This is a genomic window from Bacillus sp. FSL K6-6540 (genome assembly GCF_038007545.1).
The window spans coordinates 1552351-1610021 of record NZ_JBBOXH010000002.1 but is presented as its reverse complement, the minus strand read 5'-3'; the positions used below and the strand labels follow the sequence as shown (position 1 = coordinate 1610021).

The 57671-nt window shown below is 45.6% G+C and carries 50 protein-coding genes and 4 pseudogenes (2 of these 54 only partly in view); 10 read left to right on the top strand and 44 right to left on the bottom strand.

Annotated elements, in window-relative coordinates:
- Window positions 1-134: the final stretch of a heme-degrading oxygenase HmoA gene (hmoA, locus tag MHH82_RS40595; RefSeq protein WP_003243958.1), read on the top strand. Its footprint begins 193 nt before the window's first position; only the last 134 of its 327 coding nucleotides appear in the window; the start codon falls outside the window, past its left edge; it ends in the stop codon at window positions 132-134.
- Window positions 135-170: 36 nt separating this feature from the next.
- Here the strand turns inward: hmoA and MHH82_RS40590 are convergent, their stop codons facing one another.
- The 36 genes and pseudogenes from MHH82_RS40590 to MHH82_RS40415 form a co-directional block, all read right to left on the bottom strand.
- Window positions 171-866 carry a DUF421 domain-containing protein gene (locus MHH82_RS40590; protein WP_032726686.1) on the bottom strand — a complete coding sequence of 232 codons (696 nt, stop codon included), beginning with the start codon at window positions 864-866 and terminating at the stop codon, window positions 171-173.
- A gap of 74 nt (window positions 867-940) precedes the next feature.
- Window positions 941-2281, bottom strand: coding sequence for an alpha-galacturonidase LplD (lplD, locus tag MHH82_RS40585; RefSeq protein WP_072175475.1), 1341 nt, complete (start codon window positions 2279-2281; stop codon window positions 941-943).
- Window positions 2282-2289: 8 nt separating this feature from the next.
- Window positions 2290-3177, bottom strand: coding sequence for a carbohydrate ABC transporter permease (locus MHH82_RS40580; RefSeq protein ID WP_003242715.1), 888 nt, complete (start codon window positions 3175-3177; stop codon window positions 2290-2292).
- Between the two features lie 13 nt (window positions 3178-3190).
- Window positions 3191-4147 (bottom strand): ABC transporter permease, encoded by a 957-nt coding sequence (locus MHH82_RS40575; protein WP_003233808.1) that lies wholly within the window; start codon window positions 4145-4147, stop codon window positions 3191-3193.
- Between the two features lie 54 nt (window positions 4148-4201).
- On the bottom strand, window positions 4202-5710 hold the full coding sequence (locus MHH82_RS40570; RefSeq protein ID WP_072175474.1) for an extracellular solute-binding protein: 1509 nt from the start codon (window positions 5708-5710) through the stop codon (window positions 4202-4204).
- Between the two features lie 121 nt (window positions 5711-5831).
- Window positions 5832-8405 carry an exo-rhamnogalacturonan lyase family protein gene (locus MHH82_RS40565; RefSeq protein WP_072175473.1) on the bottom strand — a complete coding sequence of 858 codons (2574 nt, stop codon included), beginning with the start codon at window positions 8403-8405 and terminating at the stop codon, window positions 5832-5834.
- A 43-nt stretch (window positions 8406-8448) separates the two neighbouring features.
- On the bottom strand, window positions 8449-10440 hold the full coding sequence (gene yesZ / locus MHH82_RS40560) for a beta-galactosidase YesZ (protein ID WP_072175472.1): 1992 nt from the start codon (window positions 10438-10440) through the stop codon (window positions 8449-8451).
- Window positions 10441-10447: 7 nt separating this feature from the next.
- Window positions 10448-11101, bottom strand: coding sequence for a rhamnogalacturonan acetylesterase (locus tag MHH82_RS40555; RefSeq protein ID WP_003233813.1), 654 nt, complete (start codon window positions 11099-11101; stop codon window positions 10448-10450).
- A 157-nt stretch (window positions 11102-11258) separates the two neighbouring features.
- Window positions 11259-13096 (bottom strand): annotated as a pseudogene (gene rhgX, locus MHH82_RS40550) (rhamnogalacturonan exolyase).
- 45 nt (window positions 13097-13141) lie between these two features.
- A complete protein-coding gene (rhgW, locus tag MHH82_RS40545; protein WP_032726691.1) occupies window positions 13142-14986 on the bottom strand; it encodes a rhamnogalacturonan lyase in 1845 nt (614 codons plus the stop codon).
- 138 nt (window positions 14987-15124) lie between these two features.
- The gene (locus tag MHH82_RS40540) at window positions 15125-15751 is read right to left on the bottom strand and encodes a YesL family protein (RefSeq protein WP_032726692.1); all 627 of its coding nucleotides are present in this window, start codon (window positions 15749-15751) and stop codon (window positions 15125-15127) included.
- Window positions 15748-16410, bottom strand: coding sequence for a YesU family protein (locus MHH82_RS40535; RefSeq protein ID WP_072175470.1), 663 nt, complete (start codon window positions 16408-16410; stop codon window positions 15748-15750). Before MHH82_RS40535 ends, MHH82_RS40540 begins: the two co-directional genes overlap by 4 nt.
- A complete protein-coding gene (gene rhgT / locus MHH82_RS40530) occupies window positions 16403-17101 on the bottom strand; it encodes a rhamnogalacturonan acetylesterase (RefSeq protein WP_072173401.1) in 699 nt (232 codons plus the stop codon). Before rhgT ends, MHH82_RS40535 begins: the two co-directional genes overlap by 8 nt.
- A gap of 13 nt (window positions 17102-17114) precedes the next feature.
- Complete coding sequence (yesS, locus tag MHH82_RS40525; RefSeq protein ID WP_072175469.1) at window positions 17115-19400, bottom strand: transcriptional regulator YesS; 2286 nt, start codon at window positions 19398-19400, stop codon at window positions 17115-17117.
- Window positions 19401-19422: 22 nt separating this feature from the next.
- Window positions 19423-20457, bottom strand: a complete 1035-nt coding sequence (yesR, locus tag MHH82_RS40520; protein WP_014479107.1) for a rhamnogalacturonyl hydrolase YesR — start codon at window positions 20455-20457, stop codon at window positions 19423-19425.
- A 15-nt stretch (window positions 20458-20472) separates the two neighbouring features.
- Entirely contained in the window at window positions 20473-21363 is an 891-nt protein-coding gene (locus tag MHH82_RS40515; RefSeq protein WP_072175468.1) for a carbohydrate ABC transporter permease, read from the bottom strand.
- 3 nt (window positions 21364-21366) lie between these two features.
- On the bottom strand, window positions 21367-22296 hold the full coding sequence (locus MHH82_RS40510; protein WP_003233835.1) for a carbohydrate ABC transporter permease: 930 nt from the start codon (window positions 22294-22296) through the stop codon (window positions 21367-21369).
- Complete coding sequence (locus MHH82_RS40505; RefSeq protein ID WP_072175467.1) at window positions 22293-23576, bottom strand: ABC transporter substrate-binding protein; 1284 nt, start codon at window positions 23574-23576, stop codon at window positions 22293-22295. The genes MHH82_RS40510 and MHH82_RS40505 overlap by 4 nt, the downstream gene beginning before the upstream one ends.
- Before the next feature lie 103 nt (window positions 23577-23679).
- The gene (gene yesN / locus MHH82_RS40500) at window positions 23680-24786 is read right to left on the bottom strand and encodes a two-component system response regulator YesN (protein WP_072175466.1); all 1107 of its coding nucleotides are present in this window, start codon (window positions 24784-24786) and stop codon (window positions 23680-23682) included.
- Window positions 24786-26519 (bottom strand): two-component system sensor histidine kinase YesM, encoded by a 1734-nt coding sequence (gene yesM, locus MHH82_RS40495; RefSeq protein WP_019712808.1) that lies wholly within the window; start codon window positions 26517-26519, stop codon window positions 24786-24788. Before yesM ends, yesN begins: the two co-directional genes overlap by 1 nt.
- Window positions 26516-27145: a YesL family protein gene (locus MHH82_RS40490; RefSeq protein ID WP_072173406.1), complete on the bottom strand. Its 630-nt coding sequence runs from the start codon at window positions 27143-27145 to the stop codon at window positions 26516-26518. The genes yesM and MHH82_RS40490 overlap by 4 nt, the downstream gene beginning before the upstream one ends.
- A gap of 114 nt (window positions 27146-27259) precedes the next feature.
- The gene (locus MHH82_RS40485) at window positions 27260-27562 is read right to left on the bottom strand and encodes a YesK-like family protein (RefSeq protein WP_049140816.1); all 303 of its coding nucleotides are present in this window, start codon (window positions 27560-27562) and stop codon (window positions 27260-27262) included.
- A 22-nt stretch (window positions 27563-27584) separates the two neighbouring features.
- Window positions 27585-28127, bottom strand: a complete 543-nt coding sequence (locus tag MHH82_RS40480; protein WP_072175465.1) for a GNAT family N-acetyltransferase — start codon at window positions 28125-28127, stop codon at window positions 27585-27587.
- A gap of 124 nt (window positions 28128-28251) precedes the next feature.
- Entirely contained in the window at window positions 28252-28821 is a 570-nt protein-coding gene (gene cotJC, locus MHH82_RS40475) for a spore coat protein CotJC (RefSeq protein ID WP_003233850.1), read from the bottom strand.
- 14 nt (window positions 28822-28835) lie between these two features.
- The gene (gene cotJB, locus MHH82_RS40470; RefSeq protein WP_003219491.1) at window positions 28836-29099 is read right to left on the bottom strand and encodes a spore coat protein CotJB; all 264 of its coding nucleotides are present in this window, start codon (window positions 29097-29099) and stop codon (window positions 28836-28838) included.
- A complete protein-coding gene (gene cotJA / locus MHH82_RS40465; RefSeq protein WP_003219489.1) occupies window positions 29083-29331 on the bottom strand; it encodes a spore coat-associated protein CotJA in 249 nt (82 codons plus the stop codon). The genes cotJB and cotJA overlap by 17 nt, the downstream gene beginning before the upstream one ends.
- A 126-nt stretch (window positions 29332-29457) precedes the next feature.
- Window positions 29458-30326: pseudogene (locus MHH82_RS40460) on the bottom strand (NmrA family NAD(P)-binding protein).
- Window positions 30323-30766, bottom strand: a complete 444-nt coding sequence (locus MHH82_RS40455) for a nuclear transport factor 2 family protein (RefSeq protein WP_038828344.1) — start codon at window positions 30764-30766, stop codon at window positions 30323-30325. The pseudogene MHH82_RS40460 and the gene MHH82_RS40455 overlap by 4 nt, the downstream one beginning before the upstream one ends.
- Before the next feature lie 79 nt (window positions 30767-30845).
- On the bottom strand, window positions 30846-31430 hold the full coding sequence (locus tag MHH82_RS40450) for a TetR/AcrR family transcriptional regulator (RefSeq protein ID WP_021481272.1): 585 nt from the start codon (window positions 31428-31430) through the stop codon (window positions 30846-30848).
- A gap of 113 nt (window positions 31431-31543) precedes the next feature.
- Window positions 31544-31972, bottom strand: a complete 429-nt coding sequence (locus MHH82_RS40445; RefSeq protein WP_072175464.1) for a spore coat protein — start codon at window positions 31970-31972, stop codon at window positions 31544-31546.
- A gap of 132 nt (window positions 31973-32104) precedes the next feature.
- Window positions 32105-32824, bottom strand: coding sequence for a YebC/PmpR family DNA-binding transcriptional regulator (locus tag MHH82_RS40440; RefSeq protein ID WP_003233863.1), 720 nt, complete (start codon window positions 32822-32824; stop codon window positions 32105-32107).
- Between the two features lie 159 nt (window positions 32825-32983).
- Window positions 32984-33157, bottom strand: coding sequence for a phosphatase RapH inhibitor PhrH (gene phrH / locus MHH82_RS40435; RefSeq protein WP_041851215.1), 174 nt, complete (start codon window positions 33155-33157; stop codon window positions 32984-32986).
- The gene (gene rapH / locus MHH82_RS40430; RefSeq protein WP_041851216.1) at window positions 33147-34277 is read right to left on the bottom strand and encodes a response regulator aspartate phosphatase RapH; all 1131 of its coding nucleotides are present in this window, start codon (window positions 34275-34277) and stop codon (window positions 33147-33149) included. Before rapH ends, phrH begins: the two co-directional genes overlap by 11 nt.
- Window positions 34278-34440: 163 nt before the next feature.
- Complete coding sequence (locus MHH82_RS40425; protein WP_072175463.1) at window positions 34441-35454, bottom strand: hypothetical protein; 1014 nt, start codon at window positions 35452-35454, stop codon at window positions 34441-34443.
- Window positions 35455-35559: 105 nt separating this feature from the next.
- Complete coding sequence (locus MHH82_RS40420) at window positions 35560-36480, bottom strand: DUF5655 domain-containing protein (protein WP_064671871.1); 921 nt, start codon at window positions 36478-36480, stop codon at window positions 35560-35562.
- A gap of 12 nt (window positions 36481-36492) precedes the next feature.
- Complete coding sequence (locus tag MHH82_RS40415; protein WP_029726615.1) at window positions 36493-36831, bottom strand: hypothetical protein; 339 nt, start codon at window positions 36829-36831, stop codon at window positions 36493-36495.
- Window positions 36832-36997: 166 nt separating this feature from the next.
- On the opposite strand from MHH82_RS40415, the gene MHH82_RS40410 reads away from it, so the two are divergent.
- From MHH82_RS40410 to MHH82_RS40390, 5 genes and pseudogenes are all read left to right on the top strand, one after another.
- On the top strand, window positions 36998-38884 hold the full coding sequence (locus MHH82_RS40410) for a ribonuclease YeeF family protein (RefSeq protein WP_072175462.1): 1887 nt from the start codon (window positions 36998-37000) through the stop codon (window positions 38882-38884).
- Between the two features lie 12 nt (window positions 38885-38896).
- Entirely contained in the window at window positions 38897-39292 is a 396-nt protein-coding gene (locus MHH82_RS40405) for an immunity 22 family protein (protein WP_042978001.1), read from the top strand.
- A gap of 84 nt (window positions 39293-39376) precedes the next feature.
- Window positions 39377-39680 (top strand): annotated as a pseudogene (locus tag MHH82_RS40400) (hypothetical protein).
- Between the two features lie 190 nt (window positions 39681-39870).
- Window positions 39871-40998 carry a response regulator aspartate phosphatase gene (locus tag MHH82_RS40395; protein WP_072175461.1) on the top strand — a complete coding sequence of 376 codons (1128 nt, stop codon included), beginning with the start codon at window positions 39871-39873 and terminating at the stop codon, window positions 40996-40998.
- Entirely contained in the window at window positions 40988-41185 is a 198-nt protein-coding gene (locus tag MHH82_RS40390; RefSeq protein ID WP_072175460.1) for a hypothetical protein, read from the top strand. Before MHH82_RS40395 ends, MHH82_RS40390 begins: the two co-directional genes overlap by 11 nt.
- Window positions 41186-41859: 674 nt before the next feature.
- Here MHH82_RS40390 and MHH82_RS40385 read toward each other — a convergent pair.
- Window positions 41860-42798: a hypothetical protein gene (locus MHH82_RS40385; protein ID WP_072175459.1), complete on the bottom strand. Its 939-nt coding sequence runs from the start codon at window positions 42796-42798 to the stop codon at window positions 41860-41862.
- On the bottom strand, window positions 42791-44575 hold the full coding sequence (locus MHH82_RS40380) for a hypothetical protein (protein ID WP_072175458.1): 1785 nt from the start codon (window positions 44573-44575) through the stop codon (window positions 42791-42793). The genes MHH82_RS40385 and MHH82_RS40380 overlap by 8 nt, the downstream gene beginning before the upstream one ends.
- Window positions 44576-44819: 244 nt before the next feature.
- On the opposite strand from MHH82_RS40380, the gene MHH82_RS40375 reads away from it, so the two are divergent.
- On the top strand, window positions 44820-44960 hold the full coding sequence (locus tag MHH82_RS40375) for a hypothetical protein (protein ID WP_250636525.1): 141 nt from the start codon (window positions 44820-44822) through the stop codon (window positions 44958-44960).
- 308 nt (window positions 44961-45268) lie between these two features.
- Here the strand turns inward: MHH82_RS40375 and rlmD are convergent, their stop codons facing one another.
- The 3 genes from rlmD to srfP all read right to left on the bottom strand — a co-directional run bounded on the left by rlmD (window position 45269) and on the right by srfP (window position 51176).
- Window positions 45269-46645 carry a 23S rRNA (uracil(1939)-C(5))-methyltransferase RlmD gene (gene rlmD, locus MHH82_RS40370; protein WP_072175457.1) on the bottom strand — a complete coding sequence of 459 codons (1377 nt, stop codon included), beginning with the start codon at window positions 46643-46645 and terminating at the stop codon, window positions 45269-45271.
- A gap of 309 nt (window positions 46646-46954) precedes the next feature.
- Window positions 46955-47866 carry a diacylglycerol kinase gene (locus MHH82_RS40365; protein ID WP_003233894.1) on the bottom strand — a complete coding sequence of 304 codons (912 nt, stop codon included), beginning with the start codon at window positions 47864-47866 and terminating at the stop codon, window positions 46955-46957.
- A gap of 151 nt (window positions 47867-48017) precedes the next feature.
- Window positions 48018-51176, bottom strand: coding sequence for a surfactin resistance protein SrfP (gene srfP / locus MHH82_RS40360; protein WP_125121421.1), 3159 nt, complete (start codon window positions 51174-51176; stop codon window positions 48018-48020).
- Between the two features lie 131 nt (window positions 51177-51307).
- Here srfP and MHH82_RS40355 point away from each other — a divergent pair.
- A pseudogene (locus tag MHH82_RS40355) lies at window positions 51308-52205 on the top strand (TetR/AcrR family transcriptional regulator).
- Here MHH82_RS40355 and gatB read toward each other — a convergent pair.
- From gatB to gatC, 3 genes are read right to left on the bottom strand one after another with little or no spacing between them, the layout of a single operon-like run.
- Complete coding sequence (gene gatB, locus MHH82_RS40350) at window positions 52192-53622, bottom strand: Asp-tRNA(Asn)/Glu-tRNA(Gln) amidotransferase subunit GatB (RefSeq protein WP_003219444.1); 1431 nt, start codon at window positions 53620-53622, stop codon at window positions 52192-52194. The pseudogene MHH82_RS40355 and the gene gatB overlap by 14 nt on opposite strands.
- 13 nt (window positions 53623-53635) lie before the next feature.
- Window positions 53636-55093, bottom strand: coding sequence for an Asp-tRNA(Asn)/Glu-tRNA(Gln) amidotransferase subunit GatA (gene gatA, locus MHH82_RS40345; RefSeq protein ID WP_003242878.1), 1458 nt, complete (start codon window positions 55091-55093; stop codon window positions 53636-53638).
- A 15-nt stretch (window positions 55094-55108) separates the two neighbouring features.
- Window positions 55109-55399 carry an Asp-tRNA(Asn)/Glu-tRNA(Gln) amidotransferase subunit GatC gene (gene gatC, locus MHH82_RS40340; RefSeq protein WP_003219442.1) on the bottom strand — a complete coding sequence of 97 codons (291 nt, stop codon included), beginning with the start codon at window positions 55397-55399 and terminating at the stop codon, window positions 55109-55111.
- A gap of 413 nt (window positions 55400-55812) precedes the next feature.
- Here gatC and opuE point away from each other — a divergent pair, with 413 nt between their 5' ends.
- Together opuE and MHH82_RS40330 are read left to right on the top strand one after the other, a co-directional pair.
- On the top strand, window positions 55813-57291 hold the full coding sequence (opuE, locus tag MHH82_RS40335; RefSeq protein ID WP_003233905.1) for a proline transporter OpuE: 1479 nt from the start codon (window positions 55813-55815) through the stop codon (window positions 57289-57291).
- 106 nt (window positions 57292-57397) lie between these two features.
- On the top strand, window positions 57398-57671 hold the 5' end (the start) of the coding sequence (locus MHH82_RS40330; RefSeq protein WP_010886431.1) for an MgtC/SapB family protein. The gene runs 425 nt beyond the window's last position; the window shows 274 of its 699 coding nt (coding positions 1-274); the start codon lies at window positions 57398-57400; its stop codon lies beyond the right edge, outside the window.

The window sequence follows — 57671 nt, the reverse complement described above, 5'->3', positions numbered from 1 at the left end:
AATGGGAAAAAAGCGATGCGCATATCGCCGGCCATAAAGCAAACAAAGGCAAACCAAAGCCTGACTATCTGATCAGCACTGAAGTGAGCATGTACCATGTACGTGCTGTCAAACAAGGGACATACAATCAATAAAAAGCTTGCGCCTTGCTGCAAGCTTTTTTCTAAGAGTCATGTTGATCTGCTTTGTTCGTACGTTACAGTATACAGCGGCTTATTTTTATGCCATTCTGCAAATAACACGTCCTCTGTCTTATCAATGTTCTTCTTTTTCAATTCTTGTTTCAGCCACTGTTCATCCACACCTGCTTCCTTCAAATTATCCCGCACAATCTCTCCATCTATGATTAACGTGATCGGCAGAGAAACGGACTTCGAAGGAATCTGCAAATCCTTATTTGTCGGTTTGTCAAAGTCTGATTTTGGAAGCACGCTGACCATCCCGTTTGTTTCAAGAATCGCATATTCTACTTCTTGGATCGAAAAACTCCCCGCTTGCCTCAATAGGCTTTGCAGCTGGTTAATGTCTATCTTATTTTTCTTCATTACTTTATATTGAAGCTCTCCTTTGCGGATGACGATATTCGGCTCACCCTCCAAGAACTTTCGCGATGATTTCATTTTTTGCGTGATAAATTCAATAACATAAATCAGCACGCCCCACAGCAGCGAAGCAAAAATGATTTCTTTGATTTTGATATCATGATCGTAGACGGCATTTCCGACCAATTCTCCTAAAATTAAAGCAGAAATAAAGTCAAACGGCGTAATTTGAGAAAATTGGGTTTTCCCGAGAAGCTTTAAGATAATAAATAAAATGCCTAAACCGCAGACCAATTCTACCGCAACACTTAAATAATCTCCCATATTGATAGCACCTACTTCTTGATTATACTATCAGTATGGTCAATGGTTTCTTTTCTAAACCGGAAAAGCTCCGCTCAACGTTGCATGGTGCATTGGAGCATGTCATTGAAAAGCTGCTCTGCATCACTGCGGTCAATCCTGACAAGCGGGTCATTGAGGAAAGCTTGAAACGCGAGGCCAGTATCCTTTGTTAGACCTGCTTCCGACACTGCCTCTTGATTGGATATATGCCTAGCCGCCAGCATTTCCACACCTCTCGGAAGCGCTCCGGAAAAAATCGGCTGGACACGGTTCCTTGTGATGAATGCGTTTGTTTCGACAATGGCTTGTATAGGAAGGTTTGAGACCTGGCCTTGATTCGGCATATTTACATTTGTGACGAGTTCACCCAATCCGAGAAGAGCCGCTATGATGTTCACGCCTTCTTCTCCCGAAGCTTTCTCAGCAACGCCCCGTTGTTGCACGATCAACCGTTCTGTTTCTTGTCGTTTCTCTGCTCTGTCTTGTTTTCTGAATGATATAGGTGTGAGATGAAATTTCCATACTTCAGGCTGTTTGAGGTATGGACCGGGAAGAAACTCTGCCAGATGCCTGTCTCCCGCAGCAGGGATGGCGCCATACGTTTCAAATAAATCAAACGCAACACGGTGTGCCGAACAAAAGACGCTGTCCCTCCAGCTTTCCCCCTCCAGCTCATATCCTGATTCCCCATAGTGCGCGCTGAATTCACGGAATATAGGCAGCAGGTCAATATGGCGATAAGAGGCTTCCGTAATCCATGTAAAATGGTTAATGCCGAGCACATTAACGCGGATATCCTCACGCCGCGGCATCTCTATCCCCAGCCTTTCCGTGACCATTTCCGCCAATAGCTTTTGCGTCCCGAATACCTCGTGGCAGCAGCCAATCGCTTTGATGCCGGGAAACACTTTATACAGCACTCTTGTACAGACAGACATCGGGTTTGTATAATTAATGACCCATGATTCAGGTGCGTAGTCTCTTATTGCCCGGGCAATTTCCGCAAATATCGGCACAGCACGCAAGCCCCTGATGATCCCTCCAGGCCCGACAGTATCACCTACAGACTGATAAATACCGCAGCGCTCAGGCAAGTGGACATCGACTTCCATATCATCCAGTGATCCCGGCAAAATGGAAATAATGACGATATCAGCGGCTGATAACGCCTTTTTCAAAGTAGAAACAGCCTCATATCTCCATCTGCCGTTCCCGCTGTGATTGCCGATCACTTCATTTTTCTGAGCGGCTTCAAAATCAAGATCATAGAGCGCCACCGTGCCTGACATCCGTTCATCAATCGACAAATCACTCATCAGGCTTCTGGCCCAGCCTTGGGACCCCCCGCCGATATAGGCAATCTTAATCTGATCTAATGTACTGATATGAAACACTCCCTTTCTCAGCCTTTCACCGAACCGATCAGCATTCCTTTTGCAAAGTGTTTTTGTAAAAATGGATAGACCGCCAAAATCGGCAGCGTCGCAATGACAATGACAGCGAGTTTAATTCCCTGCTCCGGCGGAACTGCATTTTGCATCGTATCACCATTGGTCGCCGTTAAATCCGATAAAATTGTGACTTGGCGAAGCACCATTTGCAGCGGCCATTTTGCACTGTCATTGATATATAAGAGAGCGTGGAAGAAATCATTCCAAATCCCGACCGCATAAAACAGCGCAAAGGTCGCAATAACTGGCTTTGACAGTGGCAGGGCGATCCGCCAGAAGACGCCGATTTCGGAACAGCCGTCAATTTTTGCTGATTCCTCCAGCTCGCGCGGCAGCTGCTGAAAGAAGTTTTTGATAATAATAAGGTTGAACGGATTAATCGCCATCGGCAGAATCAATGCCCAATACGTATCCAAAAGGCCAAGTGATTTTACGACAAGGTACGTCGGAATCATGCCGCCTGAAAACAGCATGGAGAAAATCACCAGATTCAACAGCAGATTCCGTCCCTTCACATGCCGCTTCGCCAGCGGATATGCCATCGTGAAGGTGAAAAACAGCTGTACAGCCGTCCCAACCACCGTGATGAAGATGGACACGCCCATGCTTCGAAGGAACGTCGGTGTCGAAAACACATACTTGTAAGCATCAAGTGTAAAGGTTTTCGGGAAAATAAAGAAGCTCCGCTGGGCGAGTTCCGCTTCTGTCGCAAAGGAACCGGCGATAATATATAAAAACGGCAAAATGGTAATCGCGCCGACACCGCCGAGAAACAGAATGTTGCAGACGTCAAACACCCGTCCGGCTTTGGTGTTGTGCATCGTGTGAATTTCAGCCATACCTCTCCCTCCTCTAAAACAATCCTTCCTGATCAAACTTTTTCGCAATGTAATTGGCGCCAAAAATCAAGATAATCCCGACAACTGATTTAAACAAACCGACCGCCGTGCTGTAGCTATATGCCCCTTGGGTAATCCCCATCATGTACACATACGTGTCGAAGATGTCAGCCACACTGCGGTTGAGTGAGTTCGTCATCAAATACACCTGTTCAAAGCCAAGATTCAAAAAGCTGCCGATTCTTAAAATCAACAAAACGATAATGGTGCTTCTGATCGCCGGCAGCGTAATATGCCACATTCTCCTGAACCGCCCCGCTCCGTCCATGATGGCCGCTTCATACTGCTCTTGATCAACCGTAGCGAGCGCTGCCAAAAATAGAATCGTTCCCCAGCCTGTTTCCTTCCAAATGCTTTGCATCACAATCATCGGCCGGAACCAGTCTGCATCCGACAAGAAAGAAATCTGCTCACCTGTCAGGCTCATGATCATTTTGTTGATCACACCTGTATCGACAGTAAAGAAAACGAAGGTGATGCTGACCACAATTGTCCATGATACAAAATGGGGTACGTAAATGAAGGTTTGGATACATCTTTTATACACGGCCTTTCTTACCTCATTCAAAAGCAGGGCTAAAATGAGAGGCGCGGGAAAGGCAAACAAAAGATCCAGGCTCGCCAGCATGAGGGTGTTGCGCAGCAGCCGGAAAAAATCCGGATTCATAAAAAAGTCTTTGAAATAATCAAAGCCGACCCATTCGCTTTTCCAGAAGCCAAGATATGGCGAGTAGTCTTTAAAAGCGATCAGCACGCCCCACATCGGCAAGTATTTAAAAATCAAAAAATAAAGCAGACCGGGAATAAGAAGAAGATAAAGCCATTTGTCCCGTTTGAGCGCAGCCATCCAGCTGATGCCTTTTCCAGCGGTGAGAACAGGTGAATCTCCCTTCTTCGGCACTGTTTCCATATCTGTTCTCCTTTCGTGTTACCGGGGCGCCCGCCGAAAGGCAGGCGCATCGGTTTATTTTGACGATTGGTACAATTTGTTCAAGTCCTTCATCAGGTCATTGCCGCCGCTTTTTTTCCAAAGCTCCACTGCATCAGCGAACCCTTTTTCATCAATTTCTCCAATGATAAATTGTGTTCTCGCGTCGAGGATGATGTTGTCAAGCTGGGCACCTTTTTGGGTATAGACATCAGATACAAGCGACTCAGCCGGGTTAAAGACGGCTATTTTTTCTCCTTCGGTTATGATGTCCTTGCGATGCTGGAAGAGCTTGGTTTTCTGGTCTTCGATGTAATACTCGCTTTTCGGAATCGACATGCTGAACTGTGCCAAGCCTTCATGCTCATACAGGAGAGATTTGTTATTTTTTTCAAGTGAAGTGAATACGCCGTCCTTGAGCTCGTAATTGCGGCCCTTCACTCCGTTGTTCGTGAGAATCTGCGCTTCCTTATCATTCATCTTATCGAGGAAGGACAGCACCTCTTTCAGCTCTTTTTCAGTTTTGACGCTTGATTTTGGTATCGTGATCATGCCTGAATAACCAGATGTCGGGAAAGTGCGCTTGCCATTCGGTCCCTCAAGCGAGCCGACGATATCAATGATATCCTTGTTCGACTCATCCGCCTCCTCCATCGCGCTTTGGATTTGAGACGCTCTTGAGCCTGTATCAACGATGACACCCGCTTTTCCTTTTACAACCGGATCATTCCACTTCGCAGAATCCATGACAGCAAAATCCTTATTAATCAATCCCTCATCATAGAGCTTTTTAAAAAACGTGAGCGCATTCATGTATTCCTTCGTTGTAAAATCTGGAATCAGCTTTCCGTTTTCAACACCGTAGCGGTTCGGAGCGCCGAACCAGATTTGCAGAACATCCCATGGGCTTCCGTTGCCGAGTCCCATCCATTTCGGCACGACCATGCCGTACGTATCATCCTTGCCGTTTCCGTCAGGATCTTTTTCCTTAAAGGCTTTCAGCACTTCATAGAAATCATCAAGCGTTTCCGGCATATCCAGACCGACATTTTTCAGCCAGTCGGTTCTGATGATCATACACGCCCTGATCAGATCCCTCGTTCTGTAGATTCCGTACACCTCGCCGTTCACCGAGCTGTTCTTCAAAATCTTTTCATCTGCCTGGCTTAAATTCTTGTAGTCTTTTAAATAAGGAGACAGTTCCCAAAACGCCCCTGCTTTGACAGACTTGATAAAGCCGGCTGACTTATCTTTAATGACAATCGCGTGAGGCATCTCTCCTGAAGCCATGACGATGTTGAATTTGTCGTTGTAGGATGAATCAGGCACCCATGTGACCTTAATCTCTTTGCCTGTGTATTTTTCGAGCGCTTTTAATGAAGGGCTCTTATCACTTGGGCTTTCCGGCGATAAAAGCGGCGCCATAATTTTGATCGTATCTTTCGAACCGCTTGCTGAATTGGATGTTTCCGAATGGCTGCATCCGGTGATCATCATGGCAGCAAGCGGCAAGGCCATCCATTTTTTTCGCATTCTTATTTTCATGTTGCGTAAGTCCCCCTTTTTTCAATTTGCATTTCCCCTTTGCCCCTCTCAATATAAAGCGCTTACATAAATTCTTGCAATCTTCATTTTTTGCACCATTTCTCCTATGAAATTCCGGCTGTTATCCTTTTTTGCCCGATGTTTCTTTTTTTGCCGGAAGGGAATCTCCGATCAGTTCCAGTGCCGCTATGACATTTAAACACCATTGAGAGACAGTGTTCGTTGTCACCCATGGAAGCTCCTCTAGCTGCATCCATGTCTCGATGCGCTCCGGTTTGATCGGAAGCGGCGTATGGCTGAGCTTATCTTCTAGCAAAAGATTCCACGCTTTGGCGGCGAGATGAGGATCTTGTTTTTTTCTCGCGGCGTAGGCTGTCATACCGGCGGCGAACATCGGCCAGTGAAAATGCCCGTCATGAAGAGCGCCTCCGCTTTTTTTTCGTTTTTCCTCATCACTTAGTGTGTAAAATTCGCCGAATTCACTCAGCATATCCTCCCATTCCCAGTCATCAAGAAGCTCAGCCAGCTCCATCCACACTTGCGGCGCGCCGAAGGCAATGATCATATGATATCCGCCCGCAATGCCGTCTCCCATATGATGAAGCATCGAGGTCGCCGGATCATATTCAAATGTCGGGCCAGATAATAAGCGGAGCGGCAGCCGCTTCAGACAGTTGATTCCCGTTTCGATTTTTTTGCGATATTCCGGATTTTCGGTCCGCTCCCATTCCGCCAGCCAGTTCGAGCAAAACGCCGCCCAGTCCGGTCCCGTTCTGGCGTGAGTCGGGTGCTTACCTTTCTCGTAAAAAGCGCGCATCGGATCGGTTTTGACGAGGGCATAATCGGCATCCTTCACTTCTGTCAAAAGATCTCCCGTTCGGTCATCACCCGTCAGATAATAATAGAATTTATGAAGCCCGGCCATGCTGATTCTCGCTTCCTTGCAGCCGCATCCCCAGTGCACAACATTATGCCGTGAGCCAAGCCCGGCATATTCACCGAGGTGAAAGCTGTCCGTTTCGCTCGTATGGCGGGTCATGGCTTCTGCCATGCGAAAGATATCCTCTCTGCCTGAGCGGAAAAACGCCTGCCACAGCCATAGGGTCGGAACGAGCTCATTGTTTTGCCATGCGTATCCGCCGAGATCGTACCGCCACATATGCCGGATCGGGTCATACGTATGCATGACATCGCCATAATGCCAAAAACCGTACCATCTGCGTTGCTCTACTTCCTTTTTATAAAACAGAAAGGCCGCATCAAGCTGTTCTTCCAGCTCTTTTTTGAGTGGATGGGATGTGTCAATGATGCTCCATACCCCGAGTGCTTTTGATTCGTAATAGACGTCCGGCTCGCATACAATGAGCGGCGGCGCCTGCCATTTGTCAGCCAGCGCATTGAGGACTTCGTCAGACGGCATGTGCGAAAAGCACGCCAGGCTGATTTCATTTGTGTTCGCAATGCCTGTCGGATCAGAGCGCATTTCATCAAAGCCTTCATACGCGCTGGCCACGTGGGTGTTTCCTGTATAATGCCGCAAATCCATCGCTTCGCCGTCCGGAGGCCAAAGCCAGATAGTCATTTTGGGGCGGCTGCCGGCAAGACCTGTGATTTCCAGTGCTGAAGGATATTTCTCAAAGAAATACCGCAGGCCGAGAGCCACACCGCCATTTTCGCCGCCCGCATAGCAAAGCCCCTTCGCCCGGCTGCCATGCAGCATTCCAACCCACGCATAATCTTTTCCGGTCCGTTTTGACAGGCTGTAATGATCGCTGGAATCTTGCACGAGCTTGACATCGTCCCAAACCGTATTCTGTGTGCCATGTGCAAACCATTCCTTATGCTCTTCATCTGGAGACAGCATTTCGCCATTGATTTGTTTTTCATAAAGCGGATATCGTTCATTGAATTTACGTGTGCCAAACAGTTGGGCGGGTTCTTTGTACATCCCTTTCTCTCCCGCAAAGCGGAAATGGCGGTTGTACGGCTCTCCCTCCAAAAAAAGGTCGAATTCGATGCCGAGCCCCTTAACGAATTCTAGTTTACCGCTCCTGTCAATCAGCTGCGTGTGCACAAGGCCGATCTCAGACAGCCCGGCATAAAACGTCAATCGGATGACAAACGGCAGCCATTCTTCATTCGTTTTATGGAGCACATGCACTCCCTCGATTTTGACTACTACTTTGACAGGACCACTCTGCTCAATCGCCGCCCGTTTGATAAAGCTGACAGACCTTTCATGCAAAAGAACCGTTTCCGCCGCCGACTCTTTTCTCGTTTCTCTTATTGCAACGAGCCTCCCGCCTGCGGCGATCGGCTTTCCGTTGATCTGCAATGATTGAATGAAATCAGATCCTGTTTTATGAATGGTACAAACGAGTGCTCCTGTATTCACTTGGATGTCATGCTCTGTCTCAAGAATGCTGAGCGATTTAGTTGGCTGCGGCACTTCTCTTTTGCGAACTGTAAAGCTTTGGTTTTCCTGACCGCCAAACACCGCCGCGTGCTTCGTCCACTTGATGCTCCCGTCCGGCCAATAGGCCGACGGTTCGCTTTGCACATATCGCGTTTCCGCGTTTTCATTCATAAGCGCCAGACGGTCTCCTTTTTTTAATTCTCCTTTTTTCCATGGCACGCCCCACGTCACGCCGCTTGTCAACTTTGGCTGTTCTGATAACCATTTGATCTTTTTCATCGGTCTCTCCCTCCATAGAAAAAAGCTGATTCGATGCAAAGAATCAGCTGTGATTGTCAAATTGAATCACACGGTATTCATGCGGTCCGACCGCCAGCCTCCCCGCCTTTTCCAAACGGTTCGTCAACAGATCTGTTCCCGCTTCCGGCAGTGTCACACTTCCTCCTTTTCCATCCATATTCACAACGATCCACACAAGGCCGTTATCGCCTTTGCGCGGGGCAACGATCGTGCCGGGTGTTACATCCGAGCGGACAGAAATGGCTGCCTCAGCGGCATAATGCCTGACAAGCGCCTCCAGCATCGCATCCCCTTCTTTCCCGGATGGAAGCGAGCCCAGCATGACAATTTTCCCCTCGCCGTAATTCCGTGCCGTCAGAAAAGCATGGCCCGCCCCCGGTCCTGCTTCAATCGTGCCAAGGGTGTTTCCGCTCTCTGTGTCAAACACCGCGCTCCACAGTCCGAGCGGCGCCGTGATGCCAAACGCTTTTCCTGTATTCACGTTCTCATTCATCGGAAAGGTAAAAAGTGTTTTGATCCCTGACGTTTTCTCAAGTTCGCCAAGTCCACAATCGGTATGAATGGTATGCTCACATGTGCGCCCTCCTGTCAGCGGCCCAGTGATCCAGATGCCGCCCGCTTCAGCGAATGCCGAAGCTTTTTTGATAAATTCAGAAGACAAATACGGCACAAATGGCGTAAACAGCAAGCGATAGCCGTCCAGTGGAGCGCCTTCCGGAATAAGGTCACGATGAATCCCCGTGTTGAGAATACGTTCATAAAAATGCGTCACAAGCGAACGATGCCGGAGTCCCCGGTGAGGCTCAGTTTTAATAAATGCTTTTGCTCTGTCAGAGTAAGTCATCGCCGCCTCGGCTTGAACGGGTTCAGTCGATAGAATAATAGGCTCGATTTCCTTTCTTGCCCGCTCAACCGCCAGCACATTTTGATAGCCGATGGTGGGTTCGCCCCAGGCACTGAGAACCGAACCGTGGGAAATCTCGCTGCCTGAACGCTGCTGTCGCCATAGCCAGTAGCAAAACCCCTGGCTCCCTAAGGCGTAGGACGATACGGCTTCGGCCTGCAAATACCCGTCTGCGTGCGGGTAAGCGGAGCTTTCAAGCGAGGCGGCATACGACGGACTCGTTTCCAAAATCCAAAACGGGCGCCCCTGTTTCAGATTTCTCCATAAATCACAGTTCAATAAAAAGGCAGAGGCGTTTTCCTGCGAAGCGTACGTGTCATAGGAGGCAAAATCGAGATTCTGAAACATTCGCTCATTGTCCACGCTGAACATGACTGATCCGTTATGCGTGATCGGCGCATCTGAATAGCAGCGGATGATTTTGGCCTGTTCATCCGCAAACGAAGCGATCATCTCCATCGAAAACAGCTGATACATAGTGCGTAGAGAGGCATGATGCAGAAACGGGGCCGGTCCCGGCTGCGGGACTTGCTCAAACGTCTGATAGGTCTCGCTCCACACATCGGTTCCCCAAGCTTCATTCAAGCGCTCAATTACCCCGTAGCGATTTTTGAGCCAGTCATGCCATAGGCGCAAGCATGTCTCACACATGCATTCTGCAACATGGCATTTAAACTCATTGTCTAGCTGCCATCCGATCAGCCCCGGGAGCCGGCCAAGCTCCTTGGCGATGGCTGTGGTGATGATGGCGGCTTTTTTTCGGAAATACGGGTTGTTCGTACAGGCATGCTGACGGGAGCCATGCCCCATGATCTCTCTTTTTTCATTGGCATGCATGCGTTCGGGCCGGCCATGTGAGAACCAAATCGGCGGGGTAGGCGTCGGCGTGCACATAATCGTTTCGATCCCGCTATCATACAGCCGGGCGATGATTTCTTTGAAAAAACCGACGTCAATTTTTCCTTCTTCAGGTTCCATGACAGACCAGGCAAATTCGCCGATCCGCACAACATTTACGCCAACTTCACGCATGATGTCAATGTCCTGCTGAATCGTCTCTTCATCCCATAATTCCGGATAATAGCAAGCGCCATGATACAGTTTTCTCATCACATTTTCACCTTTCTTTGATGATCGATTCTGTCAATGGCAGGCCGAGCTCCTTTATGCCTTTTGCCACAAGTTTCGCCATTTCATTTGCGCCTTTTTTTGTAAAATGCGTGTAATCGTTAATCCCTTCTGAAATCATAAAATAGGTGTACACTTTTTCCTCGCCCTTCTCAGTAAAAAAAGCGAGACTTTTCTCCATCAGATCAATGAGCTGGACATTCTCCTCTTCAGCCGTCTGCTTCATGGCAATGCAGTAATCAGGAAAATCGTTCAAAAATACGCCGTTTTCGTAGTGAAAGCGGGCTACGGGGGTAATGAGAAGCGGATGGGCGCCTTTTTCCCGCGCGCCTGCGATATACTGCTTTAAATATTGTTTATAAGTAGTGTAGGGCTCGGTGTAGCGCTCCGGCTTATTTTTCGACGCGTCATTATGGCCCATCTGCACGAACAGCCAATCATCCGGCTCGATCACATCGAGGATTGCCTGAAGCCTGCCCTCTTCCACAAATGTTTTCGAGCTTCTTCCCCCGATCGCTCTGTTGATCACTTGAATATGCTCCGGCAGATGCGAGCCGAGAAACTGCCCCCAGCCCCCTTGATTTGTGCTGTCTCCATACGTTTGAACAGTCGAATCGCCGGCAAGATAAATATGATTTGCCATTTTTCATTCCCCCTCGTTTTTTATACAGCTTCCATCACGGATAGCTCTTCCCTTGAAAAAGACCGGTGCGTACAGCGCTTGAGCATTGGTTCGTCCTGCCCGTTCTCTAATCATCTTGTCGTAGCGTTCAGCCTTTACGTCTTATCCCTTAGTCCTCCTACAGCGGCGCCTCCGCTTTGCTTCCCGCTATGTACAGGGCGGGCTTGGCGGTTTTTTCATTCCCGTTCCGAGGTAAAAGCTCGTGTGCGGCGGCTGGTTGTAGGCGGTATTCTGCCAGGCGATGCCGAGCCTGTAAACCGGATCATGCATCAGCGTGTAAAAGCGGTGGCGGGTGAGATGTGTCGTTGTATAGATACGGAGCGCGCTGCTGTCTTCCGTTCTCCATATCACTTCTTCCCGCCAGTCTCCGAACAGGTTGGCCTGAAGAACCGGGTTTCCTTTCGTGCCGTTGTTGGACAGCACGCCGGCCGGCTGAAATATCGTCTTCAGACAGCCGTTTTCAGCATCCCATTTTTCAATCTTTGGCCTGCCGATCGTTCCGTCCCAGTCATGATCAAGCAGTTCTCTGACCAAATCACCGTCCCACCAGATGGCGAAATTGGCTGAAGGGGGCGCTTTGTCGCTGATTTTTTCGCCTTTGCTCGTGAAAAGCCCGTACGACATGCCATCATTGCCCGGCGGATCAATTCCCCAGACGAGCGACCCTTTGTAGCTTGGGTCAATATGAGCCGCCATGCCCCGGCCAACGTCAGTTCCAGCATGGACGCCCCATAATATCTCACCGGTTCCGGCATCTCGCAGTGACAGTCCGTACGGCTTCGTGGCGTCCTCATGCACCTGGAACACTTCAAGCCCTTTTCGTGACGGGTCCAGATCCCCTACATGCATCGCGTCTCCGTGCCCGAGCCCCGTTGAGTACAGGCCGGTTCCGTCATGATCGACAGCCATTGCGCCGTATATGATTTCATCTTTTCCGTCTCCGTCGATATCCGCCACGCTTAAGCTGTGGTTCCCCTGTCCTGCGTACGCTTCATGTCCCGGCTGGTTGGAGTCAAATACCCAGCGTTTTTTGAGCCTTCCGTTTCTGAAATCGTATGCCACGAGCACGGCTCTCGTATAGTAGCCGCGCGCCATTACAAGGCTCGGCCGCTCCCCATCCAAATAAGCGATCCCGGCGAGAAAACGGTCCATCCGGTTTCCATAGCCGTCTCCCCAATCCTCCAGCTTGCCGCGGGGCGGTTCATATTCCACGGTCGTGAGCGCCTCACCGGTTTCTCCTTTAAACACCGTCAAATATTCCGGACCGGACAAAATTCTGCCCTGTTCGTTTCTAAAATCGGCATGCTCATCACCGATGATATGTCCTTTCCCGTCTGTTGTGCCGTCAGCTGTTTTCATGGCGATTTCTGCTTTTCCGTTACCATCCAGGTCATACACCATAAATTGCGTGTAATGAGCACCCGCCCTGATGTTTCTGCCGAGGTTGATGCGCCACAAAAAGGTGCCGTCCAGTTTATAGGCATCTATGAGCACCTCCCCGGTATAACCGTCATGAGCGTTGTCTTTTGAATTGGATGGGTCCCACTTCAGGATCATTTCATATTCTCCATCCCCGTCTACATCCCCGACACTGGCATCATTGGCGCTGTAAGTGTACGGCTTTCCGTCCGGCGTCACACCGCCTTCCGGTTTGGCAAGCGGAACCTCCAGGACATTTTCCTGCCAAACACGAGCTTCCTTGGAAAGCTTTTCTTCCCGTCCTTTATTGACAGCCGCCACTTGATAAACAGAGTCAGCCGTTCCGTTTTGATCGAGAAAATTAGTGCTTTCAGCGATTGGATCGCGGGTGATCCGCTTTCCATCCCGATAAAGGTGAAAAGCCGTCGTCTCATGATCCGTGCCGAGAAAACGCCAGCTGACAAACACGCCCTGTTCTGTCTTTACCGCAATCAAACCTCTGGTCAGGTATTCCATTTGCCTCTTTTTTGGTTTCATTTGATGGGAACGGGCTGCACGCAGCCCGTTCCTTCCCCCTTTCAGTTAAGGCGTATACATATTTGGTTTTGGCTGTTCCGCCATGCCGTCTCCTAAAAAGAAGCTTGTGTGCGGCGGCTGGTTATAGGCGACATTTTGCCAGGCGATGCCAAGCCGGTACACCGGATCGTGCATCAGCGTATACAGCCTGTGCTCAGTCGGAATGGTCGTCGTGTAAATGCGCAGAGCACTGCTGTCCTCCGTTCTCCACACGACTTCCTCGCGCCAGTCACCGAGCAGATCAGCCTGAAGCGCCGGTGTTGCTTTTGTGCCGTTGTTAGCCGCTGCGCCTGATGCAGTCAGCACATTTTTCGATACGCCGTTTTGATAATCCCACTTATCAATTCGGTTGCTGTCCAGCTGTTCCCGCAGCAGGTCGCCGTCCCACCAGATGCCGAAGTTGGTCGAGGACGGAACCCCGCTTCCAATTTTGACCCCTTTCGCTGAGTAGAGAGAACCGTTTGCCCACACTTCCTGTCCCGGATAACGCGGGTCAATATCAGCAGCCATTCCCCGGCCTACATCCTTGCCGGCATAAACGCCCCAAAGGATTTTTCCGGTTGCAGCATCCCGGAAAGATAAGCCGTATTTTGCATTTTTGTCCTCATGAACTTGAAACACCTCAAGCCCCGGCCGGCCCGGATCAAGATCTCCTGTATGGAGGGCATCCCCATGGCCTAAGCCGGTCGAGTACATGCCTTTCCCGTCATGATCAACAGCCATTGAGCCGAAAATAATCTCATCTTTTCCATCCCCGTCAACGTCCGCGATGCTCAGGTTGTGATTCCCCTGTCCGGCAAACGCTTCATTTCCTGACTTTGAGGAGTCCAGCGTCCAAAGCTTTGACAGCTTTCCGTCCCTGAAGTTATAGGCAACTAGCATGGTTTTAGCGTAATACCCTCTGGTCATGATCAGGCTCGGCCGCTGTCCATCAAGGTAGGCAATGCCGGCGAGAAAACGGTCAACACGGTTGCCGTAGCTGTCTCCCCAATCCGACACATTGCCGCGCGCCGGTTCAAAATTTGCGGTGACAAGCTCTTTCCCGGTTGAACCTTGAAACACAGTGAGATATTCAGGGCCTGAAAGCACACGCCCCTGTTCATTTCTGTAATCTGCATTGGCATTTCCAATTACTTTGCCCGTGCCGTCTTTTGTCCCGTCTGCCGTTTTCATTGCCACTTCTGCTTTTCCGTCACCATCAAGGTCATACACCATAAACTGGGTGTAGTGCGCGCCCGCTCTGATGTTTTTGCCGAGATTGATCCGCCATAACTTTGTGCCGTCCAGTTTATACGCGTCAATCAGCACGTCACCCGTATAGCCATCCTGTGAATTGTCTTTTGAGTTGGACGGGTCCCATTTCAGGATCAGCTCGTATTGCCCGTCACCATCCACATCGCCAACACTTGCGTCATTAGCGCTGTACGTGTAAGCTTCACCCTTTGGCGTCGTGCCGCCAGCCGGTTTATCCAGCGGGACGGAATGATACGGCTGCGCCCATACGGAGGCTTTTTCAGAAGCCGGCTGTTCGGTACCGTTTACAACAGCACGAACCGTATACGTTGAGCCCGCCGATCCGTTTTTATCCACATAGTTCGTGGTTTTGACAGGCGCAGCATTCAGTTTTTGCCCGTCTCTGTACACATTGAACAAAACAGATGCGTTTTCGGTTCCAAGAAACCGCCAGCTGACAAAAATGCCCCCGTCCGTCTTGACCGCTACAAGCCCCCGGTTCAGCGCTTCCATCTGCCGCGCTGCCCCTTCAGCTTTCACAGGACATACAGAGGTTCCCATCACCAACAAGACCAGCAACGTAACAGCGGTAAACATGCGTTTCCTTCGTGTAATCATCAGACAGCTCCTTCTCATTTATCTATAAGCGCTTACTTAAATTGAATTTTATGCGCTGTGTGAGCTGTCTTCAATTTCACTTTTTTGCATCTGCCTATTTCGGACACTGCACTTTTTTGCGTATTTGTCACTTTTTTGTTACCCGGCTTGATGGTGCTGGGCCTCCGTCTTTTGAAATCCCCTAAGAGCAAAAAACATCAACACAAGCCCAAATAAACACGGGCCGTAAAATGGGATCAGGCCAGGAAGCGTATAAAGCAAATAAAGGACAAATCCGCACCCGATCAGCATACAGCCGGTTGTCAGCGGTCTCATGGCGCCAAACAGCAGTGCCTGCGGAATATATTTGCGAAGCGGGAGCTGGTAATGCACATAAAGGGGAAACACATACATCAGCGCGATGATATACAAAAGCCCTGCAAGCAGCGTGCAGCTTGTTACTGCAAAGGACAGCCAATTCGTACTGGCAGAAAAATAATGATAGTTGGCAGACAATATGAGCAAAAGAGCCGAAAACGCCAATCCGATCGCATTAACCTTGAGAAACTCTTTTTTATAGGTATCGAGAAATAACGAAAATATCGGGACATCCTTTTGCCCCATCAGCCATTTCCTTATAATGGCACACATCGCAGCTGTGCTCGGCGCCCATCCGAAAAGAACGCCGCCCAAAAGTGTAAACAACAGCCACAGCCCGTTGAGCCATGCTATTTTCACCACCGCTTCGCAGCCTGCATAAAGCGTGTCCGTTACAGTCGTCTTCATCTTCTCACCGCTTGATGTACGGCAAAATCCCTATAAGCTGCTTTCATGGGGGCCATCTGCCGGAACCCGATTTTTCCTTTTGTTAACACAGGCCCATATGTGCTGCCGTCGTCCATCCACTCAAGAATGGGCAGACCATTGATTGAAAAGTGCACATAGCCTTTGTCTTTGATCAGCTTCATACGATACGGAGAATCAGCGTCGTCTGGAGAAGGCAGCGGATCGGCCCCCATTGCGGCGAGGTGGAAACCGCGGCTTTTTCTTAAATTGCAGGTGCGGAACGCTCTTTCCTCCGCGTATTTTCTGCGGAAATACGACAGGTGGAGCGCATTGATGTCCCCCGAATGATACTCGGGGTATTTTCCCGTTCTTTTCTGGAGACTTGGATCAAACAAATCCTCGCCTCCCATTCCCGCAGCAGAAAAAAACAGCATACACAATCCCGGCTGCTCGATCGGAGAGAAGTCCCATGTCACAATGATGCCGTCTGGAAAGGTTTCCGGACACCAAAAGACAAAGTGCACATCGTCCTGGACATGTGACAGGTGCAAGCTGTGATCGTCAAATGAGATCTGTCCGCCTCCCTCCATCCGCCAGTCCTTCACATCGCTTTTAGACCGGAGCGGATTGCGGTACAGACACGCGCCTTCCTTATACATGTTCTTTCCCCTCCCGGCTCACAAGGTGGTTCTTAAGCGGAAGTCCGAGCTCTTCAATGCCTTCTGCCACAAGCTTCGCAACCTCCACTGCACCTTCTTCCGAAAAATGCGTATTGTCCTCAATGCCGTCCGGGTAATTCGGATGTTCATTCGGCTGAAACCAAACGAACAATCGCTTCGACTCCTCCGGCCCGTATGCTTCATACAGCACCTTTGTTTTCGCAAGCAGATCAATCACAGGTACATCGAGCTCCTTCGCCAGTGCTTTCATCGCATCGGGATACTCACCGAGGGAATGCTCTATTCGTCCGTTTTCATCAAAGCGGCGGCGCTGCACCGATGTGACGAACACAGGATGCGCGCCCTTTTCGCGTGCCGTATCTGCAAACAAGGTAAGAAACTGCTGAAATGTGGAGTACGGCTTCGTCCCCCGCGGTTTTTGGTCATTGTGGCCGAATTGAATCAACAAATAATCGCCTTGTGTGATGCGTTCAGCAATTGCTTGAAGCCTTCCTTCCTCCACAAAAGAATTGGTGCTCGCTCCTCCTTTGGCATGATTGTGTACCACTACCTCTTCAGAAAACAATTGCCCGAATACCTGCCCCCACCCCGCCATCGGCGCTTCATGAGGCGGGCAGTCACTCACAGTGGAATCTCCCGCTAAAAATACTTGAATTGGTTTCTTCATCACATGTTCTCTCCTTTCACGGCGTTTCCTGATACATTTGCCTGAAGACACCCGGCGGCATGCCGACCTGTTTTTTAAAAATCCGGTTAAAGTAATTGTGGCGGTAGCCGACTTCTTCTGATACGTCATGAATTTTTTTATTCGTATTGACCAGCAGTTCTTTCGCCTTTTCGATTCTGATCTGGGTCACATAATCGATAAAATTAATGCCGGTCACTTGCTTAAATGCCTTGCTTAACGTATATGAATTCATGCCAAGCGCATCGGCACAGCTTTCCAATGAAATATCCGCCATATACTGTTCGTGAATCATCGCAATCACACGTTCTGCCAGCTGCTTTTGCTGTCTGTTTTTTCTGCCCTCAAGCTTGGAAAGGTAAGGCGTCACCACTGCATCCATCAGCCAGGCCGCCGCTACATTAGGTTCGCGCAATTCTGAAATATCAAGAAACGGATTCCGATGCTGAAACAGTTCGCTGGGATTGAGCCCGGAATGCAAAATATCCTCCTGAATGCGGGAAAACAGCTGAATCAGGGCGGAGTGCACATGCCTGTCTATAGCTGCCTTTTCCGCCAGTTCCTCCATGCATACACGAATCAGTTCCTCGGCCTCCTGTTTTCTTTCCAGCCGGATAGCCTGAACAATTTGTTTTTCCAGTTCAAAAGGGTAATAAGGAGCGAACTGCTCATCCTGAGGGAAGTCGGCCTGCAAATCAATGACCTGATTCCGGTTGGCAAACTGCCTGCAGGATTTGCCGCTTTTCACATTCTGAAATAAAGAAGGAATTTCCGTGACACGCTCCGTCTCGCTGCTCAATGTCGAGGTCAGGCATAGTCCGGTTACATTCCCAAATTGGCGTGCCAGCTCCGTTATATACGCCTTCAGATCAGAGCTGTTTGTTTTCATCACAAGAACGGTGATAGAAAGCCGGCCGATATCAAGTATGGAGAGCTGAAAAACGCGTTTATCCGCCAATTCCTCAGCGATATTAGTCAGTGTAAACACAGCGAGCTGTTCATCATCGCAACAGAAGATGCTTTTTTCACAGCGGAGTCCTGTCAATTGAAGATCCAGCACATGAAACACGTTTTCGCCGATGTTCCAGCCGGCCTCCTCCATCCGAGATCTGAGACTGTCCTCGTTGTCATAGTAAAAATCCCCCTGCAAGAGGTGCTGCAAAAAACTCTTTTTCATATGGGGCGTCTGCCGCAGGAGCTGCTCTTGGAGCTTCCGGCTTTCAAGGGATAGATCCTGCCATCTCTTTTCAATCCACTTGAATTCATCCTGCCCGGACGCCTGCCATACTTTCTTCTCTCCTCCGGTAAACAAGCCAAGCAAATGCTGAATGGGACGATAGATTTTTTTTGATGCATACCATGTCATGCATACCGCCAAACCGATGCAAATGACCAGCATCACGATGATCACTTTTGATAAAAACACCATCGGCGCTGTAATAGCTGAAAGAGGCGCCGCTGACACAAAGGTCCATTGCTGATGCATCCGGTTCATTTCTCCAAAGGAGACAGAATACACCTTGCCTTCCCATTCCATCTGAAAATGACCTTTCTCAGCAGGCTGTTTTTTTATCTCTTGAAGTAAAGCCTTTTCAAAATCTATTTCCCCTTCATGAAACAGCACCTCTTGATTTTGATCTAAAAGCAGCGCACTGCCATCAGGATAGGGGGACAAGCTTTGCAGGATTGATTCCATTTCTTTCGGATCAACCGCCAGCATGATCGCGCCGAACGGTTTCTCCGCCGCGCCCGGAATGAGCTGGATCAGCATCGCTTGGTTTCCCGACCGTTTCCAATAAATGCTGCGGTCTGAGGCAAGCAGCGAGCGATACTTGCGAAGCGCCTCCTGTTCTGTCAAAGCGCTGTATTCAGGGCTCAGCACAAGTGGCCGGGGGCTGTTCAGAAAGATGGAAGCCTGCTCGATCAGCGGCTGCTGGTCCCGCAAAAGAAACAGCTTTTTCGTTAATTGATAGGAGAACGTAAAGTCTTTCTCCAAATCCCTCTCGGCCAATCCATTCATCAGTGAAGAATCGTAGGCCATCTGGGTGAGTGCCAGTTCAAGCACTCCCAGCTTCTCATCCATTCGGCTGACCTCACGCGCCACCTGTGTTTCATGCGATCTCTGCAGCTCTTTCTCCACCTTGTCGATCGAAAGAAAGTAGATTGCGCCGCCAGTCAGCAATCCGGGAATACAGGCAATCAGCAAAATGAAGACAAAGTTTCTTTTGAAATACGTTCCCTTCCAGCGAGAAACCCGTTCCTTCTGTTGAGGCTGTTTTTTCATCCCTTTCCCCCCGCCGCTGTCTTTACTGATACACGCGTTTTTTCGTTTTCAAAACATCAGCAAGAAACGTCAGCGCAAGTCCCTGCCCCCATCCTTGTATTCGTTTGTAAGGCACCTGTTTGTATCCTTCGGCATTTTTCATGACGGCTGTCCCTGCCGATACCTTGCTGACCCGTCCGTCCTCTTCCACCGCATCCAAAATGGCGGCAAGCGATTTCTGCACATATTTTGTATACAGCTTTCCGCTCGACATCAGAGCAGAAGCAATACCCGCTGATGCCGAAACCTCCAGATAAGAATCGGGATCATCCAAAATCGTATGCCACAGCCCTGATTCATCCTGAAGCCGGACAAGCGCGCTCAGCTGGTCTCTGAGCGATCCGTCGATGATCATAAAGGAAGGATGTGTCACCTCAATGAGCGGGAGCGCCTTTGCCATCGTGAGTGCCGCCCAGCCGTTCGCCCTGCCCCAATAAATCCCCGACAGATGATTTTGCGCTTTGTTGTCCCAGGCGTGGTAGTACAAATTCGTGACAGGGTCCTGAAGCACATCCTCATGTCCGTGAAACTGGCGCAGGCCGTCTTCAAAATAATCCTCACGCTCCATGATCCGCCCAATTCTCAGCATAAACAGCCCAGCCATCATCAGCGTATCCGCCCATGCCTGCTCAGGAAACACATATTCTGCCGCATTCACCGTATGCTGAAGGATACCTTCGCCAAAGCGCGGCGCCTTATGCAGCACATATTCCGCCATCTCGGCCGCTGTTTCCAAATACACGTCATCACCCGTCACCTTGTGGAGGAACAAAAGCGTATGCCCGATGGAAACTCCGTTGATTGAAAGCGGCGGCAGCCCATCCTCCAGCTGTTCATCCACCCACGTTTTTAACAGATTGATATATTCCTCGTTTTCTGTCGCTTCATAGGCCTCCGCCACGCCGTAAAACGCGACGCCGCCCGGCCAATCCCACGCAAAATCCATCTGAAATGTCCGTTTCACGATCCGGTCAATAACCGACGTCACCTTTTCTTCATCAAAGATAAGCTGTGCCATCTGCAACACTCCTTTTTATTTTAATCCGGTCGTACTGATGCCCTGAACGATATATTTCTGAAACAAAAAGAAAACAAGAATCACAGGCAATAACGAGACGGCTGACATGGCAAACATCGCGCCCCAGTTCGAAGCCGACTCTGTATCGAGAAAAAGCTTCAGCGCAAGTGAAACAGGGTAAAGCTCCGGCTTATTCAAATACAAGAGCGGCTGAATCAGCTCCTCCCACTTCCAATAGAAGGAGAAAATCGCAGACGTCGCAAGCGCGGGGGCAATCAGCGGGAGAATGATCCGCCAAAAGCAGGCAAAGCGTCCGCATCCGTCGATTCGCGCGGCTTCATCCAGCTCCTCGGGAATCGTCCGGATAAACTGGATCATCAGAAAGATAAAAAACGCATGCCCGAAAAATTGCGGAACGACAATTGGTTTAAAGGAATTCAGCCAGTCTAATTTCGCAAACATAATATACTGCGGAATCATCAACACTTCATGAGGCAGCATTAACGTCCCCATCATGCACGCAAACCAAAATTTTTTTCCCTTAAACGGTATACGCGCAAATCCGTACGCAATGACAGCCGATGACATGACGGCACCGATTGTTGACAGCCCGACAATAATCGCCGAGTTTTTAATAAACGTCAGAAACGGCTGTCCCGCAATGCCCTTCCACCCTTCAGCATAGTTACTGAGAATAAAAGGGTCGGGAATGAGAGAATGTGAGGTTGTAAAAATACTGGCGCTTTCTTTAAACGAGCTGACAAACAGCCAAATGACCGGGTACAGCAGTAACACCGCCAGCGTTGCCGTACAAACATGGAACAGTATGCGTTTGGGACTGACGCGACCGGCTTTTTTTCTTTCTAAAACCGGGGCTTTTCTGACAGGCTCGTTGACCGGCTCCATCCGTCATTCCTCCTTTGACTCGTAATGAACCCAATATGACGATGTTTTAAACAATATGAGCGTAATCAGCCCGACAATGACAAGCATGACCCACGCCATCGCCGATGCGTAGCCCATTTGAAAATAGTTAAACGCACGCTGGAACAAATAGAGCGAATAGAGAAGTGTCCCGTCAAGCGGCCCGCCCTCGCCCTTCGAAATGATATAGGCAGGTGTAAATGTCATAAAAGCAGAAATCGTCTGCATCACTAGGTTAAAGAAAATAATCGGTGTAAGGATCGGAAGCGTGATCTTGAAGAAACGCTGCACCCGATTTGCCCCATCCACACTTGCCGCTTCCAAATACGAAGACGGAATGTTTTTCAGCCCGGCCAGAAAAATCAGCATTGACGACCCGAACTGCCAGACGGACAGCAGAATCAATGTCCACAGCGCACTTGTCGGATTCTGGTACCAAAGAATTTTTTGATCAATCCCGACAAAAAACAGCAGCGCATTGATGACCCCGTCATTGCCAAAAATATTGCGCCACATAATTGCCACGGCGACGCTCCCGCCGATGATCGAAGGCAGATAAAAGAGCGTTCTGTAAATGGCCGTTCCTTTTGCTGCATTGTTTAAAATGACAGCGATAAAAAGCGCGAAGCCGAGGCGGAGCGGAACCCCGGCAAGCACATACGTAAATGTCACCTTCAGAGACTGCCAATACTTTTCGTCACCCGTAAACATTTCCTTAAAGTTGTCGAGCCCGATCCATTTCGGCGCCGTAAACAAGTCATAGCTCGTGAAGGACAGAAACAGGGACGCCCCCATCGGGATCACCGTAAAGCATAGGAACCCGATGATAAACGGAGAAATAAAAGCATATCCCGCCAGATTGTCTTTTCTTATACTCCGGCTTTTTTTCATTGCGTCGGCCCCATTTCCCGTCAATTATTCCTCTCTAATATCTCATTGGCCTTTTTTCGGAACGTTTTGGCGGCTTTTTCCGGCGATACCTTCTGATACAGAATCTGATCTGACGTATCCTTCAGCAGCTTGATGACCTCCGCGCTTCCCACAGGCTCTGGCGGATCGGCTTTGCTGATGTTTTTTGACGCGGTTTCTACATACTCCACGATGTTGGCTTCTTCCTCATTCAGCTTCGGTTTAATCGCATCCGCCACCTTGTCGGAGACTGGAACGCCTCGCTCGCCTTTAATCAGCTGGTTCGCTTCCTCATTATTCACGAAGAAATTAATAAATTTCGCTGCCTCTTTTTTATGCTCAGAGCTTTTCGGAATGGAAAACAGCATACTCGGCTTCAATGTCAGCGCCTTTTCCTTCATTTGCTCCGGCGGCAGATAGAGAGACAGCGGCGAGTCTGTCAGCCGGGCAAAGCCCAAATATTGATTGGAGTAGTTCCATGTAATCGCTGATTTGCCTTTAACGATAAAATCGTCTTCCATCCCTTTAATCTGTGCGCTTTCATCAGGTGTTGGGGACGTTTTCGCTTTCACCAGCCTCAGCTGCCGTTCAAAGTAATCGACAAACAGCTGATCATCTTGATACGCGAGGCCAGTGCCGTCTTCTTTATAAAAGCGCTCACCCTTTGTGCGCAAATAATACGGGAAGAAAATATCAGGCGGATGCATTCCGTTGGAACCGTAGACACCAGCTTTTTCCTGAAGATCATACGCCAGCTTCTCGTAATCCTCCCACGTCCAGTTTTCCTGATTGATAGACACACCGGCTTTTTTCAGCAAATCATCATTCGCAATCACAGACAGCACGTTGACACCTAGCGTAAATCCATAAAGCTTATTGTCGATTTTTCCGCCCGACAGCATATTCTCGTCGATTGTACTGACGTCAATCGTTCCATCCTTTGTATACGGCGTTAAATCTTCCAGCTGGTTCTTCTTTCCGTATTGGGCTAAGTAAGCGGTATCCATTTGAATGACATCAGGAAGCTGGCCGGCGGCAGACATGGGCGCAAGCTTTTTCCAGTAGTCATCCCAGTTCGCAAATTCCGCTTCAATATGGACGTGAGGATTCTTTTTCTCGTAAAGTTCAATTACCTTTGTTGTATAATCATGCCTTGGCTGCCCGCCCCACCACGCGATTCTGAGCGTAATGTCTTCTTTTTTCCCCGATGCCTCTTCGCCCACAGAACATCCGCTGAAAATAAAGACACAGACAAGAGATAACAGAACGTAACAAATCTTCTTCAAACCAATCCCCCCTTTAATGTAAGTGCTTACATTTTATTTTAAAGCGTTCGGATAGGGCGAAACACTCAAAAAACAGTGGCGAAAGTCAAAAAAACAGAGATGGCTATCCTGCGGAAGCGCCTCCCTGTTTTCTTCTGAATTCTGACGGTGTCAGACCGGTATATTTTTTAAAAACAAGACTGAAATACTTCGGATTATCGCCAAACCCGATTTCTTCAGCAATTTCTGATACACTCGCATCCCGCCTCATTTTCATCTGTTTCATCGCATGTTCAAGACGCACTCGTGTAACATATTGGGAAAATTTCTCGCCTGTTTCCTGCTTAAATAATTTCCCGAGATAATCAGGATTCATAAACAGCATATCCTTCGCTGCCCACTTCAAGGATAGATTCGGGTTTCCGAGTTCGTCGGCAATGAGCCTGATCATTTTTGAAATCACTGCGCTCCCATGCAGGTCACCAGACGCTTCAGCTGTGTCACGAAACAGCTGCCCCGCGTGCCGGAGTTCTCCCGCCTGACTGATGGCCATCTTGCGGTCCGCAAAAACCTCCGCCGCCTTTTCAGCGGCGTTCTCCTCTACGGCGAGCACAGTCCATTCTCCGCTGCTGCAAACCGCTGTCAGTACCGACCCGAGTGCCTCTCTGGCTGTGGCATCAATAGATTGTTCCCCTTTTAAGATCAAGAGGCGGATCTTTTTTCCGGCAAGTGAAGGCGGCGGAGACAACTGGGCTACACCTGCGATCAAGCCTTCCAAGTATTGATCGGCTGCAAAGGAACGGATATGGTCCAGCTCGTGTTTCAGATGGGCTGTTTTCTTTTTGTGCACATCTTGCCGCTTCAGCTCAGCAATGATTTCCTCCAGCGAGCTGATAATCTGCTGTTCATTGCAGGGTTTCAGCAAATAATGCTTCACCCCATATTTCATGGCTTCCTTTGCGTACTCAAACTCTCCAAACCCGGACAGGACGATAAATTGCACCGACGGACTGATGGCTGACACCTTTTTGATCAGCTCAAGCCCGTCCATACCGGGCATTTTGACGTCTGTGATGACGATATGCGGCTGCTTATGTACAATCTTTTCATATGCTTCATGTCCGTTCTGCGCTTTACCGATCAATGAGGCGCCAAGCGACTCCCACTCAATGATTCCTGCCATTCCATCAAGGATAATCCTCTCATCATCAGCCAGCAGTATTTTATACATCACACCACCTCATTTCGGCACGGTATTGTGATCACAATCCTCGTCCCCTTTTCATGCTCACTATGAATCCGCAAGCCGTATGGCTCTCCGAATGTCAGGCTGATACGCTCGCGAATATTCCAAAGTCCGATTCCTCTTCCGCCCGTTGATTCAAGAATCCGTCCATCCATGCCAGGACCGTTATCTTCGACCGTAATACAGACACATTCCTTTGCCTTTTTGGCCTGAATCCGGATGGCGCATGGCCTTGTAAAGGGTTCAAGCGCGTATTGAATCGCATTTTCCGCAAGCGGCTGGAGCGTCAGTTTCGGAATGAGGCAATGCTTCACCTCATCGTCAATATCCAACGTGAAATTCAGGCGCTCTTCAAATCGAAATCGCTGAATGGTCATATAGTGACGTAAAATGTCCGCCTCCTCCTGAATGGTCACGATATCCTTTTTCATATGTATGCTGTTTCTCAGAAGAAAACCGAGCGATTCCACCATTTTTGAGATTTGCTTTTGCTGATTCGCCTTGGCCAGCCAATTGATGGACTCGAGCGTGTTATATAAAAAATGCGGATTGATCTGGGCTTGCAGTGCTTTCAATTCGGTTTCTTTAATAATGAGCTGTTTTTCCACATTTTCTTCCATCAGCTCATTAATCCGTTTCATCATGACAGTAAAATGGCGGTTCAGCATGCCGGCCTCATCCTGTGTATGTTCCGGCAGAGAAAGCGACACACCTGCTTCAATACCGCCGTGCTGTACCGATTTCATCGCGGTCACAAGCTGTTCAATCGGCTCCGTGATGCTGTTGGCGATTTTCCTTCCGAAAAGCAAAACCACACAGAAAAAGAGGAGAAAGCATGTGCCGATCACTGTTTTCATAAAGGAAATTTTCGCGAACATCTGATCAAAGGGGATAACGTTATAGTAGCTCCAATTTTGGTAGGATGATTGAAGATAAGAAATAAAGTAACGTTTGCCATTCTTTTTTATCAAGTCATAACCGGGGTGCTTCAGCGTCTCTTTTGCTGCCTCAGGAACATGCGCTGATGCATGTGCCGTATACACCAAATTCCCGCCTTGGTCAGCAATCATAATGTCTCCGACTGAATCGCCCCAATCCTTCGGCACATCACGAATCATCTGTTTTACATTGACTTGGATCAGCACCATGCCCAAGCCGTTCAGACTCAGCTGGTGATAGGACCTGATCTGCCGTGCTGAAATCAGGACAGGATCTGACCCGCCGAGCGTCATCCAAAGATTTCTTCCATTTTTCGCTTTCGCTCGCTTAAATACCTCTTCCTGCTCCTGCTGCAAAAGATCTGAAGAACTGCTTCCGGCTGAATACTCTGAGCCGCGGGCATCAATCAAATGAATGGAATCGATGTACTTTTCATCGCTGGCATATCCCGCAAGCTGATCCCAAAGCTCCTGCTTCATTTGATATTGATCATACGTATCATCCCGATTTTGCATGCTCAGGATGCGCTGAATCTGTTCGTCTGTAATGATTTCATATGACACATCCTCTATCTTCTTCAGCTCGTCTTCGATCCTTTCAGAAGACATCCGAAGCACCTCCGAGGACTTGCGGTAAATCTGCTCATCATACACATGAAAGGCATACTGGACCCCGCTGTATACAAACAGAAAGGATACGGCCATAATCAACGATAGAAACACAAACAGCTTATCCTTAATCTTCATCCGCCTGTACCAGCCAGCAACTCTTTTCTTCATGCCGCCTTTTCTTTCTCCTGCCGCTGATCCATTGACCGAAACGCTTTAAAGGACAGCTTCGTTAAGATCAGGCTGAGTAAACTCCCGCTGAAAAACAATAGAAACGTGACATGAAACAGAACGAGACAAAGCACACCGACAGCGCCCGCCGCCATCAAAAGCGTCACCGCCGGACGGCTGAAGGCAATGAAAAAGCTGATGCTCAGCACCTCTCTGATTTTTACGTCAAAATGAGAAAATACCGGGAACACATACAGCACAACAAACGCGAAAATCAAACTAATGCTCAGGAATACATTGACGAGCACAGGCTGGTCCATCTGAGCCGCTATCCGCATATCCGCAAACAGAAACAGGGCAGCCGTCACAACGATAAGCCCGAGGATCTGTGATGCCCGCCATTCCTTTTTAAACGTCCGAAAAAAGACAGAAAACACCGGGGCATCTGTATTCCCCTTCGCCCATTCTCTCGCCACTGTAAACATCGCGGCAGTAGCGGGCATCAGCCCAAATACAACCAGGCCTGCAAGAGAAAACAAAATCCAAAGCACATTCAAATAGGCCAGTCTCATCACCCACGTACAAAAACGATTCAGCCCATTTGTCACACTGTGTATCATCAACATCACCTTCCTGCTTCGGAAAACGCTTTCATTTTAAAGTAATATGTATTTCTCCTTTCGAAAGAAAATTCCTGCCGTTCTGTGAAAATTTCGACATGATGAGAGACGGCAGCAGCCTTATCTTTTCCTGTAACGCCGGATGGCCTTATCGATCAAATATCCGGCAATGGCTCCGAAAATGACATTGAATCCAAGCATTCCGAGCGCAGCCCCTTCCCAGCCGCGTACATACACGAGGCTGTACCAGATCGCAAACACACCAAGGACGATCAGCCCGGCCAACATCCATTCCGGCCGACTTTTGTCAGGAAATCTCATCCGCATCAAAACGGATACGCCAGCAAACAGACAAGCCGTCACAATCCCTGTCACAAATAAAATTGACCACACATCGCCTGCCCTCCCTTTTAGAAAAGACAAAAAAGCCCCCTGCAAAGGACGCTTATTCTGCCGTAATCTCTTTCTCAAACAAATGATATCCGGACGCATCAGCACCCATGAATTCATATCCCATACGCCGATAAAAGGAATGCAGGGCATCGCTATCAGCGACACAGTCAAGCCGGATCCGTGTTTTTCCCGGAAAGTGTATGCCCGTCTCCGCCCACTGAAGGACGCGGGCTCCAAGCCCCTGTCCCGCAAACCGACGGCTTACTGCGAGGCGATGCAAATAAATGGACTCCTCATGCCCATCGTCTCCCCAAAGCGTCCGGTCCCACTCGCTCGGTGCAGGCAGCAGCATCACGACAGCCGCAAGCTCTTCATCTTTTTTAAACACAAACACATGTCCCTTTTCAATTGACCCCGTGATATCATGTATATCTTGCCCTTTGAGAAGTCCGCTCCATTGGTTAGAACCCCGATCCCGGAGCCATTCAGCTGTTCGGACGAGCAACCCGGTAATCGATTCTGCATCCTCATAGACGGCCGGACACGCGTAAAATCCATCTGCAATCGTTTCGTTCTCAATCTTAAAAGCTGACATAAAGGCCTCCCAATCAAAAAGTAAGCTTGCACACACACCTTGATTATAATGCAGACCAAACTGCAAAAACAGACCATTTTCTCTGTATGTAAAAGGGTGTATGAAAGAGAGGCCAATCTGCCTATTAGAAAATCTTCTTTTTATCCCGTTCTTCTTTTAAAATTTCAACCGCTTCTCTGAAGCGCATAGAGTGTACGATTTCACGCTCACGCAAAAAACGCAGGGAATCGTTTAAATCAGGATCATCCGAAATATCAATCAGCCATTGATACGTCGCCCGCGCCTTTTCTTCTGCGGCAATATCTTCGTATAAATCGGCAATTGGATCGCCCTTCGCTTGGATATAGCTCGCGGTAAACGGCACGCCCGCCGCATTATGATAAAAAAGCGCGCTGTCGTGATTGACGTAATGATCGCCAAGCCCAGCTTCACGCAGCTGCTCCGGTGTGGCGTCTTTTGTTAACTTATAGACCATGGTCGCAATCATTTCCAAATGGGCAAACTCCTCCGTGCCGATATCTGTTAAAAGGCCGATGACCTTATCAGGAATCGTATAACGCTGGTTCAAATACCGGAGAGCCGCGGCCAGCTCGCCGTCCGCTCCGCCATACTGCTCAATCAAATACTTCGCCAGCGTCGGGTTGCACGTACTGACCTTGACAGGGTATTGCAGCTTCTTTTCATACACCCACATTCAGGCATTCCTCCTTATACTTGCCACGGCCATGGCCCTTTTCCCCAATCCCAATCCTTGCCCGCGGGGCTGTTGCCGAACTGCAGAAGCGGTCCGTAAGAGGATTCGAACTGTCTTTTTAAGTGCCTTGAATAGCCGGAATATTGATTGAATTGCTTCAGCGCATCTTCATCATGAGGATGTGTATTTAAATAAAGACTCAGCTCAACAAGCACAAAATCAGCAGCCTGTATTTGCTCAAGCTGACGATAATATTCGGCGTCAACCTTTTTTGCCATGTGCGTCTCCCCCTCGATAAGGGTTTTCATAAAAATCATAGAGATCCTTCCAAAGGGTGCCTTTCCTCAAAGCCTCCATCGGCGAAAACTGCTCCATATGCTCAGGCTGAAAGGTCATATAAAGGTTAGGGGGCGTTCTGTAATATTTCTTCCCTATGGGCGGACAGGGATCAAAACGGCTGTGAAAGGGCGTATATGATTTGACAGGCGTAAACGGCTGCATATCCTTCATTCCGACTCCTCCTTTCTCAAAAACAATGACCTTAATAGGTATGAGGCAGGAGGCATGATTATGACTGAAACACGACTTAGCTTTTTCAATAAGAAGACCTTCGGAAGCGCCGAAGGTCTTTCTAGACTATTCAGTCCAAAATGAGGTCAGTGTTTCCAATATGCAGCATGAGCAGCCGCAAACTCTGACAGCGAACGAGGTTCTTTTCCCGTCACACGCTTCACTGTATCCGTTACCCGATGTTCCGCACCATGGCTGATTGCCTCATCAAGCTTCGCCATAAAATGGGCATAATCCGCGGGCAAACCTCCTGCCTCCATTTTATGCTGCAGCTCGGAACGAGAAATGCTGACATGCTCCACCCGGCGTCCCGCCGCAGCTCCAATGATCTCCGCCGCTTCGGCATAGCTCAGCGCCTCGGGACCTGTCAGAATATGATGTGTTTGATGAGGAACATCATCAATCAAAGCCCTGACGGCTGTTTCTGCGATGTCATCAGCGTCAATAAACCCAAGTTTTCCTTCACCCGAAGCCGTTGTGATGCGCCCCTCCGTTTGAATAGACATGCGATGCTGGACATTGATGAAATTTTGCATAAAGTATGAGGGCCGCAGCACCGTCCATTCTGGAAACTCGCGCACTGCCTGGTGAAGCGCGCCAAACACGGGACCGTTCTCGGAGACAACAGACGCACTTTGCATCACTACCCGCTTTGCGCCGAGACGCTTTGCTTCCTTTAAAAAGGGAAGCACATAGGGAGCCGGATCAAGTACACCAACCGGAGCAACAAGATAGATGTCTTTTACCTGTTCTAGAGCAGGCGTAAAACTGGAGGCATCCTTCCAATCAAAATACACATGCTCCGCACTTGCAAGCGCGCCCTTTTTTCGGCTTGCAATACGCACTCTGTATCCCAGCTTTATTAAACGGCTGGCGATTCGGCTGCCGACTGTGCCAGTCCCGCCCGTGATTAAAATCGGATTCTGTTTCATCATTTCCCACTCTCCTCTGTTTGCAAAAATGATCCTCCAAAGGCCTCTTTTACAACAAGCGGATTCCAATAATCCCTATAACGCACAATGCGGCCGTCTCTCATTTCGATGACACTGATATAGCTTTGGCGATAAGGCAGTCCAGTCTCAATCACATGGCCGTCACATTGAAACTCCGCAATCACCGTATTCGAGTCTGCTGAACGGTACACTGTCGGAGTGGTAAATGAAGAAAGATGGATCTGCTTAGGATAATCCTTAATATAGTTGTAAATGGCCGCTTTTCCTTCTATTCTTTTTGGTGATCCCTCCGGCGCATAAGGAAACTCAAATACAGCATTCTCATCCCAAAGCTCCATCCAGCTCTTCATGTCCTTCTCAAGCATATAAGCCATAAACTTTCTCAATGTTTCACATGCTTTTTCAAATTCATTCATCAACATTCATCGTCACCTCTTTTTTTATTTTCAGACCATTCAGTCCAAAAAATACACACATGGGCAAAGAATTCTTTACCACATGTTAATCAAGCACTGATAAACTCACGTCAACATGGTCCTGAAGACGATCCATATCTGCCGTCACTTTTGCAATAAATGTCAGTGACAGCCTGCTCTGATTCAGGTACCGGGCGAGCGCAGATATATCATGATCTTCGCCATTCAATTCTCCTTGATCCTTCGCCCTTAAAAGCGCCTGATAAAAAGCGTCCTCAAGCTGCTTGGATTGTCTGTCAAAATACCGGGCAAGCTCAGGGTCATGCGGGATCTGTTCAATCGCACTGTTCATAATGTAGCACGCCTTCGCCCGCTCCGGATCCCTCAGGGCATTGACACCCTCCTGAAAAATATCACGAATGGCTTCCTTTACAGATCCTGGCGCTTCAAGCCTTTCCATAACTGCAGCGTTTTTCCCTTCAAGATACGATTTCACCGCGGACAAAAACAAATCGCGCTTCGTGCCATACGTATCATACAAGCTCTGGCGCGCAATGCCTAAATGAGAGAGCAGATCCTGAAGAGACGTTCCTTCGTAGCCATACTCTCCAAAAACCTCTATCGCCCTGTGAAGAACAAGTGCCGTATCAAATTCTTTATTCCTCCCCAAAAGACGATCACCTCCTGAAACAAATGTTACCAGTTTCCAGACTGAACAGTCAAGAAAAAAGATAAAAAACACTCTTGATCTGCAAGAGTGTCCTCTTTATACCATCATCTTCTTTATTTATAACCGTCTTTTCCCCAGTGGCCCATATGGTGGTGATGGTGGCCATAATGACCATCATGATGGTGGTGATAATTATCCTTTCCAACATGGTGATGATGGTGATGAAGATTATCTTTTCCATCATGATGATGGTGATAATAGTGGTGATGGCCATCATTTTCATGGTGCATGTTCGGATAACTTACAGTTCCCGGAGAGCCTCCATAGCCGCCGCTTGGGTAACCGCCGGATCCTCCGTATCCTCCGTACGTTCCATATCCCGGATAGCCGCCGACACCTCCATGTATGCCGTGATCTGGGTAGCCTTCATACATGCTAAAGCCCGGGTGGCCTCCATACATGCCATAACCCGGGTGGCCAATACCAAAGCCCTGATAATGACCAAAACCAGGTCCGCCATACATATGTCTTGTATCAGTCATATTCACTCTCTCCTTCACATAGGTTACAGTCCAGAGTATGAGAATATCTTATAGATCGTATAGGCGGCCGCCTACAGACAGCTAAAACAATTTTAGGACAAAAAAAGCAGGCCATAACAGCCTGCTCACTCCTTACTCACCTAAATCAACGTTATGATATACCTGTTGAACATCTTCCAAATCTTCTAATGCATCAATCAATTTTTCAAACTGTTCCTTTGCATCATCCGGAAGCGTTACTTCACTTTGCGCAAGCATTGTCAGCTCCGCTACTGTAAATTCCTCGACACCCGCGTTTTTAAACGCCTCTTGCACCGCATGGAATTGATCAGGCTCAGCATATACGATCACGCTGTCATCCTCTTCTAAAATGTCACGTACATCAACATCCGCTTCCATCAGGATTTCAAGCGCTTCGTCAGCAGTTTTGCCTTCCACACCGATTACAGCCGTCGCATCAAACATGTAAGCAACAGATCCGCTCACACCCATGTTTCCGCCGTTTTTCCCGAACGCCGCACGCACTTCCGGCGCCGTACGGTTTACATTATTCGTCAGCGCATCAACGATAATCATTGATCCGTTCGGCCCGAAGCCCTCATAACGAAGCTCATCGTAATTCTCTTCCGCTCCGCCCTTCGCCTTCTCGATCGCACGTTCAATGATGTTTTTCGGCACGCTGTAAGTCTTCGCACGCTCAAGCACAACCTTCAGCGCCTGGTTGGATTCCGGATCAGGCTCGCCCTGTTTCGCCGCCACATAAATCTCACGGCCAAACTTCGCATAAATCCGACTCGTATTTGCGTCCTTAGACGCCTTCTTCTCTTTAATATTGTTCCACTTACGGCCCATGATGTTCCACTCTCTTTCATATATATCAATCTAAATACTGTTATTCACTTTATCCATTATACCTCAAATGGTTTGGTTGTTTCGAGTGTCTTGCGTTAGAAATAGAAGGAATGCCGCGATGTGGAAAATGGAACGTCTTCCGTAAAGCAAGAAAAAGCCCTAGCTAAGGGCTTTCTTCTGATCACTAAGTTTGTAAGGGGAATGATCGATAAACGTCGTATTTCGATCTGTTGATTCCTTAAATCCGCCGGAGTTTGTCAGGGTTGGAAACGACAGGCTTCCCAAAACTAGAGTAACAGCCAGACACATCATCACTTTTTTCTTAATAGGCATATAAACACTCTCCTTTTAGAATATCTTCTTGGGCTTTCAGCACTTTCCGGTAAAACTTAGCAGCTTGTTCAAAGTGACAGCTGCTTTCAAAAACAGTGGCAGCACTCCGGGCACATGCTTCAATGTAAGCGTGCAGGTTCTTTTTTTCGAAATAGCTTAAAAGATCATGAATTTTGCGTTCATCAACAGTCTCCTTGTACACGGCCTGCAAGAACAGAAACAATTCTTTATAAAATTTGTGAGAACGTGCTGTGATATGGTCTAATCCTTCCTCTATGAACTGAAACGCCTTCTGTGTTTGGCCCGCTTTACATAATGTCCAGCTTAATCCAAACAAGACTTTCGGAAGCAGATCAGGCACTTTCTCTCTGCTTACTTTCGCCGCTTTTTGGAAATGTTCTACAGCCATTTGATCGTCTCCTGATCTGTCATAGCTGTTCGCGATGTTCAATAGAGAAATGGCGATAAACCGATCGTTTTGAATGTCCGTTGCCAATTTGAGCGCCGCCCCTAAATGCGGGAGCGCTTTATCATAATGTTTGAAATCATCATAGTTGCCGGCGATCACAAACAAGCTTTGTATCGTTCTAATGCTGTATAGGGGATTTTTTTGATAAATGTCTAAGGCTTGAAGAATATGATGCATCGACACATGGGTTTGCTTCATGTGATAATACGCTTCGGCCACTTTAAAATGGAATTCCGCTTTCTCAATTTCATCTGACACAAACGGCAGTTCTTTCTCCGCCTCGCGATAATACCCGATCGCTTCCACATATTCTTTTTGATCAAATTCATACATGCCGCGGAAAAACAAAGAGTAGTATTTCAAAAGGCCTGTGAGTTTTTTCTGAGGGGTCTCAATCGATTCAAGAAGCTCTGTCACTGTAGGGCGATTCCCGTAAGGTTGTCCCGGCTCCAAATAATCCAGCATCAGCTGGTGCCGGAAACACATCAGAGAATAATAGATCAGCAAATCCTGATCCTCTTCCATCCTCTGAATGTCCTGCTCCACCTCCGCTTTCAGAACCTCAGCATCCGGAACACTGAACTGGCGAATCATCTTGTACCATTCATTAATCTTAACACCGACACGCGAAGACGGTATGGCTTGACTCAACGGCTTCCCTCCTTCTCTATGAGATATGTCATATTCTATCAATCCCAAATTTTGAAAACAATACAGAAGGAAGAAATTGCTTTTTCATCCTGTCAATTTGTTTTTCTTCGTAAAAAAGAACCCTTTATGCAAGGGTCTTTGTCATTCTATTTCATATACGTATTCACTTATTGTCAACCACAACAAAATCCTGCACCTTCACCTGTTCCTCAGGCAAATCAAACTGATAAAGCATCTTCTTAGAATGGATATCAAACACACCCACATACCCGCCGATGCCCTTTTTATGCTCTTCCTGGGCAACTATATACAATAGATTCCCCTTAAACTTTGCTTCCATATAAGGGAAATTCAAACTATATGTATGAAAAGAAAATTCCTTCCCATACTCCAGCAAGTTCGCCTCACCCTTTTTGTCCTCGTACGTAACGTAAAAACTGCCGCTTTCTTTGTCATAATACACAGTATCTGCATATTCAAGATCTTCAGGATACGCAATATATGTCGCCTTCCATGTCCCTTTTTCAATCACAGTCAATTCATGCTCCGAGCTCGCAACAATAAATTCCTTCGAGTCTGCGAATTGATCAGCGTATGAGGCTAAGCTCAGGGTCTCAATCATTTCCTCTGTTTTTCTGTCAATCACGTAAATAGCCATGCTTTGAATGATATAAATATAGTTCTCATCACTGGCCCCCATCGTGACAAGCGAAGGCAAGGTAAGGGTATATTCCTTCTTCATTTTTTTATCATTTATGCGGATCTCATTCCCCGTCGTATCAACATTATAGGCCTTAACAGACACATCCTTCCCCTCATGCCAAAACGCAAATGGATCTGAAAGCGGATGCTCTTTGATCGCATCCTTCTCCAGCGTGTAGTAAAAAGGCTCGTGTTCCGCCAATAATACAAGGTCTGTGGATTTGTATGACTTCATTTGAATATAAGGAACATCCGCCACCTTAAACGTACGCCTGTTAAACCGTTCGCCTGTTGAGGTTGAAAGCAGCACGCTTTCTTTTATGAAAAGATTGGAGTAGATAAAAAAGATCCGGTCTTCTTCGGGGTGGATGACGGGAGATTGGACAGGATGCGTATTCTTATTTTGAAAGGAAATATAGACAGCCAACATAAAAACACTTGCGAACAAACCCAATAATATAAAACGCTTCTTCATATAAACAACTCCCAATATATGGTCCGAAACTCTATATCGTTTTCAACATGCCCTGTACATATCCCTTGTAACCCAATAAAAAAAAGAACTTCTCAATGGAAGTTCTCACTTATTTTTCTCATAGGATTGTTTGATCAATCCCATGATATATTCAATGTGTTCATCATCTTTTATGAAAATCTCATAGTCGCCATTTCCCCAGTGGCCGGTCTCAGAGACATCGCGCATTCTGTCCTCGGGATCATGCAATTCTCCCTTTTTCATATTCACCCACAGCTTAAGTCCGCTTTTTAAAAGAAGAATGTCAGTGAAATTTCGCTTATTTGATGTAAACGCAATATAAAGCTTTGTCGGTTTGATTGAAATATGATCGTCCAAATTAAAAATGAATTCCTTTAGCTGCTGATAAAGCTCTATGATGTCAAACGGTTTATCTGCAAGATGATCCTCTTCAGAAAACACTTTAATTTCTTTGCTGACCTCTTGAATGGTCTCACTTTGCTGCGAAATGGTCTTAATCGACTCGGAGACGCCATCAGCCTTCATTTGATTCAACTGGATCAGATCATTTTCGTACCTTTTAATCTCCCACAATTCAATTGGCAGATCTTTAAAATGGATCGATTGCTTTTGATACACTGTAAATACAGGTGAGATAAAAATGACCTTCGACTGCGACCAGTCTACATCATCCCGCTTTAACGGAAGATCATGATTTTCATTGTACTCAAGAATGAAATCTGCTTTATGATTGAGCATTGCCGCTAAGTAGGCGTAGCCCTGATCAACAACACTGAAGTTTTTCGTATTTTTATACTCGATAATCACAAAAGATTTCGTCTCAGCATCAAACGCTAACGTATCAATGCGGAAATTACTGATTCTGAATTCAGATTTCACAAACCCTAGCCCCAACATTTGCTGAAGATTGGCTTCACATAAATCCTGAATCTCTTTTTCTTTTTTAAACGGTTTCTCGCGAATATCTTCGATTTGATTTTGATTGTTTACTTTATAGAGATACATGCTGGACTCCTTTTATTTTACTAGTTCCATTAAGGTTTCTAAGGATAGACTCGAAACCGGATTTTGCGTTTTTGTTTTCAGTGTACTGCCAATTAAATAAGAATAGTCACGGCACTCTGCCAATTGAAACCGGACTCTATTATTCGTTTTAGTGATCTTGGCGGGTTCTTCAGATTCCCAAGCGTCAACGATCTTGTAAACATTTAAAATCACACCGCTCCGAACAACAATTGCCCGTTTACATTCCTTTGCTCTGGACAATTTCATATCCCAGTTCCCGCAAGCGCGGTTCGTTAGCGTGTCGCCTTTTTGAATATCCTTGATCTTTATGATTAAGAAATCTTTATCCAAATGAGCTCTTCCCCTTTTTATTGATCTATCATTATCTTATCAAAACCGTGCACTTAGACACATGCCAAATGACTCATTTTTCCACCAAAACACGTTCTCACCCCCACCCTTATCCCGCCCCGTGGTAAAATTTTGATATTGAGTGAACAAAAGAAGGGAAATGGTCATGAAAGTATTTGAAGCGAAAACACTGCTTTCGGAAGCGACAGACCGTGCAAAAGAGTACAAAGAACTAAGAACGCAAATGGTCAACTTGAGAAAAGCGTTAAAAGGAGTCGCTGATCTCAGTGACAGTGAATTCTCAGGAAAAGGCGCCAGCAACATCAAGGCATTCTATCACGACCACGTCGGCGTCACCGACCAATGGATCGACTACATCGATATGAAAATCGCATTTTTCAACAGCATCGCCGGAGCCGCTGAGGACAAAGGCCTCTCAGACGCATACATCGAAGAATCCTACCTGGAGCACGAACTGGCAAATGCCCACAAAAAATCGAAATCCATCATGTCTGAACAGAAAAAAGCGATGAAAGATATCTTAAACGATATCGACGACATCCTCCCGCTCGACCTGTTTTCAACAGAAACCTTCAAAGACGAGCTGGCAGATGCCAACGACAAACGCAAAAAAACACTGGAAAAATTGGACGCCTTGGACGAAGACCTGGAGACAGAATACGCCCTGTCAGAGCCAAATGAACAATTCATCAAGTCCGATTTCCAAAAGCTCCAAGAAGCAACGGGCAAAGGCAAAAACGCCACACCCATCCACTACAACGCCAAGGCTTACCGTGAGAGCGACATACATAAGAAAAAAGGCGACATTGAAACGCGGACTGAGGCTTACTTGAAGATTAAGAAAGAGGAAGCGAAGGAACGCGAGATTGAAAAATTGAAGAAAAAGCTTGCGGATGGGGTATCTGACCCTGATGAATATTTAGAAATTGCGAAGAAGATTGGGTATGAGAACCTTGAGCCTGCACAGTTACAGTATGTGGTGCAGCTTGAGCAAGCAAAACAGCTCGAAGAAGTTGGTGAAACCACATGGGAAGTTCTGAAAGGAGTTGGAGTCGGTCTCTACGATGTCGCTAAGGATACTGTGACTGGTGTTAAAGATTTAGCTGTCGGAGCGTGGGAGTTTTCCCAGCTCTCCGAAGAACAAAAATTAGCCAAAACAATTTCAACTGTATTGAAGACACCTTCCTATGCAAAAATCATATGGACAAACATAGCAGATTCATGGAATGATAAAATGGTTAACGGTGATGCATACTCACGATCTCATTATATTACCTATGTGGTCGGGAGCCTCGTCGGACTAAAAGGTGCTGGCTCTGTTGTGAAAGTAACAAGTAAACTTGGTAAAGCAGGTGCTGCCAAAGTCGATAAAGTGCTTGAAGCTGGAGAAAAAGCTACTACTAAACATGTAAAGACAGGAATCCAGAAAACAAAAGATTTCAGCAGTGCTTTAAAAGGTAAAAATCAAGTCGCTTTTGCAGGGATTGCTCAGGATATTGAGAATACGCATAATGTAAAGAATACATCGCTTCTGAAAAAAGAAATTGAAGAACAGAAATCAAATGCATTGCAAAAAACTGAAAGAAAAACACAGAACATAAAGAAACCTAGAAAAACAATAATTCCTACAGTAAAAAGTGGTGAATTTAATAATTGGTTCAACTCATTAACAACGAAGCAACTTGATGAGCTTTGGACAGATAAGAAAGTTAGAAGAGCAATTGAAAGACAATTGAGAGCACCCGGCGGCATGCACGAATGGCATTTAGTTTCTAGGGCCCCTACTTTCAAACATTGGGGAGTTACAGCTGAACAAATTAGAGATTTAAGAACTGCCATAAACAAAGTCGAGTTTGTGAATCCAGTTGGTAAACACGGAGGATTGGGTTCAACCGCTGCTCATAATGAATTGCTAGGAATTATTGATTCATCCTTAAACTATAATATGTTTGTCCGAAGATTAAATAATTGGGCGAACTATAGGCTAAAAGGTGGAGCGGCAGCACTGCCAGAAGGATTAAGGACTAAATAATAGGAGGTTAATATGGAACGTCAAAATTTCGTATCATTGTGGATTGGAAGTATAAATGATGATGAATCATTAAGTAAATATGTTGAATTAGATTACAATGAGGATGAAGGTGATTTTCTCCCTTCCCAATTTTTAATTGATTTTGATATAGATATCGATGAATTAGATGAAGATTTTATAGAAAAAGTTGCACATGAAAAAAATTGTAATAATTTATCTGAACTAATTGGCGGCTGTTCGTACGATAGTGTCATCTTACCTCGATTTGAGAACATAGTAGGTACCGCAATTCCTGAACACATCAATGCTGCTGTTCTTTTATATAATTTTGAATATGACGGCAGGGAGAAAGAAATAAACGATAAAAACTATTCATTTAAATTTATTGGTGCAGTACCCTATGTTTAAGTAAAAAATTCTAAATAAAAATAAAGCCCTCTTACTTGAGGGCTTTATTTTTATCTCATCTCGCTTTATAAAAGGAGCATCACCTTGACAGTAAGAAAAGAATTAATAAAACAAATAATTTAACAATCACTGTAATAAAAACAATAAATCAAAAGAATCCAACTCCAATGGTGAAAAACATATTAAAAAGATATGAAGAGGCAAAAGAATTTATCAAACATTCAACAGAGGAACAATTCGAAGAAGACCTCTCTAAAGTTAGAAATAAACTAGACACTTTGACAAGAGCATACCTAGAATCAGCTAGCGACTACATGAATCCCATGCTCAGAGAAATACATAAAACTGAAAAGCTCTTAAAAAGTATGATGAAACTGGTAAGTCATAATCACCGCAATCTAAAATTCAAAAATTGAGATTGCACTAACCCACACAAAACCAAATATAACACCAAAACACCCAAACTCCCTTTTGCGGACAGCACCGAAAACTTTTTTTGCGGTCTCTCAACCCCTTCCTATTAAATTTCTGTATTGATAAAATTTACATAATTAGTGAGAAGAGGAAGGGTGAGAAGTTTGGGCACGATTTCGTCTCCGCACGTTGGGATAAAAATTAATGAATGGAACCGGCATATTCAAAAGTTTAATGTGACAGATGCTGAAATGCTTAAAGCTGAGATCGAACGAGACATTGACATCATGGAAGAAGACCAAGACCTCTTGATTTACTATCAGCTCATTGCATTTCGCCATCAGCTTATGATTGACTATGTGATTCCATCTGAAGGAAACCAAATGGAGTTATCAGAATATTTAAAGAGAATTGAAGGCAGCAACAGGAAGATGGAGAAACTCGTTGAATACTACTATTACTTTTTTCAAGGGATGTATGAATTCAAAGAGGGCAATTTCTTAAGTGCCATTACATTCTATCAAAAAGCGGAAAACACCATTCCCTATATTTCAGATGAAATTGAGCGGGCGGAATTTTATTTTAAAATGGCTGAAGTGTTTTATCATATGAAACAAACCCACGTATCCATGCACTATTCTTCTCAGGCGTATAACATCTATAAAACACACGACCTTTACTCAGTCCGCCGCATACAATGCCATTTTGTGATCGCAGGAAACTACGACGATTTAGAAAGTCATGAAAAGGTGCTCCCTCACCTTGAACAGGCACTAAAAGGCGCACGGCTTCTTGAAAGCAAAAACAAGCGGATTTACGGCCAAGCTTTATTCAATATCGGAAATTGTTATCTTAAAATGGGCGAATTGACGAAAGCAGCAAAATACATGGAGAAATCGATTCTCCAATTCAAAAAATCAAATTTCAACAACTTGACACAAGCTTACCACGATTTAGCCTTAATTTATTTTCTTCAACATAAACAAGACCAGGCAATGGATTGTTTCAGAAAAGGCGTACGCTTCGCATGTAAATTCGACGATAATCTATTTAAAATTATGTTTGAAGGATTGCAGGCGCTGTTTATCAAAAAAGGAGAAGCGTCCATTTTATTAAATGTTTTCAACAAATTAGAGACATCCCAAGGATATCCTTATATGGAAGAGTTGGCATTATTAGCCGCAAAGTTTTATACTGAAATTGGGCAGATGGATGATTCTGTTATCTGTTTCAAAAAGATGGTTCATGCCCGCAAACAAATTCAGAGAGGGGATTGTTTGTATGAAATTTAAACTGACTTTGTGCGCTGTAATTGCTTTGATCGGTGTAAGCTTTATCAGTTCTTCCTTGGGAAATGAAGTAAACGTAGCATCCAGAAACATGACAAGCAAAGCTGCAAACGATTCAACGAACTCCCTAGCAGACAAAGCCATCTTTGACAAGGAAATGACGATTGCAGAAAACGGAACGCTTGATTAAGGACAAGACGCAGCTTAGGCTGTGTCTCTTTTTCTGAAGAGATAGGTGACAAGGTGATAGAATGTTTATGTTCAAACTTTCATATGCAGACCAAACAAAAGCATAAAAAAACAAGATAGGTGGAAGTAATGTAAAACCAATTAAGAGAAATTGTAAACCTCTAAGAAAAAATAAATAGCTACGGTCAAACAAATGTACTTTCTGTTGAATTCGAAGAACAACAAGACAATCTAAATGATTTGTCTCTGTTATTAACCGACATGGACAAGCTTCTAAAGAAGAGTAAATATATTGATCCTAACCGTGTTCAAGATGTTGATAGACTTCTGATCGAAATCCACAGAAGGATGAACTCACTTGAAAGGAATATACCCGAAATTAGTTATTCAAAACATGGAAACATAAGCCTTTTCCAATTTAAAAAAGGCAACACTAACAAAGAGGTTAGTTGCCTTTTCTAATTCCCAGAACCGCCACACACTCCTGATGCGCAGAGTGCTGAATAGTAGATTCAAAACAATATTGAGCAGTGGGAATTCATCTATATTTCCATAACAATTTATATAGTAAAAACGATTAAAGCGTGAAGAGGATTTTATCAATCAAGAAAAAGTTAAGGGATGATGTAGTATTAACACCCCATACTTTCTTACTGTTCCAGAAAGGTTCTTAAATTAATTTGTGAGCTCTGGTACAAAAAGATTGTAATCGTTTTTTGGATATAATAGGCCCTCAATTGTTGAAATAGATTTATCACCCATTTCCAGGTTTCTTCCTACTCTTCTCTTTATCAAACCGACTTCTTGTAGTTTATTGTTTTCATATAGCAATACAAAATTTCCTTTATATTTAAAAACATCCGTGCCAAATACCTTTGTCGAAAAAACACGAACTTTATTTCGTTTCTTTTCTTTGTATTCAACTATCTCATTTTTATTTAGTGTAAAAGAGCGATTAAAATGGGTTTCAAAAATAACTTGGAGAATGGAATTTCTAAGCCCATCAAAAAATTCCAAAGAATACATGATCTCCTTATGTGTACCCTTTATATCTAATTTTCGAATAAGTATTCTGTTCTGTCTTGAGAAAGGATAAACCTCTTTTGACTCCATAAATTTTTGAACATTACCTTGTTTATTTTCTATATTTGATTTATGTTGATGTAGGTAAGTTAATAATTTGGTGCTTTGCAATTGGTAAAAAACATTCATCCAAGCTCTATATAAATCAAAAGAATTAAAGGTTCCAGAAATATTCTTTGAAGGTAGCCTTGCAAACATTTGAAAAAGTGAATTTTCCAAATCTCTGCCGAGTTGATCTCCCTCCTCAATTAATAAATGCACCTCGCTACAATCTTGTAATTCAGTAAAACTTTTTTGAAGATATCCCTCTTTTTTTGAACATATAGCCTCAATTTTTTTATAGGCAAGTCCAAAACTATAATAGTGTTGAAATAAACATGTCTTAATCGCATCGTGATAGAGTGACCATGCTTCCGGTGATAATTTGATCTTTATGTCATTAAATCTTAGGAAAAGTGTCCTTCCAAAAGGGGATTTTGATATTTTATTTCCAAAATGATAGGCGGCTAATAAAGTGTTTATATCAATCACCTTCTTCCATACTTCTTAATCTATAAACAATTAACTCTCCTAAAAGTATATTTGCACTCAAAACGTTTTCTGGGTTTATTTTTAATTCATCCCTTCCATGCACCAGGTCATTACGATAGTCTCTAACCTTCCATAACTTACTAAAGTCTTCATCAGTTATTGGAATAGATAGATGCCGAATCAAGGTTTGAACTTTGATTTTCAAAGGAGGATCTTTAAGTTTTCCTAAACTCTTTTCTTTTATTTTCCTAGAATATTCTTCTGTAAAAGTATCACTTTGTTCTTTTAATAGTTGCTTCAACAATTTTTTGAATTCCCTAATAATTTCATCAGGCAAAAAAGGGTCGGTTTCTATTTTATCAACCAAAAATTCCATAGCTATGTTTGTATAAATAACCTTGTCTTCTATATCTTCTGCTTTCCAACTTCTATTCAACCACTTTAAAGCATTAAATAACTGCTTGTCTAAAGTTGATTGCTGCCCGGTCTGTTTTTTGTACAGTTTTTCTTCATACCAATCCAATTCTCTAAAAACTTTTTCAAATTGAGAATCGACACCTAAAGAATTATTTTCCCAGGTGTTTTTAGAATCACCCAAAATGTTTTCTACGCCTACTAGATTTTCCACATAATAGAGTGAAGAGCATTTAGGATTTTGATATAATCTTAATCTATTCCATTCATTTAGCTCATTACCTAAGTTGTATAAATTAAACACTCTTTCATTTTTGGATAGTAAAATTATCATATCGATTGCATCTTGAACTTTTTGTCTACCTAATAAATAGGCATCATATACGTTATCTGATTCGACAATTGTTTGAGCAAAAGTATCAAACTGACCAAGTAAATTATGATTATATTTCTCCTCAAATCCCTTATACATATCAAAGGCTTGGTCTTTAGTTAAAAAGGTTACACCCCCCAACCCAAATTCAAAATTATTTAGCATTAGATTTTCTATTGGAAGCAACACAAGGTAAGGAACAAATTTTACTCCAAAACCCTCTATATTAATTTGTTCCTTTAACATTCCGGAACTCCTCAATATCGCCTGTAATGGTGAATTTGGGTCTGAACCTTGAAAAGAAAAGAAATCCATCTTCTTCTTACTTAATTCATGAATAAATGAGCTTAGAAAAATTGTGATTCCATCTATACCTTTTTTCACTTCATATATTGTCCCTGCAGATTCTATAGAATTATCATTTATCCAATACCTGATAACCCAATCCTCAGAAAGGTGTATATTTTTCAAACCCTGAATAACATTTTGATTACTTTCAAATTCAAATTTCCCGTAAACTAAACCTCTTCTACTCGATATAAGTAAAGTTTTATGAGGTCTAATTAATTTACCGTTACTGTATACCTCACAGCTCCCACTTATTATATTTCTCTGTGTTGATGTCAGAATTGATAAAGACTTATATGTATCAATTTCTTTTTTTATTTTCCCATTCTCAAAATGTTCTACAATTTCGTCAATAGACTCAATAACTATATTCATAGTGTTATATTCACTATTTAAGAAATCCCTAAGATTTCTAAGAACGCTACCTATATTCGTAATCTCTACAGGAATAATTGACCCGCTAATGAAATCAAAACCGCATATCATAAATTTTTCTTTGTTTTTTTGTTTAAGAACCAAATAATGCAAAATGACAGTATCTTTGGAATATAACATCGATAAAACCAAATTGTTATTTTCAAATCCATTGTATGGAACACTATAACTATTTAGAAAAAGTGATGAGTCTAGTGGGTTCATCATTTATTACCTTCTCCTTAATTAGACTTCGAATGAAATTCACTTTACTAACGTTAAACTACATATGACGCAGTTACAAATAGGTGTGTTTTAAAAGGGACAATTACTTGCCGAATATTACTTACCATCTATATTCTACCTATTCAAAATATACATTTCCAATATATTGAATCAAAACCGAATCCCTCATGGAATCATAGGCTCTAACTTCTACTATATCCTCACAAATAGAAAGAGGGTTGTGCTTGTGGATAAAGACACATTCTTTACAACGAAACCATCAAAAAGTGTAGAAGTGAACCTTCTATATAAAAGTGATTTGAAGAAAGTAGCAGGTATGGTAGGTATTCTATACAGCAAATTTCACGAAAGAAATGAAAGTGGATGATTATTTTTATCACCAGTCGGACAAGCCAGTATTACCCGAACACTTTGATGCTTTAAAAGGTTTTCTCTAAATGTACCAATTCAATAGAATGTTGATGCTTGATGAGAGGATTTACAATAAGGAAGCTAAGTATGAAGCCCAGATTCAAAATGAACACAGAGCTGTATAATGAATTCAAGAAATTCTATGAGGAATATTACCCTCAATTCAAAATCCAAGATCTAATTTGTCAGTCATAGAAAGAATTGAAATAATAGAAGATGGGAGTCCGAGAACCCATTACCGATTCTCGGACCCTTATATATCTTCTATTTTTTCACGAGCAACACACAACACTCCACATGATTCGTATGCGGAAACATATCCACAGGCTGCACTTCGAGCGTCTGATACCCGCCATCCTCAAGCACCCGCAGGTCTCTCGCAAGCGTGCCAGGATTACAGGACACATACACCACCCGCTTCGGTTTCATCTCCACAATCGTCCGCAGGAGGGCTTCGTCGCAGCCTTTTCTTGGCGGGTCTACGACTAGCGTATCGGCCGTGATGCCTTCTTCATACCACTTTGGAATCACGGTTTCCGCTTCACCGACCGCGAACTCAGCGTTTGTGATGCCGTTTAGCTCAGCGTTGCGTTTGGCATCCTCAATTGCCTCTGGTACAATTTCTACGCCGTACACTTTTTTCGCCTGCTTTGCCAGGAAGAGAGAAATCGTTCCGATGCCGCAGTAAGCGTCAATGACGGTTTCTTCCCCTTGAAGCTCAGCGTACTCAAGCGCTTTGTCGTAGAGCACCTTTGTCTGCCCCGGGTTGACCTGATAGAACGATCTGGCGGAAATGGCGAATTTGACGTCTCCGATGAGGTCGTAGATGTATTCTTCGCCCCAGATGACGTTTGTTTCGTTGCCAAAAATGACGTTTGTTTTGTTTCGGTTGATGTTTTGCACGATGGATTTGACGTGCGGGAATTGCGCTGTGATGTCTTCGATGATCTTCGCTTTATGCGGGAAATCGTTTGTTCTTGTGATGAAAACGATCATCATTTCGCCCGTAACAACGCCGTATCTGACCATGATGTGGCGGAGCCAGCCTTTGTGGCGTTCTTCGTTGTAGGCTTTGACACCGTAGTTTGCGCAAATGTCTTTGACAGCTTGAACGGCTTCGTCGTTTTTGGATTGCTGGATCAGGCAGGCGCTCATGTCGATGATGTCATGGCTTCTTTGCTGATAGAATCCCGCGACGAGTCCGCCTTCCCGTTCTCCTACCGGCACCTGTGCTTTGTTTCTGTAGTTCCACGGGTCTTCCATGCCGAGTGTCGGGTGCACGGTGACTTTTGAAAGGTCCAGCTTGCCGATGCGTTCTAAGACGTCTTTGACTTGTTTCTGTTTAAACAGGAGCTGTCCTTCGTAGGTCATGTGCTGAAGCTGACAGCCTCCGCATTGCTTGTAAATCGGGCATGGGGCGTCCGTTCTATGCGGGCTTTCTTCCTTCAGCTCAATCAGACGGCCGAAGGCGAACCCTTTTTTGACGCGTGTCACTTTGATTTGGGCTTTTTCCTCCGGCAGGGCGTTCGGCACGAAGATCGGAAAGCCTTGGACCTTTGCGACACCCGCTCCTTCGTGGGTCAAATCCTCAAATGTCACGTCATAGTATTCGTTTTTTTCTACTGGGGGTTTCATTTTCATCTATAATCACCTCTAGTTTTAAGCGAAAGAAAAACTTGGCCTATTCAAGCCAAGTTTCAGCGTGTAGGCAAACCTTCGCATTCGTTGTCAGTCCTGTGCTTCGGTGCTCACGTAAAAAGACCAGCGGCTAAAAACTAGAGCGTCCTGCTCAAACGCCGCTGTCACCGCATCCTGCGGAAGTACGCTCCAATGCTCGTCCTTCCTAGACTTCAAAGGTTTTCAATCACGCTGAAAAGATGACAAAATCCTAAAACGAAAACTGTTTTAGGATTTTGTCAACATTCTGAGCTTGGCTTACAAAGCCAAGTTTTAGTCATCCAGCTGTTCCGCTTTCTCCTTCGGCATGACGACGTGAATGTGTCGATACAGATTCACAAATTCGCCCGGCAGCATACCGCCGTACTCGCCGTCCAGGTTCAGCTGCATCTTTTCTGATACATTGACTTTCACGCGGTTCGCTTTTGTATAAATAATGTGCTGGTCGTTGATATGTTCGCCGCGAAGCGCCATCGTAGCGACCCTGATAAATTCAGCAAGGTTTGCTTTCTTTAATATCATCAAATCAAACATGCCGTCATTCAGGCTGGAATCCGGCGCGAGTTTTTCGAACCCGCCGACGGAATTTGTCAGCGTGACCAAAAACAGCATGATTTCACCTTGAAACAGCTTGCCGTCATATTCAATCTCGACTTCTGTCGGACGAAGTGAAGGCAGCATTTCCATTCCTTTTAAATAATAAGCAAGCTGGCCTAGCATTGTTTTGAGTTTGCTTGGCACGTCGTACGTCAGCTCCGTCAGACGGCCTCCTCCGGCGATATTGATAAAATACTGGCCGTTGACCTGTCCGATATCAATCGGGCGGGCAACGCCGTTAATGACCGTATCTGCCGCTTTTAAAATATCCTCTCGCGGAATGCCGAGCGCTCTGGCAAAGTCGTTCGTGGTGCCGACAGGAATCACACCGAGTGTCGGCCGGTTGTCTAAAGGCGCAAGCCCGTTGACGACCTCGTTGATCGTTCCGTCTCCGCCTGCCGCAATGATCAGGTCAAACTCACGCAATGCCGCTTCCTTGGCAGCGTGTGTAGCGTCTCCTGCGCATGTCGTCGCATGGGTGGAGGTTTCATAGCCGGCTTGTTCAAATTTTTGCAGGACCTGGGCAAGATGCTTTTTAAAGATCTCCCGTCCTGAAGTCGGATTGTATATTATGCGTGCACGTTTCATTATCTCATCATCCTACTTAAGAGTATCCGATCCATTTTTACACTAACAACCTTTAATTATACTATGAGTTAAAAAAATCGCAACAAAATGTACATAATCTTACAGGTGAAAACGCACAAAAGCCTCAGCAGAGCTGAGGCTTTTAGTTTTTTTACTCTTCTTCCGTTCCCGGTTTTTTCTTGCGGAACTTCGCCAATACTTCATATACGATTGGCACGATCAGGAGCGTCAGAAGCGTTGAACTGATCAAACCGCCGATAACCGTGACGCCGAGTCCTTTTGAAATGACCTGGCTTCCGCCTTCAAAGCCGAGTGCTAATGGAATCAAGGCGCCGATTGTCGCAATGGCTGTCATCAGGATCGGACGGAGACGTGTAGAGCCGGCTTCCAAGAGCGCTTCTCTCGTAGACAGGCCTTCCGCTTCCTTATGAATCACGCGGTCAATTAAGACAATCGCATTCGTGACAACGATACCGATCAGCATGAGCATACCGATCATTGCGTTCAGACTGATCGTTTCACCTGATACGTAAAGTCCGACCAGGGCACCGATGACTGTGAACGGCAATGAGAACAGAATAGCAAATGGCGCTAGTGCTCCGCCGAAGGTAATCACGAGCACAAGGTAAACGATCGCTATTGCTGCCAGCATCGCTAAACCGAGCTTCGTGAAGGAATCAGCGATATCCGCTGATACGCCGCCTGTGTCAATCGATACGTTATCAGGATGGTCTAGCTTATCGATTTTCTTCTGGATAGCAGCTGATACGGCTGTGACGTTGTCAGATGTAACCTCACCTGTGACATCCGCATAGACTTTTCCGTCACGTTTTGACACAGTATCTGATGTTGATCCTTCTTTCACTTTTGCCACATCGCCGATTTTGACTTCCTGGCCAGTCGCGGAAGTGATCTTTTTATTCTCTAAATCTTTCACACTCTTATACTCGTCTTTTTCTGTCTTAATGTTCACATCAAGCTCTTTGCCGTCTTTTTTCACAGTTGTGAGCGGTTCTTGTGATGTTTGTGACATTAAGGCCTGAGAAATTTGAGACGCGGTTAAACCGAGTTTGCTTAGTTTTTCTTGGTCAGCGACAAATGTGTACTCATCATATGTGCTGGAAAGGCCTGAGTTTACGTTTTTCAGATCCTTTTCATCCTTCATGATTTTTTCAATATCTTTGACCGTGTCTTTAATATCGTTTTCAGAATCGCCATACACATAGTATGTTAATTCGTTGTTTTTGCCTGAAGAGCTGAAGTCCTGTGTCTTCCATTCTCCGCGGTCAGATTGCTTTTGGATTTCCTTCAGAACGTTATCTTTTTCTTTATCAAAGTCAGGTGTGTCGCTTTCATATTTGATATAGAATAACGCACCGTTAGAATCTCCTCCGGCAAGCGGGCTGCCAGAGCCTAATGAATACTGAACCGTATCGACATGCTTGCGGTCAAGCAGGATTTTTTCCGCTTTTTCAGCTTCATTTTCGGCTTCTTTTTTCGTTTCACCCGGTTCTGGGCTGTATGTGAGCTGCATCGTTTTTTCTTCCTCGGACGGCAGGTAGCTGGCACCGATTAACGGTACAAGGAACAAGCTTCCAAGGAGCATCAGAACAGCGATGATAGACGTGATCCATTTGTGGCTCAGCGCCCAGTTCAATACTTTTTTATAGATGTTTGCAAGTCTGCCAGGTTTGTGTTCTTTCGCTTTAATAGGCGCACCGGTTAATGATTTTTTGAACAGGCTGTGTGCGAGCATCGGCACAAGCGTGATTGAAATCACCAGGGATGCGGCAAGCGCAAAAACAATCGTTAAGGCAAACGGAATAAACAACTCACCGATTTGTCCGCCTACAAGTGCGAGCGGCAGGAATACCGCAATTGTCACAATCGTTGATGACATGATCGGTTTAAACATTTCCTTCGTCGCTTCACGAACCAATGCTTTTCCGCGGAGCGGCTCGTCTTTGAGTCTCATTCGGCGATAAATGTTCTCGATGACAACGATGGAGTCATCGACTACACGTCCGATGGCAACGGTCATTGCGCCGAGCGTCATAATATTCAATGTGATATCAAGCTGCTGCAGCACAAGGAGTGCGATCAGCAATGATAATGGAATTGAAACAACCGAAATTAATGTTGATTTGATATCTCTTAAGAATAAGAGAATAATCACAATCGCAAAAATAGCACCGAAGATGGCTTTGCTTAACATCGTGTCAACTGACTGTGTGATCGGCTCCGCCATGTCGAGAGTTGCGCTGTAATTGAAGCCTTTATGGTCTTCTTTGAACTTCTTCAGCTCAGCTTTGACATTGTCGGCAACCTCTACCGTATTCGCATCGTTTGCTTTGACGATGTTGATGCCGATGCTGTCTTTGCCATTTGTGCGTGAAACGGATTCAGCTTTTTTCACATCTTTAATTGTAGCAATGTCAGAAAGCTTGACCGTCGGCACTGCTGTGCTTGCGCTTTGCTGCGCCTGTGCTGCCGCTTGTGCGCTTTGGGCTGCCTGTGCACTCTGCGCCGCCGCTTGAGATGCTGCACTGCTGCCTGCACTTGAAGCTGATGCCGTCGGGATTCTCATATTCTTCAAATCTTTAATTGTTTCAATATCGCCGCTGACGACGACAGATTTTTCTTCATTTCCGAATGTGTACAATCCAAGCGGAGTTGTCACATCTGAACCTTGAATCACTTTCTTCACAGTATCTTCATCAAGGCCGTATTCCTTCAGTTTGTCTTCTTTGAAAGAGAATTCAACCTCTTCCACCTGCTGGCCCGATACTTGGACGGACGCAACGCCTTCTATGCCTTCAAGCTTAGAAACGAGGCTGTCCTCCACTTTTTTCGTCAGCTCTTGCAGGTTATCTTTATCACTGGACACACTTAACGTCAGAATCGGGAATGAGTTCAAGCTGTAGCGTGAAATCTCCGGATCCTTCGCGTCGTCAGGCAGGCTGACATTTTCTAACGCTTCAGCTGCTTCTGTTTTCGCTTTGTCCATATCTTTCTCATAATCATATTCAATCATGACCGACGATGCGTTTTCATAGGACGTCGACGTCACAACGCTGACACCGTCCAAGTTCTGCACGGCTTGTTCAACCGGTTTGGTCACTTCATCAGCCACTTGGCTTGGTGTCGCACCCGGATATGTCGTGCTGATCGTCAAGTAAGGCATATTCACGTCAGGAATAGACTCTTGCTTCATATTCATACCCGCATACAAGCCGGCTGCCGTTACAATAATCGTCATCAGCCATACGGCGAATTTGTTTTTCAGAACGAAATTAATAACGTGGTTCATCATATCCTCCATTACATTTTTTATTGACTGACTGGTCATTCTATATAATACTAAACGTTATAACGCAACAACGTCAACTCATATACCAGAAAATTTTACTAAATTTTTCAAGGATTAAGGGGAAGCACGTCATGAATGAAAAAAAAGAGAGAATCATAAAAACCAGCATTCGTTTATTTGCGAAAAAAGGATTCGCAGCTACGACGATCCAAGAAATCGCCAGTGAATGCGGCATTTCGAAGGGCGCTTTTTATTTGCACTTCAAATCGAAAGAAGCGCTGCTGTTATCTGCCTGTGAATATTATATCGGTATGTCTATGAACAAAATGAAAAATATAGAAGAAGATCTTGCTGGAAAGCCGCCTAAAGATGTTTTGAAAAAACAAATTGGCGCTCAATTTGAGGATTTTCGTGATCATAAAGATTTTATCGTACTTTTGCTTACCGAAAATATCATTCCGGAAAATCAAGAAATCAAGCAATACTTTTACAAAGTAACCATGGAGACGGATAAGCTGTACCGGAACGCCTTGCTGTCGTCCTATGGAAAAGGAATCGAGCCGTACGTCGCAGATCTGTCCATCATGGCAAGAGGCATCGTGCATTCCTATATGAATGTGATGGTATTTAACAGTGAGCTTAATATCGGTGCAGAAGAAATCTCAGCCTTTATCATCGAGAGACTGGATGATCTTGTACAGGGGCTGAGCCGCTCAGCACTCAATCCGATTGTGCCAAAAGACATTTTCAACCCGATGCCTGCGGGGAAAGACCAGCTGCTTGAGGACATTCAGAAAGTGAAAGAAAACAGCACGCTGCCCGAGGATATCACCGTGTCACTTGATGTTATCGAGGAAGAATTGGCTCAGGATAAACCGCGCAAGCCGATTATTAAAGGCATGCTGTCCAATTTGACCGGAACCAACGACAAAGAAGTTGAAAGGCTTCGGGCCCTCATCTCTGTCTTTATCTCAATTTGACCATAAAAAAGCAGCCTCTAAGGGCTGCTTTTTTATTAGCGTTTTTTAATTTCTTCAAGCAGAATTTTGTTGACCATCGGCGGGTTGGCTTGTCCTTTGGACGCTTTCATAATCTGTCCGACTAGGAAGCCGATCGCGCGGTCTTTTCCGTTTTTAAAGTCTTCGATTGATTGAGGATTGTTGTCAAGCGCCTCAGTGACAAGCTTCAGAAGCACGCCTTCGTCAGAAATCTGAACAAGGCCTTTCTCTTTCACAATCTTCTCAGCGTCGCCGCCTTTTTCAATCAATTCTTTAAACACTTTCTTCGCGATCTTAGAAGAAATGGTTCCTTTTTCAATCAATTTGATCATGCCGGCAAGGCCTTCAGGTGTCAGGGCAACGTCGGCAAGCTCTTTTTGTTCTGCGTTTAGGTAAGCTGACACTTCACCCATCAGCCAGTTAGACGCTTGTTTAGCTTCAGCGCCTTTTTGAACGGTTTCTTCGAAGAAATCAGCCATTTCTTTTGTCAGCGTCAGAACCATCGCGTCATATGCAGGCAAGCCAAGCTCTTCGATATAACGCTTGCGGCGCTCATCCGGAAGCTCAGGAATGCTTGCTTTTACGCGTTCCTTCCATTCATCATCAATGTAGAGCTCGACTAGATCTGGCTCTGGGAAGTAACGGTAGTCGTCAGATCCCTCTTTGACACGCATAAGAATGGTTTTCTTCGTTGCTTCATCATAACGGCGAGTTTCTTGCTGGATGACGCCGCCCGAAAGAAGAACCTGCTCCTGGCGTTTTTCTTCATGCTCAAGGCCTTTTTGAACAAACGCAAAGGAGTTCAAGTTTTTCAATTCTGTTTTTGTGCCGAATTCCTCTTGGCCGATCGGACGAAGAGAGATATTGGCGTCACAGCGAAGTGAGCCTTCTTCCATTTTACAGTCAGAAACGCCTGTATATTGGATGATGGATTTCAGCTTTTCAAGATACGCGTACGCTTCTTCCGGCGTGCGGATGTCCGGCTCTGATACGATCTCAACAAGCGGCGTTCCTTGACGGTTGAAGTCAACAAGAGAATAGCCGTCGCCTGTATGCGTCAGCTTTCCGGCATCCTCTTCAAGGTGAAGGCGCGTGATGCCGATTCGTTTTGTTTTGCCGCCGACTTCAATTTCGATCCAGCCGTTTTCGCCGATTGGCTTATCAAATTGAGAAATCTGATACGCTTTCGGGTTGTCAGGATAGAAATAGTTTTTGCGGTCAAACTTCGTATCCGTTGCGATCTCACAGTTGAGCGCCATAGCGGCTTTCATTGCGAATTCAACGGCTTCTTTGTTCAGGACAGGCAGGACGCCCGGGTATCCGAGGTCAATGACGCTTGTCTGCGTATTCGCCTCCGCGCCGAATGGCGTTGGAGAGCTTGAGAAAATTTTTGATTTTGTTTTTAACTCAACGTGGACTTCAAGTCCGATTACCGTTTCAAAGTTCAATTCTTTTCACCCCTTACAGTTCAGGTTTTGCTTTATGATGGTCTGTCGCTTGTTCAAATGCATGAGCAACGCGGTATACAGTGCTTTCATCAAAGTGTTTTCCGATGATTTGCAGGCCGAGCGGAAGACCGTCTGCTAATCCGCATGGCACGCTGATTCCCGGTACGCCGGCAAGGTTGACCGGAATCGTTAAGATATCGTTTGCGTACATTGTGAGCGGATCCTTCGTGTTTTCACCGATTTTAAACGCAGGTGTCGGTGTAGTCGGTCCAACAATAACATCATATTTTTCAAATACGTCTTCGAAATCCTTCTTAATCAACGTACGCACTTTTTGCGCTTTTTTGTAGTACGCATCGTAGTAGCCTGAGCTTAAAGCAAACGTTCCAAGCATGATGCGGCGTTTGACTTCATTTCCAAAACCTTCAGCGCGCGTTTGCTTGTAAAGGTCGATCAGGTTATCCGCGTTGTCTGTGCGGTAGCCGTAGCGGATGCCGTCAAAGCGTGCAAGGTTCGCTGACGCTTCAGAAGATGACAGCAGGTAATATGTCGCAAGCGCGTATTTACTGTGCGGAAGAGACACTTCTTCCCATGTAGCGCCGAGACCTTCAAGGACTTTCAGCGCTGCCAAGACAGATTCTCTCGCTTCTTTGCCGACACCTTCACCAAGGTATTCTTTCGGAACGGCGATTTTCAGTCCTTTGATGTCGCCAGTTAATGAAGAAAGAAAATCAGGCACGTCCACATTTGCACTCGTGGAGTCCATTTTATCTACGCCGGAAATCGCTTGAAGTAAAAACGCGTTATCCTCAACCGTACGTGTAATCGGTCCGATTTGGTCTAATGAAGACGCAAATGCGACCAGTCCGTAACGAGATACACGTCCGTATGTAGGTTTTAATCCGACAACGCCACAGAAAGAAGCCGGCTGACGGATGGAGCCGCCTGTGTCAGATCCAAGAGAAAACGGAACTTCTCCCGCAGCAACCGCAGCCGCAGATCCGCCGCTTGAACCGCCGGGAACTGTATCCAGGTTCCAAGGGTTTTTCGTCAGCTTGTAAGCAGAGTTTTCGGTAGATGACCCCATGGCGAATTCGTCCATGTTCAGTTTTCCGATTGTGACCGCTTCAGCGTCTTGAAGGCGCTGAACGACAGTAGCGTCATAGATCGGATCAAAGTTTTCGAGAATTTTGCTGGAGCATGTTGTGCGCAGCCCTTTTGTTACGATATTATCTTTTACGCCGATCGGCATACCGAAAAGAAGACCGTGCTCAGAACGCCCGTCAACCGCCTCATCAAGCTCCTTCGCGTATGCCCGTGCTCTTTCTTCATCTAATGCCAAAAAGGCTTGTACCTTATCATCAACCGCTTGGATGCGTTTATAAGATTCATCAACCAGATCAGAAATCTTAATCTCTTTTTTATGTATGAGCTGTTTTAATTCTGTGATTTTATGATCAAATAATGACATTCTTGTGTCCCTCCTTTAGTCCAGAATTGATGGCACACGAATATAGCCGTCTTTATGGTCAGGCGCATTTTTCATGACATCCTCAACCGGAAGACCTTTACCCGCTTCATCTTCTCTCATGACATTTTTCATTTTCAGCACGTGAGTTGTAGGCTCCACATTGTCTGTGTTAACCTCATTAAGCTCCTCAGCAAATGAAATGATACTGTCGAGCTGTTCAGTGAACATTTTTGCTTCTTCTTCAGTAATCGCAAGTCTTGCAAGGTGCGCAACGTGCTTTACTTCTTCTATTGAAATTCGTGACATATGATCCACCTCCACATATTTCTCCGTTAAGTCATATAATACTGATCATATCAAAAACAAGCCCTTTAAAGCAACAAAACGCCTTAAGACAGGCCTGTGTTTTCGAAACAATACCCTATATATTTTATACTAAAATGAGGCGAAGGAGAAACGAAATATTTTTCTGAATATTTTTACTTTAATTATTTTTTGAAAGCGTTTTATTCTTTATTCCCTTCTAGGTTTGCAACGGTATTTCCAGCTTATGATCAATGTTTCATCGCTTGAATGGCCGGGAATACTTTGTTAGGTTAAGTTACCAAGTGCACCCGCAAAAGAATTTCTTTTGATTTGCACTTACGCCAGGCTGCTTAACTGGCACCATCAATTTGAGAGGTGATGCAACATTATTAGAAATGAAAAGAGGGTAAAACGTGAGTATTGAAATTATTATATCTTTAGGAATTTACTTTATTGCCATGCTGTTAATCGGCTGGTATGCATTCAAGAAAACCACTGACATCAATGATTACATGCTTGGAGGAAGAGGCCTCGGACCATTCGTTACTGCTTTGTCTGCCGGCGCGGCCGATATGAGCGGATGGATGCTGATGGGTGTTCCCGGCGCGATGTTTGCGACAGGGCTGTCCACCTTATGGCTTGCTTTAGGTCTTACAATCGGGGCGTACTCAAATTACTTGCTGCTGGCTCCAAGGCTGCGTGCTTATACAGAAGCGGCGGATGATGCGATTACGATTCCTGATTTCTTTGATAAACGATTCCAGCATTCTTCATCACTGCTGAAAATCGTATCTGCATTGATCATCATGATCTTTTTCACATTGTATACCTCTTCCGGTATGGTATCTGGCGGACGGCTGTTTGAATCTGCTTTTGGTGCGGATTACAAATTAGGCTTGTTTCTGACCACCGCAGTTGTAGTATTATACACACTGTTTGGCGGTTTCCTTGCTGTCAGTCTGACTGACTTCGTGCAGGGTGCGATCATGTTTGCAGCACTAGTGCTTGTGCCGATCGTTGCTTTTACCCACGTGGGCGGCGTTGCTCCGACTCTCCATGAAATCGGCGCTGTTAACCCACACTTATTGGATATTTTTAAAGGCGCGAGCGTCATTAGCATTATTTCCTATTTAGCCTGGGGCTTGGGCTACTACGGCCAGCCTCATATCATCGTCCGATTTATGGCGATTAAAAACATTAAAGATTTGAAGCCTGCACGCCGAATCGGCATGAGCTGGATGATCATTACAGTTCTAGGTTCCGTGCTGACGGGTTTAATCGGTGTTGCATACGCCCATAAATTCGGAGTTGCTGTAAAAGATCCGGAGATGATTTTCATTATCTTCTCTAAAATCTTGTTCCACCCATTAATTACAGGGTTCTTATTGTCAGCTATTTTGGCTGCCATCATGAGTTCGATTTCCTCACAGCTCTTGGTCACAGCAAGTGCTGTAACAGAGGATTTATACCGGTCATTTTTCAGACGAAAAGCTTCTGATAAAGAATTGGTCATGATCGGGCGATTGTCCGTCTTAGTCATTGCCGTTATCGCGGTACTCTTGTCATTGAACCCGAACAGCACCATTCTTGATTTGGTCGGATACGCTTGGGCCGGCTTCGGTTCAGCTTTCGGACCTGCGATTCTGCTCAGTCTGTATTGGAAGCGAATGAACGAATGGGGCGCGCTTGCTGCCATGATTGTCGGGGCTGCGACCGTGTTGATCTGGATTACAACCGGCCTGGCAAAATCAACCGGTGTGTACGAAATCATCCCTGGGTTTATTCTCAGTATGATTGCCGGCATCATTGTCAGCATGATCACAAAACGTCCTGCAAAAGCCTCTTACCGATTATTCGGTGTCATGGAAAAGCTGTTAAAACGCAAAAAGTAAGCAATAAGCCATCAAGCGCAGCTTGGTGGCTTTTGTGCCCTTGTTTTGCTATAAATACTGTGAGAAAATCATATTTATTTAAAAACACCATAGAGAAGGGGGAAGTTTGCTGTTGAGCTGGTATATTGATCCTGATATTTTATTGAAATTGGGCATTGCCACATTGATTGGCATGGTCATCGGGCTTGAACGCGAATTAAAAAATAAGCCGCTCGGATTAAAAACCTGTATTGTCATCGCAGTCAGCTCATGCATGCTGACGATCGTCAGTATTAATGCGGCATATCATTTCCCTAAATACTACCGCATCATGATGGATCCGCTTCGTCTGCCGGCACAAATCATCTCCGGCGTCGGGTTTATCGGCGCCGGTGTCATCC

Excerpts from the sequence above, each read along its gene's own strand:
- cotJB (WP_003219491.1), bottom strand. The coding sequence starts at position 29,099 with ATGGCAAAAAAGGTTGACGCCGAATATTATCGTCAGCTTGAGCAAATA.
- cotJA (WP_003219489.1), bottom strand. The coding sequence starts at position 29,331 with ATGAAGGATATGCAGCCGTTTACGCCTGTCAAATCATATACGCCCTTT.
- MHH82_RS40515 (WP_072175468.1), bottom strand. The coding sequence starts at position 21,363 with ATGGAGCCGGTCAACGAGCCTGTCAGAAAAGCCCCGGTTTTAGAAAGA.
- MHH82_RS40420 (WP_064671871.1), bottom strand. The coding sequence starts at position 36,480 with ATGTATCTCTATAAAGTAAACAATCAAAATCAAATCGAAGATATTCGC.
- MHH82_RS40565 (WP_072175473.1), bottom strand. The coding sequence starts at position 8,405 with ATGAAAAAGATCAAATGGTTATCAGAACAGCCAAAGTTGACAAGCGGC.
- yesZ (WP_072175472.1), bottom strand. The coding sequence starts at position 10,440 with ATGAGAAAACTGTATCATGGCGCTTGCTATTATCCGGAATTATGGGAT.
- MHH82_RS40390 (WP_072175460.1), top strand. The coding sequence starts at position 40,988 with ATGAAATTTAAACTGACTTTGTGCGCTGTAATTGCTTTGATCGGTGTA.
- gatA (WP_003242878.1), bottom strand. The coding sequence starts at position 55,093 with ATGTCATTATTTGATCATAAAATCACAGAATTAAAACAGCTCATACAT.
- yesM (WP_019712808.1), bottom strand. The coding sequence starts at position 26,519 with ATGAAGAAAAGAGTTGCTGGCTGGTACAGGCGGATGAAGATTAAGGAT.
- MHH82_RS40455 (WP_038828344.1), bottom strand. The coding sequence starts at position 30,766 with ATGTTGATGAATGAATTTGAAAAAGCATGTGAAACATTGAGAAAGTTT.
- phrH (WP_041851215.1), bottom strand. The coding sequence starts at position 33,157 with ATGCCTATTAAGAAAAAAGTGATGATGTGTCTGGCTGTTACTCTAGTT.
- yesR (WP_014479107.1), bottom strand. The coding sequence starts at position 20,457 with ATGGCACAGCTTATCTTTGATGAAGAAAAGGTGACGTCGGTTATTGAC.
- MHH82_RS40480 (WP_072175465.1), bottom strand. The coding sequence starts at position 28,127 with ATGTCAGCTTTTAAGATTGAGAACGAAACGATTGCAGATGGATTTTAC.
- gatC (WP_003219442.1), bottom strand. The coding sequence starts at position 55,399 with ATGTCACGAATTTCAATAGAAGAAGTAAAGCACGTTGCGCACCTTGCA.
- MHH82_RS40590 (WP_032726686.1), bottom strand. The coding sequence starts at position 866 with ATGGGAGATTATTTAAGTGTTGCGGTAGAATTGGTCTGCGGTTTAGGC.
- MHH82_RS40425 (WP_072175463.1), bottom strand. The coding sequence starts at position 35,454 with ATGAAGAAGCGTTTTATATTATTGGGTTTGTTCGCAAGTGTTTTTATG.
- srfP (WP_125121421.1), bottom strand. The coding sequence starts at position 51,176 with ATGAACCACGTTATTAATTTCGTTCTGAAAAACAAATTCGCCGTATGG.
- rhgW (WP_032726691.1), bottom strand. The coding sequence starts at position 14,986 with ATGATTACACGAAGGAAACGCATGTTTACCGCTGTTACGTTGCTGGTC.
- MHH82_RS40445 (WP_072175464.1), bottom strand. The coding sequence starts at position 31,972 with ATGACTGATACAAGACATATGTATGGCGGACCTGGTTTTGGTCATTAT.
- MHH82_RS40410 (WP_072175462.1), top strand. The coding sequence starts at position 36,998 with ATGAAAGTATTTGAAGCGAAAACACTGCTTTCGGAAGCGACAGACCGT.
- MHH82_RS40580 (WP_003242715.1), bottom strand. The coding sequence starts at position 3,177 with ATGGCTGAAATTCACACGATGCACAACACCAAAGCCGGACGGGTGTTT.
- MHH82_RS40440 (WP_003233863.1), bottom strand. The coding sequence starts at position 32,824 with ATGGGCCGTAAGTGGAACAATATTAAAGAGAAGAAGGCGTCTAAGGAC.
- MHH82_RS40380 (WP_072175458.1), bottom strand. The coding sequence starts at position 44,575 with ATGATGAACCCACTAGACTCATCACTTTTTCTAAATAGTTATAGTGTT.
- MHH82_RS40365 (WP_003233894.1), bottom strand. The coding sequence starts at position 47,866 with ATGAAACGTGCACGCATAATATACAATCCGACTTCAGGACGGGAGATC.
- yesN (WP_072175466.1), bottom strand. The coding sequence starts at position 24,786 with ATGTATAAAATACTGCTGGCTGATGATGAGAGGATTATCCTTGATGGA.
- yesS (WP_072175469.1), bottom strand. The coding sequence starts at position 19,400 with ATGAAAAAACAGCCTCAACAGAAGGAACGGGTTTCTCGCTGGAAGGGA.
- cotJC (WP_003233850.1), bottom strand. The coding sequence starts at position 28,821 with ATGTGGGTGTATGAAAAGAAGCTGCAATACCCTGTCAAGGTCAGTACG.
- MHH82_RS40555 (WP_003233813.1), bottom strand. The coding sequence starts at position 11,101 with ATGGCAAATCATATTTATCTTGCCGGCGATTCGACTGTTCAAACGTAT.
- rlmD (WP_072175457.1), bottom strand. The coding sequence starts at position 46,645 with ATGAAAATGAAACCCCCAGTAGAAAAAAACGAATACTATGACGTGACA.
- MHH82_RS40490 (WP_072173406.1), bottom strand. The coding sequence starts at position 27,145 with ATGTTGATGATACACAGTGTGACAAATGGGCTGAATCGTTTTTGTACG.
- MHH82_RS40570 (WP_072175474.1), bottom strand. The coding sequence starts at position 5,710 with ATGAAAATAAGAATGCGAAAAAAATGGATGGCCTTGCCGCTTGCTGCC.
- MHH82_RS40540 (WP_032726692.1), bottom strand. The coding sequence starts at position 15,751 with ATGAAGACGACTGTAACGGACACGCTTTATGCAGGCTGCGAAGCGGTG.
- MHH82_RS40575 (WP_003233808.1), bottom strand. The coding sequence starts at position 4,147 with ATGGAAACAGTGCCGAAGAAGGGAGATTCACCTGTTCTCACCGCTGGA.
- MHH82_RS40535 (WP_072175470.1), bottom strand. The coding sequence starts at position 16,410 with ATGTATAAGGAAGGCGCGTGTCTGTACCGCAATCCGCTCCGGTCTAAA.
- MHH82_RS40405 (WP_042978001.1), top strand. The coding sequence starts at position 38,897 with ATGGAACGTCAAAATTTCGTATCATTGTGGATTGGAAGTATAAATGAT.